At 70.3% G+C, this 57,671-nt stretch carries 48 protein-coding genes and 9 pseudogenes (1 of these 57 running past the window's edge); 14 read left to right on the top strand and 43 right to left on the bottom strand.

Annotation, left to right across the window (positions count from 1 at the left end):
• Positions 1–25: 25 nt before the first annotated feature.
• The 10 genes from MXD59_RS14210 to MXD59_RS14255 form a co-directional block, all read right to left on the bottom strand.
• Positions 26–1,297 carry an MFS transporter gene (locus MXD59_RS14210; RefSeq protein ID WP_248825234.1) on the bottom strand — a complete coding sequence of 424 codons (1,272 nt, stop codon included), beginning with the start codon at positions 1,295–1,297 and terminating at the stop codon, positions 26–28.
• Between the two features lie 714 nt (positions 1,298–2,011).
• Positions 2,012–2,800 (bottom strand): maleylpyruvate isomerase N-terminal domain-containing protein, encoded by a 789-nt coding sequence (locus MXD59_RS14215; RefSeq protein WP_283096908.1) that lies wholly within the window; start codon positions 2,798–2,800, stop codon positions 2,012–2,014.
• 106 nt (positions 2,801–2,906) lie between these two features.
• A complete protein-coding gene (locus tag MXD59_RS14220; RefSeq protein ID WP_248825236.1) occupies positions 2,907–3,752 on the bottom strand; it encodes an SDR family oxidoreductase in 846 nt (281 codons plus the stop codon).
• A gap of 114 nt (positions 3,753–3,866) precedes the next feature.
• Positions 3,867–4,568, bottom strand: a complete 702-nt coding sequence (locus MXD59_RS14225) for a copper chaperone PCu(A)C (protein WP_248825237.1) — start codon at positions 4,566–4,568, stop codon at positions 3,867–3,869.
• A 3-nt stretch (positions 4,569–4,571) separates the two neighbouring features.
• A complete protein-coding gene (locus tag MXD59_RS14230; protein WP_248825238.1) occupies positions 4,572–5,930 on the bottom strand; it encodes a Dyp-type peroxidase in 1,359 nt (452 codons plus the stop codon).
• Positions 5,930–6,757 (bottom strand): SCO family protein, encoded by an 828-nt coding sequence (locus tag MXD59_RS14235; RefSeq protein ID WP_248825239.1) that lies wholly within the window; start codon positions 6,755–6,757, stop codon positions 5,930–5,932. Before MXD59_RS14235 ends, MXD59_RS14230 begins: the two co-directional genes overlap by 1 nt.
• Positions 6,758–7,008: 251 nt before the next feature.
• The gene (locus MXD59_RS14240) at positions 7,009–7,761 is read right to left on the bottom strand and encodes a hypothetical protein (protein WP_248825240.1); all 753 of its coding nucleotides are present in this window, start codon (positions 7,759–7,761) and stop codon (positions 7,009–7,011) included.
• Positions 7,762–8,119: 358 nt separating this feature from the next.
• A complete protein-coding gene (locus MXD59_RS14245) occupies positions 8,120–8,959 on the bottom strand; it encodes an acyl-CoA dehydrogenase family protein (protein WP_248825241.1) in 840 nt (279 codons plus the stop codon).
• 3 nt (positions 8,960–8,962) lie between these two features.
• On the bottom strand, positions 8,963–10,051 hold the full coding sequence (locus MXD59_RS14250; protein WP_248825242.1) for an acyl-CoA dehydrogenase family protein: 1,089 nt from the start codon (positions 10,049–10,051) through the stop codon (positions 8,963–8,965).
• 76 nt (positions 10,052–10,127) lie between these two features.
• The gene (locus tag MXD59_RS14255) at positions 10,128–10,589 is read right to left on the bottom strand and encodes a PPOX class F420-dependent oxidoreductase (RefSeq protein ID WP_248825243.1); all 462 of its coding nucleotides are present in this window, start codon (positions 10,587–10,589) and stop codon (positions 10,128–10,130) included.
• Positions 10,590–10,888: 299 nt separating this feature from the next.
• Here MXD59_RS14255 and MXD59_RS14260 point away from each other — a divergent pair, with 299 nt between their 5' ends.
• The gene (locus MXD59_RS14260; RefSeq protein ID WP_248825244.1) at positions 10,889–11,518 is read left to right on the top strand and encodes a methylated-DNA--[protein]-cysteine S-methyltransferase; all 630 of its coding nucleotides are present in this window, start codon (positions 10,889–10,891) and stop codon (positions 11,516–11,518) included.
• 99 nt (positions 11,519–11,617) lie between these two features.
• Here the strand turns inward: MXD59_RS14260 and MXD59_RS14265 are convergent, their stop codons facing one another.
• A complete protein-coding gene (locus MXD59_RS14265) occupies positions 11,618–12,547 on the bottom strand; it encodes a hypothetical protein (RefSeq protein WP_248825245.1) in 930 nt (309 codons plus the stop codon).
• Between the two features lie 203 nt (positions 12,548–12,750).
• On the bottom strand, positions 12,751–13,158 hold the full coding sequence (locus MXD59_RS14270) for a DUF4345 domain-containing protein (protein WP_163550544.1): 408 nt from the start codon (positions 13,156–13,158) through the stop codon (positions 12,751–12,753).
• 103 nt (positions 13,159–13,261) lie between these two features.
• On the opposite strand from MXD59_RS14270, the gene MXD59_RS14275 reads away from it, so the two are divergent.
• A complete protein-coding gene (locus tag MXD59_RS14275) occupies positions 13,262–15,217 on the top strand; it encodes a M13 family metallopeptidase (protein ID WP_308301706.1) in 1,956 nt (651 codons plus the stop codon).
• An 84-nt stretch (positions 15,218–15,301) separates the two neighbouring features.
• Here the strand turns inward: MXD59_RS14275 and MXD59_RS26470 are convergent, their stop codons facing one another.
• The 4 genes from MXD59_RS26470 to MXD59_RS14295 form a co-directional block, all read right to left on the bottom strand.
• Positions 15,302–16,399, bottom strand: a complete 1,098-nt coding sequence (locus tag MXD59_RS26470; protein WP_283096898.1) for a phosphotransferase — start codon at positions 16,397–16,399, stop codon at positions 15,302–15,304.
• Positions 16,400–16,434: 35 nt separating this feature from the next.
• Positions 16,435–17,241: a mycofactocin-coupled SDR family oxidoreductase gene (locus tag MXD59_RS14285; RefSeq protein ID WP_248825246.1), complete on the bottom strand. Its 807-nt coding sequence runs from the start codon at positions 17,239–17,241 to the stop codon at positions 16,435–16,437.
• 120 nt (positions 17,242–17,361) lie between these two features.
• The gene (locus MXD59_RS14290; protein ID WP_248825247.1) at positions 17,362–19,185 is read right to left on the bottom strand and encodes a flavin-containing monooxygenase; all 1,824 of its coding nucleotides are present in this window, start codon (positions 19,183–19,185) and stop codon (positions 17,362–17,364) included.
• A gap of 307 nt (positions 19,186–19,492) precedes the next feature.
• The gene (locus MXD59_RS14295; protein WP_248825248.1) at positions 19,493–20,623 is read right to left on the bottom strand and encodes an RNA-guided endonuclease TnpB family protein; all 1,131 of its coding nucleotides are present in this window, start codon (positions 20,621–20,623) and stop codon (positions 19,493–19,495) included.
• A 351-nt stretch (positions 20,624–20,974) separates the two neighbouring features.
• Here MXD59_RS14295 and MXD59_RS14300 point away from each other — a divergent pair, with 351 nt between their 5' ends.
• Positions 20,975–21,820, top strand: coding sequence for an FAD-binding protein (locus MXD59_RS14300; RefSeq protein ID WP_248825249.1), 846 nt, complete (start codon positions 20,975–20,977; stop codon positions 21,818–21,820).
• A gap of 40 nt (positions 21,821–21,860) precedes the next feature.
• Here the strand turns inward: MXD59_RS14300 and MXD59_RS14305 are convergent, their stop codons facing one another.
• The 5 genes from MXD59_RS14305 to MXD59_RS14330 form a co-directional block, all read right to left on the bottom strand.
• Positions 21,861–23,471 (bottom strand): glycosyltransferase family 39 protein, encoded by a 1,611-nt coding sequence (locus tag MXD59_RS14305; RefSeq protein WP_248825250.1) that lies wholly within the window; start codon positions 23,469–23,471, stop codon positions 21,861–21,863.
• A complete protein-coding gene (locus tag MXD59_RS26475; protein ID WP_308301707.1) occupies positions 23,468–26,194 on the bottom strand; it encodes a glycosyltransferase family 2 protein in 2,727 nt (908 codons plus the stop codon). The genes MXD59_RS14305 and MXD59_RS26475 overlap by 4 nt, the downstream gene beginning before the upstream one ends.
• A gap of 373 nt (positions 26,195–26,567) precedes the next feature.
• Positions 26,568–26,915 carry an alpha-hydroxy-acid oxidizing protein gene (locus MXD59_RS14320; protein ID WP_248825251.1) on the bottom strand — a complete coding sequence of 116 codons (348 nt, stop codon included), beginning with the start codon at positions 26,913–26,915 and terminating at the stop codon, positions 26,568–26,570.
• A gap of 29 nt (positions 26,916–26,944) precedes the next feature.
• The gene (locus MXD59_RS14325; RefSeq protein WP_248825252.1) at positions 26,945–27,877 is read right to left on the bottom strand and encodes an anti-sigma factor; all 933 of its coding nucleotides are present in this window, start codon (positions 27,875–27,877) and stop codon (positions 26,945–26,947) included.
• Positions 27,874–28,644 (bottom strand): sigma-70 family RNA polymerase sigma factor, encoded by a 771-nt coding sequence (locus MXD59_RS14330; RefSeq protein ID WP_283096899.1) that lies wholly within the window; start codon positions 28,642–28,644, stop codon positions 27,874–27,876. Before MXD59_RS14330 ends, MXD59_RS14325 begins: the two co-directional genes overlap by 4 nt.
• Before the next feature lie 276 nt (positions 28,645–28,920).
• On the opposite strand from MXD59_RS14330, the gene MXD59_RS14335 reads away from it, so the two are divergent.
• Positions 28,921–30,153, top strand: coding sequence for a benzoate/H(+) symporter BenE family transporter (locus tag MXD59_RS14335; protein ID WP_248825253.1), 1,233 nt, complete (start codon positions 28,921–28,923; stop codon positions 30,151–30,153).
• A 3-nt stretch (positions 30,154–30,156) separates the two neighbouring features.
• Positions 30,157–30,309 carry a hypothetical protein gene (locus MXD59_RS14340; protein WP_248825254.1) on the top strand — a complete coding sequence of 51 codons (153 nt, stop codon included), beginning with the start codon at positions 30,157–30,159 and terminating at the stop codon, positions 30,307–30,309.
• A 34-nt stretch (positions 30,310–30,343) separates the two neighbouring features.
• Here the strand turns inward: MXD59_RS14340 and MXD59_RS14345 are convergent, their stop codons facing one another.
• From MXD59_RS14345 to MXD59_RS27345, 4 genes and pseudogenes are all read right to left on the bottom strand, one after another.
• Positions 30,344–31,186 (bottom strand): TIGR03620 family F420-dependent LLM class oxidoreductase, encoded by an 843-nt coding sequence (locus tag MXD59_RS14345; protein WP_248825330.1) that lies wholly within the window; start codon positions 31,184–31,186, stop codon positions 30,344–30,346.
• A 140-nt stretch (positions 31,187–31,326) separates the two neighbouring features.
• Positions 31,327–32,145, bottom strand: coding sequence for a nucleotidyltransferase domain-containing protein (locus tag MXD59_RS14350; RefSeq protein WP_248825255.1), 819 nt, complete (start codon positions 32,143–32,145; stop codon positions 31,327–31,329).
• Between the two features lie 42 nt (positions 32,146–32,187).
• A complete protein-coding gene (locus MXD59_RS14355; protein ID WP_248825256.1) occupies positions 32,188–32,937 on the bottom strand; it encodes a nuclear transport factor 2 family protein in 750 nt (249 codons plus the stop codon).
• 139 nt (positions 32,938–33,076) lie between these two features.
• Positions 33,077–33,454, bottom strand: a pseudogene (locus MXD59_RS27345) (SAM-dependent methyltransferase).
• 249 nt (positions 33,455–33,703) lie between these two features.
• On the opposite strand from MXD59_RS27345, the gene MXD59_RS14360 reads away from it, so the two are divergent.
• The gene (locus tag MXD59_RS14360) at positions 33,704–34,300 is read left to right on the top strand and encodes a class IV adenylate cyclase (protein ID WP_248825257.1); all 597 of its coding nucleotides are present in this window, start codon (positions 33,704–33,706) and stop codon (positions 34,298–34,300) included.
• Between the two features lie 122 nt (positions 34,301–34,422).
• Here MXD59_RS14360 and MXD59_RS26480 read toward each other — a convergent pair.
• Both MXD59_RS26480 and MXD59_RS14365 read right to left on the bottom strand, forming a co-directional pair.
• Positions 34,423–34,816 (bottom strand): annotated as a pseudogene (locus tag MXD59_RS26480) (transposase); the annotation flags it as partial.
• 176 nt (positions 34,817–34,992) lie between these two features.
• Entirely contained in the window at positions 34,993–35,478 is a 486-nt protein-coding gene (locus MXD59_RS14365; protein WP_248825258.1) for a hypothetical protein, read from the bottom strand.
• Positions 35,479–36,877: 1,399 nt separating this feature from the next.
• Between MXD59_RS14365 and MXD59_RS14370 the strand changes: the two genes are divergently transcribed.
• The 3 genes from MXD59_RS14370 (at position 36,878) to MXD59_RS14380 (ending at position 39,255) form a co-directional block, all read left to right on the top strand.
• The gene (locus MXD59_RS14370) at positions 36,878–38,122 is read left to right on the top strand and encodes a glycoside hydrolase family 26 protein (protein ID WP_248825259.1); all 1,245 of its coding nucleotides are present in this window, start codon (positions 36,878–36,880) and stop codon (positions 38,120–38,122) included.
• A gap of 618 nt (positions 38,123–38,740) precedes the next feature.
• On the top strand, positions 38,741–38,998 hold the full coding sequence (locus tag MXD59_RS14375) for a type II toxin-antitoxin system Phd/YefM family antitoxin (RefSeq protein ID WP_248825260.1): 258 nt from the start codon (positions 38,741–38,743) through the stop codon (positions 38,996–38,998).
• Complete coding sequence (locus MXD59_RS14380; protein WP_248825261.1) at positions 38,995–39,255, top strand: Txe/YoeB family addiction module toxin; 261 nt, start codon at positions 38,995–38,997, stop codon at positions 39,253–39,255. Before MXD59_RS14375 ends, MXD59_RS14380 begins: the two co-directional genes overlap by 4 nt.
• Before the next feature lie 7 nt (positions 39,256–39,262).
• Here the strand turns inward: MXD59_RS14380 and MXD59_RS14385 are convergent.
• The 3 genes and pseudogenes from MXD59_RS14385 to MXD59_RS14395 all read right to left on the bottom strand — a co-directional run.
• A pseudogene (locus MXD59_RS14385) lies at positions 39,263–39,895 on the bottom strand (IS6 family transposase); the annotation flags it as partial.
• Positions 39,896–40,158: 263 nt separating this feature from the next.
• Positions 40,159–40,806 (bottom strand): sulfotransferase family protein, encoded by a 648-nt coding sequence (locus MXD59_RS14390; protein ID WP_248825331.1) that lies wholly within the window; start codon positions 40,804–40,806, stop codon positions 40,159–40,161.
• A 219-nt stretch (positions 40,807–41,025) separates the two neighbouring features.
• Positions 41,026–41,481, bottom strand: a pseudogene (locus tag MXD59_RS14395) (hypothetical protein); the annotation flags it as partial.
• Between the two features lie 32 nt (positions 41,482–41,513).
• Between MXD59_RS14395 and MXD59_RS14400 the strand changes: the two are divergent.
• Positions 41,514–42,106: pseudogene (locus MXD59_RS14400) on the top strand (IS5 family transposase); the annotation flags it as partial.
• Between the two features lie 4 nt (positions 42,107–42,110).
• Here the strand turns inward: MXD59_RS14400 and MXD59_RS14405 are convergent.
• From MXD59_RS14405 to MXD59_RS14445, 10 genes and pseudogenes are all read right to left on the bottom strand, one after another.
• Positions 42,111–43,049 carry a septum formation family protein gene (locus MXD59_RS14405; protein WP_248825262.1) on the bottom strand — a complete coding sequence of 313 codons (939 nt, stop codon included), beginning with the start codon at positions 43,047–43,049 and terminating at the stop codon, positions 42,111–42,113.
• A gap of 201 nt (positions 43,050–43,250) precedes the next feature.
• A pseudogene (locus MXD59_RS27660) lies at positions 43,251–43,376 on the bottom strand (SCO2583/SCO2584 N-terminal domain-containing protein); the annotation flags it as partial.
• Between the two features lie 305 nt (positions 43,377–43,681).
• Positions 43,682–44,245 (bottom strand): annotated as a pseudogene (locus MXD59_RS14410) (DDE-type integrase/transposase/recombinase).
• A 485-nt stretch (positions 44,246–44,730) separates the two neighbouring features.
• On the bottom strand, positions 44,731–45,435 hold the full coding sequence (locus MXD59_RS14415) for a hypothetical protein (protein WP_248813025.1): 705 nt from the start codon (positions 45,433–45,435) through the stop codon (positions 44,731–44,733).
• Between the two features lie 53 nt (positions 45,436–45,488).
• On the bottom strand, positions 45,489–45,800 hold the full coding sequence (locus tag MXD59_RS14420) for a hypothetical protein (protein WP_248813027.1): 312 nt from the start codon (positions 45,798–45,800) through the stop codon (positions 45,489–45,491).
• Between the two features lie 311 nt (positions 45,801–46,111).
• The gene (locus MXD59_RS14425; RefSeq protein ID WP_248825263.1) at positions 46,112–47,221 is read right to left on the bottom strand and encodes a DUF4037 domain-containing protein; all 1,110 of its coding nucleotides are present in this window, start codon (positions 47,219–47,221) and stop codon (positions 46,112–46,114) included.
• Positions 47,222–47,248: 27 nt separating this feature from the next.
• Positions 47,249–47,623: an inorganic pyrophosphatase gene (locus tag MXD59_RS14430; RefSeq protein WP_248813031.1), complete on the bottom strand. Its 375-nt coding sequence runs from the start codon at positions 47,621–47,623 to the stop codon at positions 47,249–47,251.
• A gap of 665 nt (positions 47,624–48,288) precedes the next feature.
• Positions 48,289–48,516 carry a helix-turn-helix domain-containing protein gene (locus MXD59_RS14435; RefSeq protein ID WP_248825264.1) on the bottom strand — a complete coding sequence of 76 codons (228 nt, stop codon included), beginning with the start codon at positions 48,514–48,516 and terminating at the stop codon, positions 48,289–48,291.
• Positions 48,517–48,772: 256 nt separating this feature from the next.
• Positions 48,773–50,248, bottom strand: a complete 1,476-nt coding sequence (locus MXD59_RS14440) for an AAA family ATPase (RefSeq protein WP_248825265.1) — start codon at positions 50,246–50,248, stop codon at positions 48,773–48,775.
• A 562-nt stretch (positions 50,249–50,810) separates the two neighbouring features.
• On the bottom strand, positions 50,811–51,992 hold the full coding sequence (locus MXD59_RS14445) for a sensor domain-containing phosphodiesterase (protein WP_308301708.1): 1,182 nt from the start codon (positions 51,990–51,992) through the stop codon (positions 50,811–50,813).
• 322 nt (positions 51,993–52,314) lie between these two features.
• Here MXD59_RS14445 and MXD59_RS14450 point away from each other — a divergent pair.
• A pseudogene (locus MXD59_RS14450) lies at positions 52,315–53,366 on the top strand (integrase core domain-containing protein).
• Between the two features lie 201 nt (positions 53,367–53,567).
• Positions 53,568–53,909: pseudogene (locus MXD59_RS14455) on the top strand (DDE-type integrase/transposase/recombinase); the annotation flags it as partial.
• Positions 53,910–54,076: 167 nt separating this feature from the next.
• Here the strand turns inward: MXD59_RS14455 and MXD59_RS14460 are convergent.
• On the bottom strand, positions 54,077–54,523 hold the full coding sequence (locus MXD59_RS14460; RefSeq protein WP_248825267.1) for a MarR family winged helix-turn-helix transcriptional regulator: 447 nt from the start codon (positions 54,521–54,523) through the stop codon (positions 54,077–54,079).
• 93 nt (positions 54,524–54,616) lie between these two features.
• On the opposite strand from MXD59_RS14460, the gene MXD59_RS14465 reads away from it, so the two are divergent.
• Both MXD59_RS14465 and MXD59_RS27350 read left to right on the top strand, forming a co-directional pair.
• The gene (locus MXD59_RS14465; protein WP_248825268.1) at positions 54,617–56,038 is read left to right on the top strand and encodes a DHA2 family efflux MFS transporter permease subunit; all 1,422 of its coding nucleotides are present in this window, start codon (positions 54,617–54,619) and stop codon (positions 56,036–56,038) included.
• Complete coding sequence (locus MXD59_RS27350; RefSeq protein ID WP_372512079.1) at positions 56,031–56,324, top strand: LuxR C-terminal-related transcriptional regulator; 294 nt, start codon at positions 56,031–56,033, stop codon at positions 56,322–56,324. Before MXD59_RS14465 ends, MXD59_RS27350 begins: the two co-directional genes overlap by 8 nt.
• Here the strand turns inward: MXD59_RS27350 and MXD59_RS26485 are convergent.
• The gene (locus MXD59_RS26485; protein ID WP_283096901.1) at positions 56,295–56,426 is read right to left on the bottom strand and encodes a hypothetical protein; all 132 of its coding nucleotides are present in this window, start codon (positions 56,424–56,426) and stop codon (positions 56,295–56,297) included. The two genes, MXD59_RS27350 and MXD59_RS26485, sit on opposite strands and share 30 nt — an antisense overlap.
• Before the next feature lie 556 nt (positions 56,427–56,982).
• A protein-coding gene (locus MXD59_RS14470; protein ID WP_248825269.1) for an IS6 family transposase crosses the window boundary here: on the bottom strand, positions 56,983–57,671 show its 3' portion. 22 nt of this gene lie beyond the right edge of the window; only the last 689 of its 711 coding nucleotides appear in the window; its start codon lies off the right edge, out of view — the gene reads right to left on this strand; its stop codon occupies positions 56,983–56,985.

Here is a 57,671-nt window from a genome sequence, read left to right on the forward strand (position 1 = left end):
CGTTCTGGCCCGGCCGGGGCCGAGGTCAGGACGGGACCAGAGACGGCTCGGAGCGCGGTGCGAGCACAGCGGCGGCGAGCTGGGTCGCGGCGACGCAGCAGACCGTGGCCGGCCAGCCGGCGGCCGTCCAGGCCAGTCCGATCAGCGTGCCACCGACACTGGACCCCAGGTAGTAGCCGAGCAGATACAGTGCGGACGCCTCGGCCCGCCCGGTCACCGCCCGGGCACCGACCCATCCGCTGGCCACGGAATGGGCCGCGAAGAACCCCGCCGTATAGATGACCAACCCGGCCAGCACACAGCCAAGGTTGTCCGGCACCGTGAGCGCGAGCCCTGCCAGGGCGATCGCGATCGCCCCCAGCAGCACCGGCCGCCGGCCGAGCCGAACGGTGAGCCGTCCGGCCGCCGTCGAGGTCACCGTGCCGGCGAGATACGCGCAGAACACCAGCCCGATCGTCGCGCTCGACAGCCGAAACGGCGCCTCGGTGAGTCGGTAGGTCAGATAGTTGTAGGTGGCCACGAAGCCGCCCATCAGCACCATTCCGACCCCGCACAGTCGCAGAATCCCCCGGTCCCGCAGATGCCGCCGAATCACGACCCCCGCCCCACCGCCCCGGTCCGGCTGGTCCGCGGCACCGGCACCGACCGGCTTGCCGATGTCCGCCGACCTACGGCGGGTGCCGCGGCCGCGAGCCCGCACCCCACCGGGGACGGTCACCGCGAAGATCGCCGTGCACACGGCCCCGACCCCGGCCACAGCGGCGACGGCGACCCGCCAGCCGGCCTGGCTGTCAAGCGCCGCGGGGACGAGCCGGCCGAGCAGACCCCCAAGCGACGTCGCCGACACGTACATCCCGACCGCCGGCGCCGCCGCCCGCGGATGCACCCGATCGCCGATGTGCCCCATCGCCACCGCGACGACGGACGCCAACGAAAGCCCCGCCGCCCCCCGGGAGACCAGGAACAGCGGCAGGTTCGGCGCCGCCGCCCCCAACCCCACGCACAGGCAGCCCGTCACCAGCCCGACGATCATCACCCGGGTCGGACCGAACCGATCGGCCAACGCCGACATCGGCAGCACCGAGATCGCCAGCGCCCCGGTCGTCACCGACACGGTCAGACTGGACAGCGTCGCGTCCACCCCGAAGGTGTCCGCGATCTGCGGCAGCGACGCCTGCGTCGAGTAGAGCATCGCGAACGCGGCCAGCCCCGCCGCCACCACCGCCGTCTGCAGCCGCCGCAACGCCGGCGAACCCGGCAGCAACACCCCCTCGGACGTCGACGCCTCCGGCGGCACCGTCCCATCGCCGGCTGGAGCTGGACCGCCGGACAGAGGCGAGTCGCCCGGCGGCTCCGCGTCAGGTGACCGGGGGTGACCGGTCTTTGTCGCGGCGGGTCGCGACGCGGCGGGTTGTGGCGTGGCGGGTCGCGACGTGGCGGGTTGCGGATCGACGGCGGTCACGTGCTCCCACGTTAGGACGCCGGCTCCCGAGGCATCCCCGTCATGAGACGCCTCTTGCATCGCGCCCGCCCGCGGCCCCCGTCCACTCGTCTCGTCCAAGATCTCGGCGCGCCGGTGATCATGGCGAAATCGGCCCCAGCGCCCCAGCGCCCCAGCGCCCCAGCCCTCGGCGGCCAACTCCTCGGGCTGCGGCCGGATGCCGAGGGCTATTCGGCCACATGCCGAGGGTTGTTAGGTGTGGGGGGCCGAAATCCTCGAACAACCCTCGGCATGACATGATCATTTCCGCGATCTGGCCGTGATCTGACCGCGATGCGCGGGTGCCAAGGTGCTCGACTCCGCACCATCGCACCCTGAGAACCGCCCATATACGCATATATGGGACGGCAGTCTGGCTTGATCCCACCGTGCCGAGGTTCAGGGGCGCAACCCCTGGGCTGGCGACCGCGAAGCTCGGCCCTTACCCCCTCGGCATCCTCGCGTCCACACTGGACGTCCCCGCCGGACGACCGCGAAGCTCGACCCGCGCTCCCGCGCGGCGTGGGTGAGTCAGTAGACGCGCAGTTCCTCGAGCACCCGGTCCGCGTAGGCGACATCGCCGAGGACCTCGGTGCGGCCCTGGCGTGGTTCGCGGCCGGTCGCCCACAGGACGAAGTCCTGCGCCGATGCGCGCACAGTCGCCCGGCTGGTGCCCGCCGCCGGCCCGGTCCCGTTCGAGGTGGGGGTGATCTCGACCCGCTGGGCATGAGGCGCGATGTGGATCGAGAGGGGGTCGGGGCCGGTGATCGCGATGGTGAGGGGGTCGGTGAGCAGGTCCCGGAAGGACCGGGTGGTCATCTGCGGGATGCCGCCGGCGAGCCAGCGGACCGCGGCGGACAACCGGGCGGGGTCGACGTCCGGCAGGTCACGCTGGATGGGGCCGCGCGGGGCGAGGACGTCCCAGCGCAGGTGGCAGGTGGCGTCGAAGGTCAGGGCGTCGGCGAAGCTCGGGAAGGGGTAGGTGCCGGCGGTACCCATGCTGATCTGCCGGCTGGCCAGAGCGGGTGGCAGGGCGCCGAACAGGGCGGACGCGGCGGGTCCGGCGGTGCGGAGCAGCGCGAGCAGCTCAGCGGGTGGACGGGCGGTGAGAGCGCGGGCCTGGACGTCGGTCGCGGCCTCGAACTCGAGTCCCGGCGGGGGCGGCTCGGGTGGCAGCAGGCCGGTGATGCCGGCGATGCCGCTGGTCAGATGCGCGAGCACGGTGTGCAGCGTCCAGCCGGGGCATGCGCAGGGGAGCGCCCACTCGTCGTCGCGCAGGGTCTCGAACACCTCGACCGCCTCCGCGACCGCCCGGCCCAACGCCTGCGCGGCCGCCGCGGGCGTCGCCGTGTCCGCGGCGCCCGCGGCGGCCGCTGTCCTCGTTATGGGACGGGGAGCCTGTGACGGTGACTCAGTAGACGGTGACTCAGTAGACATAGTCTTCGCCGGTCGCGCGCACGGTCAGGTCGGTGATGGCGACGCCGAGCGGCTGGTCGATGACGTGGACGACGGCGTCGACGACGTCATTCGGGGCGAGGGTCCAGTACGGGGTCTGCTCGGGGTCGCGCGCGGCGGTGGGGAGACGGCCCTCGCGTAGCTCGGTGATGTGCTCCTGCCAGGACGCGATCCGGTGGGCGGCCAGGGGCGCGGCGGCCGAGCCGTCGATGATGGTGCCGCTGAGGTTCGTGCCGAGCACGCCACTGGGACGCACCAGGGTCACCTTGATCTTCCCCTGGCTTTCGACTCGCAGCGCGTTCGACAACGTCGCGACGGCGGCCTTCGTCGCACCGTAGACGGCAGCCCCGGCCACACCGGAGTTCCCGTAGATCGAGGAGATGTTGACGATGTGCCCGCCGTGCTCGGACATGTGGTCGTACACCGCGTAGACGCCGTGCAGGACACCCTTGAGGTTGATGTCGATGGCCCGGTCCCAGGCCTCGGCGGCGCGCGCGTGGTCGGCGAGGAACGCCAGCGGCATCACCCCGGCGTTGTTGACCAGCACGTCAAGCCGGCCGAACGTCGAGATGACCTGGGCGGCGGCGGCCGCGAAGGCCGGCCTGTCCCGCACGTCCAGACCGATGCCGAGCGCCCGCCCGCCGTCGGCCTCGATCGCGGCGGCGACCTTGCCGGCGCCGTCGGCGTCGACGTCGAGGGCCACCGGGATCGCGCCCCGTGCCGCCACTCGGGTCGCTATCAGCGCGCCGAAACCAGCCGCTGCGCCCGTGATGACGATCACCTTGCCGTCCAGGTGCCTGCTTTTGTGAAGGTCCACGGCGCTCACCCTAGGAAACGTCCGTGACGCGTGCCACCGTTGCCGCCAGCGCCAGCGCCAGCGCCAGCGCCGATGCCGGCGACAACGACGACAGCCGACCGTCGCCGGCCGTCGCTAGCCGTGGGCCGCGGCCCCGGACATGTCCATCCCGGGCATGTCCATCCCGGACATGTCATGTGCGCTGGGGCCGGTGTAGCCGAGGACCGGCACCGTGAGGGTGACGGTGCCGGCATGGGTGAAGACGAGGGTGAGCCGCACCTGCTCGCCCTTGGTCAGGCGGTGGACCGGGTGCTCCAGCATGGCGTGGTTGTGTCCGACGGCGAGCGTCGCCGTGCCGTGCGCGGGAACGGCGAGTTCGGTGACCATCCGCATGGACGCCGATCCGCCGCGGCTCACCGTGGTGTGCAGGCTGACCTGGGGCGCCGCCGGTGTGGTGATCGAGGTGAGGGTGTCCGGCGTGCCGCCGGTGTTGGTGACGGTGAAGTACACGGCGGCCTCCGTCTCGGACGACTGCTGCGGGATGTAGGCGCCGCGGATGTGCAGGTCAGCGACGTCCGCGCTGGCGGTACCGGGCGTGGCGGTCGGGACGCCGGTGGCCGAGCTGCCGCCGGTGGCCGAGCTGCCGCCGGTGGCCGAGCTGCCGCCGGTGGCCGAGCTGCCGGTGGTGGCCGAGCTGCCGGTGGTGGGTGGGGTGCTGGCGGTGTCCGGGTCGGCTGATCCGCAGGCCGCGGTGGCGAGCAGGGTTGCCGCGGCGAGCGCGGTCGCGGCGAGCAGCCGTCCGGCCCGATGGTGGCGGTGGGGGGAATGGCTGGTCATGGGTCAGCTCTCCAGAAGCTGCTGGCCGACGTGGCCCCCGGCGGGGGCGGCCGGCGGGACGGCGAACAGGGCGCTGCCGGTGTGGCGCACGAAGGCCGAGAGGGCGTCGAGGCGGTCGAGCTTGCGCTGGACGGCGGTGAACGCGGTGCGCGGGTCCGCCTGGTAGGCCAGGAAGAACAGGCCGGCGTCCGGGTCACCGTCGGCGTCCAGACCGTCCTGGTAGGAGTAGCCGCGGCGCAGCATCCGCACGCCGTTGTTGAACTGCGGGTGGGACAGCCGCACATGGGAGTTCGCGGGGATGACGGGGCTGTCGTCCGCCGTGCGGGCGAGGAAGTCCGGGTCGGTGTGCTCGCCGCCGCCGCTCAGCGGTGCGCCGTCGGACTTGCGCCGGCCGATCACCTTCTCCTGCGCGTCGACGGTGAGCAGATCCCACCGGTCCAGCAGCATCCGGATGCGTCGGGCGACCAGGTAGCTGCCGCCGGTCATCCAGGCCGGTGCGGTCGTGTCGGCCCAGACCGCCAGGTCGAACACGGCGGTGTCGGCGGCCGGGTTGTTGGTGCCGTCGAACTGGCCCATCAGGTTGCGGGGGGTGCCGGTCGGTTCGGCCGAGGCGGCCGCCGACTGGCGGAAACCGTGCTGCCGCCAGCGTGGGGACGCGTACCGGCGGGCGAGCACGTCCAGGGTGCGGGCGGCCGACGCGGCCACCATCGGATCCTCGGCGCAGATCTGCACGGCCAGGTCACCGTCCCGGCGGGCCGGGTCGAGCTGATCATGTGGGAAGGCCGGGATCGGGGCCAGCTGCGGGGGAATCCGGTTGGTGAGCCCCGCCCGCGTCAGCGCCGACGCGCCCAGCCCGAAGGTGACCGTCAGGGCGGACGGCGCGAGGCCGAGGGTCCGCTGGCCGCCGTCGGCGGGCTGCTCGCCGGCCATCACCGTGGCGGCGGTGCGGGTCCACGCGGTGAGCAGGTCCCGCAGTGCCGTGCGGGTCTGGGCCGGGGTGACGGCGGCATCGCCGGTCAGGTCGTAGGCGGTGAACACCAGGTGCGCGGCGGGAGGGCCGGCGATTCCCGGCTGATGGGGGCCTGCGGGCCGGACCGCGGCGACCGCCCGGGCCCGCTGCCGTTCCAGCGAGCCTGGCCCGTCCGGCCCCGTGGCGTGTTCGACCAGCGCACCGGTGACACCGCCCGCGATCCCGCCCGCGCCGACCAGCCCGACCCGGCCCAGGAACGCGCGCCGCCCCAGCCCCCGCCCGGCTCCCTGCCCGGGTCCCGGGGCCCGTCCCGCTTCGCGCGCTGAGGGCCCTCGCCCATCCGGCTCCTCAACGGGGTTGGACGGTGGGGCCGAGGTGGAGTCCGCCGTCATCAGGCACCCTTGACCAGGGTGGGCAGGTCGTGGGCGTAGTCGGCGGGGGTGATGCCGGCCAGGTAGACGACCCGGGCGACGCCGTCCGGGCCGAACGCGGTGACCTGCGAGCCATGGTCGACCACCCAGCTCCCGTCGGCCTGCTGGCGCGGCTTCTCCACCGGGATGCCGAACTGGTCGGCGTAGCCGGCGATCTGCTCCCAGGTGCCGGTGAGACCGACGAACGCCGGGTTGAACTGGGCCAGCCAGCTGTGGAGCACGGCCGGGGTGTCGCGTTCGGGGTCGGTCGTGATGAACACCACCGAGACCTTCTGCTGGACGGCGGCGCTGGTCTCGCTCAGGCCGGCGGCGATGTCGGCCATCGTGGTCGGGCAGACGTCCGGGCAGTGCGAGTAGCCGAAGTAGACCAGGGTGAGTTTCCCGGTCGTGGCGGCGCGCAGGTCGTACGGCTGGCCGCTGGTGTCGGTCAGGCGCACGTCCGGCTTGGGCATCGGGGCGGCCAGCGATGTCCCGCGCAGGCCGGACGCGTCGGTGGCGTCGTCGAGGTGGACGATCACCCCGTTGGCGTCCGCCGAGGTCGCCGAGCCCCCGCCGCATCCCGTCAGGGCGAGGGCCAGAGCGAGTCCCAGGGCCAGCGCCCCGACCCCGGCTCGGGGGACGGCCCGGCGCCGACCCCCGCCGCGGCGTCCGGACGGCTGCCCGCCGCCACGCGTACGACGCTCGGGGGAATCGGCGGCCCGGTGTTCGGCCGTCTGAGGTTCGGCCGTCTGAGGTTCGGCCGTCTGGTGTTCGACTGGCGGGTGTTCGGCTGGCGGGGTGGCGTCCACGCTGGGGATGTCCTTCGCACGTCGAGGAAGTCTGTGGGGGAAGCCGCGTGTTCGGGCGTCGACGGTGCCGCGGGCACGGCGAAGCACACGGTTCGTGGGCTGCCGCGGGCTCATGCCGGCGGCCCGCATCGGCGGGAGCCGGCGGCCTGACGTCGGCGTGGGCCGCGTCGGTGCGCCCTGATGTCAGCGCAGTGGCCCGGCCGGGCGTCGCCGCCCGGTGATCACGCGGGTCGGTCGCAAGCCGAGCCCGGTCAACCGCGGCCGGCGAACGCGCCGGCGGCGGGACCTGCGAGCGGCGGGCCGCGCCGGACGCACGTGTGGCGCAGCAGCCGGATGGCGGGGCGCCGTCCGCCGGCGGCGGGCAGCGGTGGACGGGCCGGTCGTCGCCCGCTGGCCAGGGCGGCCGCCGTGCGCAGCCACCGACCGAGCCGGACGGTCCGACGCAGCAGCTCGGTGGCGCGGGCGGCCACGGCGGTGAGGGTGGCCAGCAGCCGGGCGGCGGTGCTGGCAGCCTCGTCACAGCGCTGCAACAGCAACGCGGTCGCGGCGGCGGCGCCGAGATGGGCGCCGAGCATCGCCGGCGCGCCCTGCCAGGGCGCCAGCGGCATCCGGTGTGGCGCGGGCAGCAGGCTGGCCTGCACCCGCACCATGTGTCGCACGGCCGTGTCCGGCAGGGCGCCGCGGTCGGCGATGCACAGCCCGGCCTCGATCGCCGAGTACATCCGTCCGGTGGAGTTCGCCGTCAGGGCGAACAGGGTGTGCAGCCCGGCCTGCAGCGTGACCATCGCGGCGATGACCAGCGGAAGTGGACGCACCCGTGCGGTGAACGGCGCGGTCAGCAGCGCCACGCCGCCGGCAGCCCCGGCGAGCACGGGCCCGGGTGGCGCCCCGCCGTGCGTAAGCGTGTGCGCCACCGCGGCGAGCCCGGTGCAGGCCAGCGAGAAGGTGAGGCTGCGCGGCAACCGCGGCGTGGCGGCCCCGCCCAGCCCCATCGCTACCAGCACCTCACGCACATCAGACGTTCACCCTGACCAGCGGCGCCGACCAGCGGCACCGACCGGCCGGGACCCCACGGCTACCGGACCTTACGTCTACGTAGTGTAGAACGTCCCCGCGGCGCCGGATGACGTGACATCGACCGTTGGTGGTCGGCGGGCCACCCCTGGCCTCCTGAGCAGCCATCTCCGGTCGTCGCCCCCACCGCCCAGGCGACATCCGCATAGCCCGGACCCTCGCACCGTTCGCGGCGACCCCGGCGCGCCCCACGCGCGACACGGGTCGCCGCGGTCGGGTGCGAGGTGCCGACCATGACGACCCGTGTGAGCGGATCCTGCTTTCAGGCGTGGCGCGGGGCGCGTCCCCTCAGAGAAGGTGGGCGTAGCGGGGGGCGACGCGGTCACGGCGCAGGGTGGCGCCGATCTGCTTGGTGAGTTCCTTCGTGGAGCCGAGCAGGCCATCCAGGACGAGGACACGCTCGATGTGGCGGTGCAGGTCGTGTTCGGTGGTGTAGCCGATGCCGGCGAGGACCTGCTGGCAGTGTTTGGCCGCGGTGAGCGCGGCCTGGCCGGCGGCGGCCTTGGCCAGCAGCGAGCTGAAGTCGTCGCTGGCGAGCAGCAGGGTGGCCTCGGCACCGTCCAGGGCAACCAGGGTCTCGGCCAGCTTGTGCCGGACGGCCTGGAACGAGGCGATCGGCTTGCCGAACTGGGCCCGGGCCAGCGCGTGCTCCCGGGCGAGGGTCAGCATCGCGCGTCCCGAACCGACCAGCCACCAGCCCAGCGCCCGTCGCCCGGCGGCGAGGGCGGCGTCGGTCAGCGGCTCGCCGGCGTCGACCTGCCGCAGCGGCAGTGCCGGGTCGAGCACCGCGAACGCACCGGTCGGGCCGGTGCTCTCGACGGCGGCCCCGGCGGGCGGTTCGACGTCACGGGCCCAGACCAGCCAGCGGCCGCCGGCGTAGGGCAGCGACGGGGTGCCGCCGATCTCCTGGCCGCCCGCGGCGAGGACCACGTCGTTGAGTACGGAGGCGACCGCGCCCGTCTCCCCGAGCAGACCGAACACCAGCGGAACGGCCACCTCGGGCAGTTCGGCGAGCAGCTCGGGCCAGCCCAGCTCGGCCAGCTCGCCGTCCAGCGTCGGGCCGGCGACGGTGGACGTCATGATCTTGCGAAGGCTCTGTCCGAGCAGGTCCCGCTCAGCGGCGTCCATGAGTTATTCCTTCCCGAGGCCGAGCAGCCGGCGGGCGATGATGTTGCGCTGGATCTCGCTGCTACCGCCGTAGATGGTGGCCGCCCGGGAGTACAGGTACTCGGGGCGCCACTGCGAGTCGGCGAGTTCGACCGCACCGGGCAGCAGCTCGCGCACCGCGTCGTACAGGTGCTGCTCGGACGTGCCCAGCAGCACCTTGTCGACGGACGTCTCCGGGCCGAGCGGGAGACCTTCACCGAAGCGCAGCTGGGTGCCGTGCGAGCGGCAGCGGGCCGTGTGCAGACCCAGGTAGGTCGCGCCGAGAGCGGCCTCGTCCGGGTCGACGGCCTCGGCGAGCAGATGGTCGAACCGGGCGTACAGGTGGTTGATCCGGTGCCAGAAGGACGTGGACCGCTCGAACGGGAGCACCGAGCCCGCCACCGCCCAGCCGTCCCCCACCTTGCCGAGCATCCGGTCGGCCGGGATCACGACGTCGTCGAAGAAGACCTCGCAGAACTCCTCCTCGCCGTGCATCGCGAGGATCGGGCGCACGGTGATGCCCGGGGTGTCCATGTCGAGGAAGAACGCGGTGATGCCGCCGTGCCCGGGGCCGGTGCGGGTCAGCAGCACGCAGCGCTGGGCGAACTGCGCGAGGCTCGTCCACACCTTCTGCCCGTTGACCACCCAGGTGTCGCCGCGCTGCCCGGCCTTGGTGCTCAGCGACGCGAGGTCACTACCCGAACCCGGCTCGGAGAAGCCCTGGCACCACTGCTCGGCACCGCCCAGCAGTCGGGGCACCATCTCGGCCGCGAGCTCCGGCCGAGCGTAGTCGATCATCGTCGGGACGAGTACCTCGATGAGCGCGTAGAAGTTCGGCGGGGCAAGCTCACGGGAGGCGATCTCCTCCCCGAGCACCGCCCGCAGCACCGCCGGACCACCGAGGCCGCCGACGTGCTCCGGCCAGCCGTAGCGCATCCATCCGGCGTCGAACAGGGCCCGGCGCACCCGCCCGAGCTGTTCGACCTGTCCTGCCAGCGACCCATCGGGGCCGGGGGTCAGGTCGTTGTCTTCCAGCCAGGCGCGTAGGCCCGTCCGGAACTCGCTCACGTTCACAGGCGACTCCTCCCGTCGAACCGAACGTTATCCGGACGCCCCTCGCCTCTCGGGCGCTATGGTGAGGACCGCCACATCATGCCAGCCGCGCGGGGAAGCCGCCGGTGGCGATCGGGCCGCTGCGGGTGGCCGTGATCCGCAGCAGCGACTTGCCCTGATCGATCATCGCCTGGCGGTATTCGTCCCAGTCAGGGTGCTCGCCGGCGATCGCGCGGTAGTAGTCGACGAGTGCCTCGGCGGCCTCCGGGAGGTCGATGACCTCGCAGCGGCCGTCGATCTGCAGCCACGGTCCGTTCCACTCGTCGGAGACGACGACGACACTCACCTCGGCCCGGCGACGCGCGTTGCGGGTCTTGGCCCGCTCGGGATAGGTCGAGATCACGATCCGCCCGTCGGCATCCACCCCGCCGGTGACCGGCGAGGCCTGCGCCGACCCGTCGCCGCGGTAGGTGATGAGCAGCATCCGGTGCCGGGTCCGCGCGAACTCCAGCGCCGCCGTCAGATCGACCTCGGTGTTCGTCGCGATGGTGCGGGCCACGCCAGCCACCCCGTTCCCTGTCGGTGTTCCCTGTCGGTGTTCCGTGCGGGCGCTTCCGGTCGCTGCCCTGGGCGCGCGGTCCTTCTGAGGTGCTGGGCCGGGTGTGCCGCCTCGGGCGCGTTGTCCTGGTCGTCGGACCGTACCCGGCCGCCGCCTGTCCGCTCAGGTGCGCGGCACGGCCTTTTGTCGGACGGGTGAGGCACGATGGGCCCATGCACGCTGGGACGCGACGACCCGCGCACATCAGGCTGGATGAGGCCGGGCTGCTGGATGAGGTTGGGCCGGATGCGGTCGGCCGCGTGGCCGGCACCGGAGGCGGGTCTGCCCGCGGGTTCGCGCTGTTCGACACGGCGATCGGCCGTTGCGGCCTCGCCTGGGGCGAAGCGGGGCTGATCGCCGTCTCCCTACCCGCAGGGTCGGACGAGACGACCCTCGCCCTTGTGCACCGTCACCTGCGTGACCGCCGGGGCGACTCTGGCGAGACGTCCAACGACCGGGTGTCGGCCAGTGGGGGCTTCGCTGATCTGATCCAGCCCGGGCAGGGGGCGCGTCCAGCCGAGGTGGCAGCGGCGATCTCGCGGATGGCGGGGTTGTTGGCCGGCGCGCGGGACGACCTGGCAGATGTGCGTGTTGACCTGGGCGGGGTGCCGGCGTTCCACCAGCGGGTGTACCAGGTGACCCGGGCGATCCCGCCGGGGTCGACGCTCACCTATGGCGAGGTCGCGGCGCGGCTCGGGATGTCCGGCGCCGCCCAGGCGGTCGGGCGGGCGCTCGGGCGCAATCCGGTGCCCATCGTCGTGCCGTGCCACCGGGTGCTGGCCAGCGGCGGCGCCATGCACGGTTTCTCGGCTCCCGGCGGCATCGAGACCAAACACCGCATGCTCGTGATCGAGGGCGCTCTCGCTCCCGCGCCGCCCACCTTGTTCTGACGCGTGACCGGCCTCATCGCCGAGACCCGTACCTTCGGCTCCCGGGCTGTCTACCTGCGCTACCGGGTGGTGCGCTAGCCGAGGGCCGGCTGGCTCTGGTCATCCGCGGCGGGCGGGGCCGTTTCGGGGCAGCAGTGCGTCGCGGATCGGGCGCCACACGGTGCGGTCGGCCCAGCGGGTCGGCATGACCACCAGCACGAACATCGTCGCGCCGACGGCCCGGCCGATCGGGCGCACCACCGTCCGCCAGCCCCACGAGAGCGGGGTGACGACGAGCAGCCGCCACGCGAACCCCACAGCCTGCCCGGCCGGCACCAGGACAGTCCGCCAGCACCAGGACAGCGGGCGCACCACCACCACCCGCAGCGTGCGGACGAACGCCCGCCCGGTGGGCGTCGCCACCGTCCGCCAGAACCACACCGCAGGCCGGACGAGCAGCAGGTGCAGCAGGAAGCCGAATCCGCGCACCGTCCAGGCGGCCGTTCGCGCGACGGCCCGGACGACCGCCGCGACCACGTGGGCCACCACCCGGATGACCGTGGCGACCGCGCGCAGCACCGGAAGCAGCACCATCCGTCCGAACCAGTGCAGCGGCCGCCGCAACCAGTGTGCCGGCCGAACGACCAGAAGATCGAACAGCACGATGAGCACCTTGGCCGCCGGGATCACGACGTAAAGCCACAGCAACCGCGCGGAACCCGCGATCAGCCAGTCCCACAGCACCGTCCGTAGTGCTGTCCACAGCGCGCGCAGCGCGGGGACGAGCAGCCGGCGCCATCCCCAGGTGATCGCCCGACCGATCGGGACGATCACGAACCGCCACAGCGCGGTCAGCACCGGGTGGAAGAACCAGTCCCACAGCAGGGTCCGCAGACACCTGCCGACCAGCCGCACGAGTTCGTAGAGCAGCCGCAGCGGGAGGACGACGGCGAACGCGACCAGCCGTAGCGGCCAGACCACCAGGTACCGCACCGGACCGGAGGGCGCCGGCTCCGACGAAGGTCCTGACGACTGCGCCCACCCCGACATGACCCACCCCTGTCTCGCCCCACCTGTGCCGCGCATCCGTGCCATGCCAGCCGCGGCGTCCAGCAGAGCATGAACGCGGGTGTGCGGACAGGCAGGTGCGCGACAGCCCGGCTGTCCGACGGCCGACGCCCACCGGCAACGCCATCCGTACGCGTACTGACCGGTGGGCACCGGCTGGCCCGCGTGGATCCGGTGTCAGGGCGTCAGCCGGTGACAACCTGTCTCGGCGGGTCGGCGCGGGTCAGCGCGACCAGGGCGGCGGGCAGGGCGAACTCGACGCTGGCAAGCATCAGATGAAACCAGTGCGGCCGGCCGCGGTGGGCCAGGGACACCAGCCGGCTGGTTCCACCGGCGGCCATGAGCGCGGACAGCGCGCGCACCTCGCCGACGGCGATGGGACGGGACCGGCCGGCGCGCAGCCAGGCGAGGCCGTATCCGCCGAAGATCGTCAGGATGAAGCGTTCGTGCGAGTCCACCGAAGCGGTGACGTCGCCAGCACCGGGAACGGTGCGGGTCGTGCCGAGAGCGAGATGGTAGGCGCTGATCAGGACGCAGGCGCCCCCGGTGAGCTGGCACAGGGCGGCCAGGCGGCGCTCGTGGTCGTCATCCATCGGCTTCTCCGAATCTGCGAGGGGGTGTGCGCGGTCGGGCCTCGAAGCGCGGATGGCACAGGAATCCTTTCCAGAGGCCGGCCTGAAGCGGAGACTTCATGGTGTGAGCATCCTCGACGACGCCCGCGAGGGCATGGACCCCGCCGTCCGACCGCAGGACGACCTGTTCGGCCATGTGAACGGCCGCTGGCTCGCCGAGACGGAGATTCCGTCCGACCGGTCGAGCTGGGGGCCGTTCGTGCAGCTCGCCGATGCTGCCGAACAGCACGTCCGTGACATCATCACCGACCTTGCCGCGCGTGACCCCGCCACCCAGGACGAGGACGCACGCAAGATCGCGGATCTGTACAACTCGTTCCTCGATGTCGACGCGGTCGAGGCGCTCGGGCTCGACCCGGTGCGCCCGCTGCTCGCCGAGGTGCGGGCGCTGCGGGAACTCGGCGGGTTCGCCGCGCTGCTCGGCCGGTTCGAGCGGATCGGTGGCCGTGGCCTGTTCGGCTCCTATGTCGACACCGACGACCGTAACTCCGATCGTTACCTGTTCCACCTGAGCCAGGGCGGCCTCGGGCTGCCGGACGAGTCGTACTACCGGGACGAGAAGTTCGCCGAGATCCGGGAGAAGTACGTCGCCTACCTGACCCGGATGCTCGAGCTCGGCGAGCACCCGGAGCCGGCGGCGGCCGCCGCGCGCATCCTGGCCCTGGACACCCGTCTGGCCGCGGGCCACTGGGAGCGGGCCGACACCCGGGATGTGCAGAAGACCTACAACCTGCGTACCGCCGCCGAGATCGCGGCGCTGTGCCCGGCGTTCGACTGGGACGCCTACGTCACCGGTCTCGGCGGGCAGCTGACCGGCCCGCACGCCACGCTCGCGCAGGTGTGCGTCCGCCAGCCGTCGTTCTTCGAGCACCTGTCCACGGTGCTCACCGACACCCCGATCGAGACCTGGCAGGACTGGCTGACCAGCCATGTGCTGCGCGCCGCCGCGCCCTACCTGGCCAACGAGTTCGCCGAGACCAGCTTCGACTTCTACGGCCGCACCCTGTCCGGCACACCGCAGCTGCGGGCCCGGTGGAAGCGGGCGGTGGGCTTCGTCGAGGGTGCCATCGGCGAGGCGGTCGGGCGCGAGTACGTCGCCCGCCATTTCCCGCCGCGGGCGAAGTCGCAGATGGACGAGCTGGTCGTCACCCTGCTCGCCGCCTACCGTGAGTCGATCTCCAAACTGGACTGGATGACCGACGAGACGAAGACGCGGGCCTACGAGAAGCTCGAGACCTTCCGCCCGAAGATCGGCTACCCGGACCGGTTCCGCGACTACTCCGCGCTGACGGTCAGCCGGGACGACCTGTGGGGCAACTCCCAGGCCGCGAGCGCGTTCGAGACCGACCGGGAGCTCGCCAAGATCGGCAGCCCGGTGGACCGGGACGAGTGGTTCATGCTCCCGCAGACCGTCAACGCCTACTACAATCCCGGCACCAACGAGATCTGCTTTCCCGCCGGCATTCTGCAGTCCCCGTTCTTCAGCCCGGACGCCCACCCGGCCGAGAACTACGGCGGTATCGGCGCGGTCATCGGCCACGAGGTCGGCCACGGTTTCGACGACCAGGGCGCGCAGTACGACGGCGCCGGCAACCTCAACGACTGGTGGACGCCGGCGGACAAGGCCGCCTTCGAGGTGAAGTCGAAGACCCTGATCGAGCAGTACAACGGCTTCGAGACCCGCGGGGTGCCCGGCGAGAAGGTCAACGGCGCGCTCACCGTCGGCGAGAACATCGGCGACCTCGGCGGCCTCACCATCGCGCACACGGCCTACGTGATCTCCCAGGGTGGCGATGCGGCGCGCGACGACCGGCGCCGGCTGTTCCTGAACTGGGCGTACATCTGGCGGACCAAGCGCCGCACCGAACTCGAGCGCCAGTTCCTCACCACCGACCCGCACAGCCCCCCGGACCTGCGTGCCAACATCGCCCGCAATCTCGACGAGTTCCACGAGGTCTTCGACACCGTCCCCGGCGACGGCCTCTGGCTCGATCCCGCCGACCGCGTCCGCATCTGGTAGCTGGCGCGGAGCAGACCGGCCCCGCCTGGCAGCAGGTGGGGCCGGTCCCGTCCGGCGGCTCGTCCGCGGGCCTGCGGTTCTGGCTCAGGCGGGGGGAACCAGGTCGAAGGTGGCGAGGTCGCGGATGGCGGCGGCGGAGTTGGCGGCCATGGACAGGAACATCTCGTCCGAGTCGGCGGAGCGGGGTCCGGCCGCGTACATGCAGCCGATCATCGTGGTCATCGGTCCGTGCAGCATGCCGAGCCGGTAGTCCGTGAAACAGTCGTCGGCGCTGTAACCGTCCACGCCGAGTTCCACCAGCCGCTGGTGGTAGGCGGCGACCAGGGCGACCTCGTGGCGGCGCCGGTCCGCCGGGGGCAGCGCCGTCGACAGGAAGTAGGCGAGGTCGCGGCCGGGGAAACCCTCCTCGAGGGTCTGCCAGTCGACGGTGACCACGTGGCCGTGCTCGTCGAACAGGAGGTTGTCCAGCCGGTAGTCACCATGGATCAGCGAGCTGTGGTGGCGGATCCCCTGGCCCCACCGGAAGAACTCCTCGGCGCAGCGCAGCAGCGTCGCGCTGTCGGCCGCGGACAGCTCGGCGGCGTACCGGCCGACGAACCCGTCGGCCGCGCCGAGGAACAGGGACTGCTGGAACCGCAGCGTCTCGTCGTCCGCGCGGCGCAGCCAGGCGGCCCGGCCCTGAAGGTCCGGGTCACCCCAGAACGGCGCGTGCAGGCCGGCGAGGTTGCGGACGGCGAGGGTGGCCTGGTCGGCGGTGCACCCGTCGACCTGCCGGCCGGGGCGGGCGGGTGCGGCGTCCTCGAGCACCAGGGTGTAGCTCAGGCTGTCGGCGCTGATGGCCGCGCTCCAGCAGCGCGGGATCTGCATTCTGGTCGACGAGGCGAACGTCTGGTAGAAACCCGTCTCCTGGCGGTAGGCCCGGCAGATACGAGCTCTGGCCACTCGGTCACCGGCGTGCATCTTGAGGACGACGGTGGCCGGTGCCGGGCCGGCGGTCTGGCCAGGTGCCGGTTCCAGGTGGAAGCGGTAGCTGGCGCCGGTCTGGCCGGTGCCGATCGGCTCGAAACGTAACGCCGCGATCTCGACGTCCGTCCCGCCGGTCCCCAACGCCCGGGTCATCCACCGCGGGGTCACCTCGTCGGGTGCCTCGACAACGAGAACCTCATCGTTCGACGTGGGCATGTGAGCTCCCTCCATGATGTCGGTATCGGTGTCGGTCAGACGAGGGTGGCGCCACGGTCGACCGGCAGCTGCACGCCGGTGAGCGACCGGGCGTCGTCGCTGGCCAGGAAGACCACCGCGCGGGCGATCTCCTCCGGGGCGGACAGGGACTGCTTGAGTACCTGGGAGTAGGACACGCCGTACTGCGGGTTCTCCCGGAAGATACTCTCCGGCGTCATCGAGACCATGGGCGTGTCGACACCCCACGGGTGGACACAGTTGACCCGGATGTCGAAGGCACCCAGTTCCACCGCCGCCGTCCTCGCGAGGCCGACCAGCCCGTGCTTGGCCGCCACGTAGTGCGCCATACCCGGCAGGGCCTTGGACGCGCCGACCGAACCGGTGAGGACGATCGAGCCGCCGCGACCCTGCTCGATGAGCACCGGAACCGTGCAGCGCAGGGTGTGCCAGACCCCGGTGAGATTCACGTCGATCATGGTGTTCCACTCCTGCGGCGTCAGCTCCCACAGCCGGCCCCAGGTGGAGATGCCCGCGTTCGCCACGACGACGTCGAGCCCACCAAGCTCCCCGACGCCCTCGGCCACCGCCTTCTCCATGGCGACCAGGTCCCGGACGTCGGCCCGCACCCCCACGAACCGCGCTCCGGACGCCGTCACCAGGCGGCCGGTCTCGGCCAGGTCCTCCTCGGTGGCCGGCGGGTAGGGCACGGTGGGCAGCTCGGCGCACGCGTCGACGCCGATGATGTCGGCGCCCTCGGCGGCCAGGGCCACCGCCTCGGCCCGCCCCTGCCCGCGGGCGGCCCCGGTGACCATCGCCACCCGACCGGAAAGGCGTTCGCTCATGACATGGTCCTGTCTGCTGATGGTGGCGGGTGCGCGTCCGGGCGTCGTGCGGTGCGGGCGTCGTGCGGTGCGGGCGTCGTGCGGTGCGGGCGTCGTGCGGTGCGGACTGTGGGCTGTGGGCTAGGTGGTGAGCCGCAGGCCGGGCATCGTGGCGTCGGCGCGCCAGTCGGCGAGCATGGCGAAGAACGCGGTCGGTGAACCGCCGTACGGGCTGTTGCGGGCGTTGAGCCGGGTCAGGTCGCCCTCGGCGTTGAAGTAGCTCGGCGTGCATTCGGACTGGAAGGCCCGCTGGTCCCGCGCGGCCCGTTCCACCTCGGCCACCCAGGCGTCCTGGGCCGCCGGGGTGGGCTCCACGACTCTGATGCCCTCCGTGTGGGCGCGCCCGACGATGTACGCGATGTGCTTCGCCTGCTCGGCGATGAAATGGGTGAAGTTCAGCGAGAAACCGAACTGCACGTGGGACATCAGGAACAGGTTGGGGAAACCGTGGGCGAGGATGCCGTGGTGGGTCTGCGCGCCGCCCGCCCACCGGTCGAGCAGGGTGTCACCGCCACGCCCGGTGACGCCGTAGCCGAGGCGTTTCGCGAACGGCGTGCCGACCTCGAACCCGGTGCTGTGGACCAGGCAGTCGATCGGGTACTCGCGACCCGCGACGACGACACCGGTCTCGGTAATGCGCTCCACGCCGCGGCCACCGGTGTCCACCAGCGTGACGTTCGGCCGGTTGAACGCCGGCAGATAGTCGTCGTGGAAACAGGGCCGCTTGCAGAACCGGTCGTACCAGGGTTTCAGCGCCTCGGCGGTCGCCGGATCGGCGATGACATCGTCGACCCGGGAGCGGATGCCCTCCATCGTCTGGAAGTCCGCCAGCTGGACGAGCCAGGCCAGGTCGTCGATCGGCTCGCCGCGCTCGGTGCGGCGCGCCATCAGCTGGCGCAGGTTGCGGGCGACGGCGGTCCAGCCATCCTGTGACAGGTCCTCGTCGACCGGGCCGCCGGAGGTCAGGGTGGTGAAGTTGTCGATGAGTCTCTGCTGCCAGCCGGGCTGGAGCTGGGCCACCCAGGACGGGTCGAGCTCGGCGTTGTCCCGGGCGTCGACCGCCGACGGGGTGCGCTGGAAGACGTAGAGCTGTCCGGCCGCCGCGGCGAGATGCGGAATGCACTGCACCGCGGTCGCACCGGTGCCGATGATGCCGACGGTGCGGTCACCCAGCCGGTCCAGGCCGCCGTCCGCGGTTCCGCCGGTGTAGTCGTAGTCCCACCGGCTGGTGTGGAAACTGTGCCCCTTGAACGATTCGACGCCGGGAATACCGGCGAGTTTCGGGCGGTCCATCGGGCCGGGGGAGACGATGACGAACCGGGCCCGCATCGCGTCGCCGCGGTTGGTACTGACGATCCACCGGGCGGCGTCCTCGTCCCAGCGAAGATCGGTCACCTCGGTCTGGAAACAGACGTCGCGGTACAGATCGAAGGTGCTGGCGATCCGCCGGCAGTGCTCGAAGATCTCCGGCGCCGGGGCGTACCGGCGGCTCGGCAGGGATCCGAGCTCCTCCAGCATCGGCAGGTAGATCGTGCTGGCCGTGTCGCAGGCGGCCCCCGGATAACGGTTCCAGTACCAGGTGCCGCCGAAGTCACCGCCCCGCTCGACGAAGCGCAGCCCGTCGGTCACGCCCACCTTGCGCAGGTGCGCGCCGAGCAGCAGCCCGGAGAACCCACCGCCGACCATGACGATGTCGACCTCGTCGGTCAGCGGCTCCCGGGTGAAACCCGGCTCGACGTACGGGTCGGCGCTCTCACCGGCTAGCTGGTCGCGCAGGCGGACGAACTGGTCGAGCGCGTCCGGGCGTAACCGCTTGTCACGTTCGGCGCGGTAGCGGGCTCGCAGGGCCACCGGATCGAAGCCGAGCTCCTCGTCCAGCGCGCTCCCGCCGCCGTGCTCCTGCATCGGTGCCTCCTGGTCGCCTGGCTGGCCACCGCCGTGACCACCGGATGGCGTGGGCTGAACCCGGCTGTCGGAAACCTGGCCGTCCGGACAGCGACCACCTCAGCAACGACAATCGGGACTGGACACACGTGCAGTCAAGCGTTCATCGCACCGCCCGCCGACCCGCTGACCCGCCGGCTGGTCGGCCGGCCGGTCGGTCGGTCCGCAAGGATCGGCCAAGCGGTTGACATCCTCCCCGGTCTGAAGGCCGGGGATTCCTACCCTCGCGGGCAGGTTTTCCTGTTTCGCTGACAGACGCCTCCCCACTCTAGGAGTGGGGTGGTCTCACTCCGTCTCCGCAGGCGATCACGGCGAGCCCCGCCGCGAGAACATTCCGTGCCGCGTTCACATCCCGGTCGTGGACCACACCACACCGGCAGACCCATTCCCGGATGTTCAACGGCAGCTTCTCGACGAGCGTCCCGCAGGACGAGCAGGTCTTCGAGCTGGGATACCAGCGGTCGACAGCGACCACGTCGCGTCCGTACCAGCCGGCCTTGTATTCCAGCATGGTCCGCAGATCCCGCCAGCCCGCATCCGAAATCGCACGGGCAAGACCGTGGTTACGGACCATGTTCCGTACGGTGAGATCCTCGACGACGATCGTCTGGTTTTCGCGAACGAGTCGAGTCGACAGCTTGTGCAGATGATCCCGCCGCCGGTCGGCGATCCGACCGTGGATCCTCGCGACCTTCAGCCGGGCCTTCGCCCGGTTCGCGGAGCCCTTCTTCTTCCGGGACAGTTCCCGCTGTGCCCGGACCAGCCGGGCCCGGTCGGTCCGCTCGTGCCGCGGGTTGGCGATCTTCTCCCCGGTGGACAGCGTGACCAGCGACGTGATGCCCGCGTCCACCCCGACCTGCCCGTCCGCCGCCGGCAGCGCCTCGGTCGGGCAGTCCACCAGGATCGACACGTGATACTGGCCCCGGCTGTTCCGGGACACCGTCACCCGCGACGGCACCGCGCCGTCCGGGAACGGACGGGACCAGACGATCCGCAGCGGCGCGGCCTGCTTCGCCAGCTTCAGCTGCCCGTCCCGGAACGTGAAGCAGTTCCGGAAGTAGGTCGCCGCATCGTTCGTCTTCCCCTTCCGCTTGAACGTCGGATGGCCGGCCCGTTTTCCCCAAAAGTTCACGTAGGCGGTTTGGAGATTCCGTAGCGCGGCCTGCAGCGGGCCTTTCGACGGCTCGGCCAACCACAGAGTGTCCGGGTCCCGTTTCCACCCGGTGAGCATCAGATCGGTTTCCCCGTGGCTGATCCGCCGCTGTTCCTGGGACCACACCCGGCGCCGTTCCGCAAGCGCCCGATTGTAGACGTAGCGGACACAGCCAAACGTTTTCGCGAGGTTCTCCATCTGGTCGAGGTTCGGGTAGAAACGGTAGCGGTATGCCCGCTTTACCACCCGACTTCCCATACCTGGCAGAATACACGATTCCCCGGTCATTCTGGCAGCCGAGTTGACGCGCTGACCCCGCCCTGAAGGACGGGGCCTGCGCGCTACGTTTCCCGGTCACCCGGCCGGGTCCGGTCGGGGCAAGCGGTCCGCAAGCCAGCGCCCGCCCGGAGCAAGCCGTCACCAAGGCGCCGCCGGCACGGTGAGGTCGTCCCACCTCGACGACCATCCGGAGACCGCGCATGTCCACCCTCGTGCCCACCGCCTCGTCCACACCGACAGCCACCGCCTCGCCGCTGGAGGTGTCGCCAGCGGCGAGCCTGGCGGCGCCGCTGGCGGTGCTCGCCGAGGAGATCCACGGTGATCCCGTGGAATGTGGCGGTGCCCGCGGACCATGTGGCCGCGGTCGTGGCGGCCGATGTCGCCGACGTCGTGGCGGCGGTGCGGTTCGCCGACGCACACGGCCTGACGGTCGCAGTCCAGGCCACCGGGCACGGCGCCGTCGTCCGGTCCCAGCCAAGTCTGCTGGTGCACACCGGACGCCTCGACGAGGTGAGCATCGACCCGGTGGCCCGCCGAGCCCGGGTCGGCGCCGGGGTCCGCTGGCAGCAGGTACTCGACGCCGCCGGCCAGGACGGCCTCGGTGCGCTGGCCGGGTCCGCGCCGCACCGAGGACGACACCCCCACGGTCGTCTCCCACTCCCCGTGGATGGGCGTGCCGATCGGTGTCGCCCGCGGCGACGACACCGTCGACGCGCTGATCGCCGCCGAGGTCGCCCGGGTCGAACCGGTCACCTGGACGACCCACGGCCGCCTCACCCTGCTCGCCCACGCGCTGGCCGACCGTGGCCTGGTCGAGCATGCCCCGACACTGGCCGAACGGCTCGCCCGGTCGCCGGTCACTTCGGCCACGTCGGCCTGGTCGGTCCGATCCCGCTGGCGCTGGCCCGGCTCGCCGCGCTCACCGGTGATCTGCCCGCCGCCCGCGCCCACCTCACCACCGCCACCGAGCTCGCGACCCGCACCGGCGGGGTCGGCGCGCTGCTGCGCTGCCGTCTGCTCACGGTCCAGCTCGCTGTCCAGTCCGGCCGTCCACTCGACGACCCGGCCCGCGCCGAACTCGCCGACATCGCCGCCCGCGCCGAATCCCGCGGTATGCCCGGCCTCGCCCGCGACGCCCGCGGCCTGCTCGACCCGTCCAGCTAGCGCGGATATCCCGACTGCGGAGCGTCAGAATCAGGTCGGGTCAGGGGTCGGTGCGGTGCCAGACCGTCCAGCCGCCGGGTTGGGGCAGGGTGGCGATCCGGCGGTACCTGGTCTGGTCGGCCAGCAGGTCCTTGAGCTGCCAGTCGAGGGCGGCGGTCGGTCCGAAGCGCAGGACGACGAGGTCGAAGTAGCGGTCGCGCAGGGCGTGGCGGTAGGCGTCGAGGCCGGTGTACGGGGTGCCGGTCCGCGGATCGCGGTAGTAGAAGAAATAGGTGCCGTTCCACTGCCAGGACGCGGTGACGTCCTGGAGGTAGTAGCGCGGGACCTCGGATTCCTCCACCAGGTAGTGGCCGGAGGAGTAGCGGACCTGGGTGCGCAGCAGCGACGTCAGGGGCTGGCTGTCCGCCCAGGTGCGGAACAGGCCGTCGGCGGTCTGCACCCCACTGGCCAGGAGCAGGACGGCGGCGAGCGTGACCGTGACCATTCTGGGGGCGAGGTCGCGGCGCGGGTCGTACAGGTCGATGCGGGCCAGGACGTGGGCGAGTCCGGCGCCGGCCAGTGGTGCCGCGTAGGCGAGGCCGAAGGCGACATGCTTGTGCAGCGAGGTGAGTTCGCCGGAACGGGCCTGGAAGATGATCGGCAGCAGCGAGCTGACCAGCAGCAGGACGGTCAGCGCGGGCAGCCGCCGGCCGATGATGATCGCTCCCGGTAGGGTCAGGACGAGGGCTGGCGCACCCCAGGCCAGGCCGTGGCGAGCCACCTCCAGCGCGGGCCGTCGGCCCAGCGGCGTGCGGGACAGGGTGGTGGCGACGAGTCCGGTGAGCTGATCGGTGCCGGTCATCGCCAGCCAGCCGCCGACCACGACGGCGGCCCCGAGCGCCAGTCCGGCCGGGATGGCGGCCAGGACACGCCGATCCGGTACCGCCGGGCTGTCCGTCGCGGCATGGGCCGAGCGGCGCCGGACGAGCACGAGCACGAGCAGCGTCGAGGGGATGAACAGCGCGGCCATGTACTTGGTGACGACGCTCGCCGAGAGCAGGACACCGGCACCGAACGCGAACGCCAGCACCCGCCGCCGGGCCGCCGCCGCGCGCACCGCGTGTAGCCCCAGGACGAGGCCGCCGACCAGCAGCAGCAGCGCCATGGCGTCGTAGGTGGCGAAGTGCCCGATGAACAGGACCGGGCCGGAGATGACGAAGACGGCGGCCGAGGCGGTTCTGGCCGCCGGTCCGAACAGGGCGCGTCCCACCGCCGCGACGAGCAGGGTGGTCAGCAGGCAGCAGGCCAGGCTGAGCAGGCGGGCACCGGCGAGTCCGCCGAACGAGTCGACCAGCGCCCCGACGGGCGGGTAGACGTAGGGGGAGCCGGAGAAGTACGAGGCGAAGTTCTCGGTGGGGGGCGGCCCGCCCGTCCACGACCGCAGTATCTGATGGCCCGCGTCCAGGTAGAGCGCCTCGTCCTGGAAGGCGGTGGCGTTCAGCCGCAGCGAGAGCCCCACCTGGATGGCGAGCACCGCGGCCAGGCCCGCCCGGGAGCCACGGAGGTGGCGCGGCCAGCGCTGGCGCGACCAGGGGGGTCTGGTGTCGAGATGGCGGGGGGCGCTGCGTCGATGCTGCGTCCGCCGCGGTGGGTCAAGGGTCAGTGTGCTCACGAGGCCACCTCACAGCCGGCCGGCGAGGGCAGTGGTCGGGCGGATCGGTCGGACCCGGCGGACCGTGCCGCCAGCAGACGGGCCGTCGTGTAGGCGCCCCGGCGCCAGGCGTCGAGGGTGGCGCGGGGGGCGTGGGGGTCTGGTCCGTCGGTCTGGTAGACGATGCCGTTGGCGTGGGCGGTGTCGGCGGCGTGGATGGCGGCGTCGAGCCAGGTGCCGACCTGGTTCTGGTCGCCGGCGGCGGCCAGGGAGACGAGCAGGGGTTTGCCGGGGTGGGCCAGCCGGACACGTTCCAGTTCCCGCGCCGGTGTCACCCAGGGCATCCCCGGATACTGAATCCAGGTCACGGCGACCAGGTCGACGTCCGTCACCGGTGGTCGGTAACGGGTGTCGTCGGCGGGGGCGGCGGGTTGCCAGGCCCAGGCGATGTTGTCGGCGTGGGCTTTGCGGAAGATCCGTCGGATGTGGGTCCAGGCGCGGGCGCTGTCGGCGGGTACGCCGCCGGCGGCGACGGCGGAGCTGGCCGCGTAGTTGCGGTCCACCGAGGGCAGGACGGTCAGGTACAGCGGATGCCCCCAGCCCGCGGTCTGCCTGGCCCAGCGGCGCAGACCAGCATCCTGGACGGCGTTGACGACCGCGGGCAGCGACGCGTCCAGCGATGCCCGGCCGTCGCGGGTGAAGGTGAGCGTCAGCCACGGGGTGCCGCCGGCGGCGCGGACCCGATCGGCCCACGCGGTGGGGAAACTGGCTCCGATCTCGACGGAGCGCGCGGCGATGCCGGTCATGCCGAGGTCACTGGCCAGCCGGGTGTAGGTGATGTCCGGCCCGGTCGTCACGGCGAGCCCCGCGGCGGGCTTCGACCCGCAGACCACCGGACGGAACGGTGCCGGCGCCGCGCTGTCATGCCCGCGTGGTTGCAGGCCGACGCCGACGGCCACCACGCAGGCCGCCCCGGCTGCGAGTCGCAGCGCGACCGGTACCCGTACCTGGCCACGCCAGCGCGTGGGACGACCCGGCACCCGACCCGCCGTGTTCCGCGGCACCGCGTCGAGCTCGCCACGCGCGTCCTGGCTGCTCGCCGTGCTCGCTGTGCTGCTGATGCCCGCGCGCCGGTGGGCGAGGACGTCGCGCCCGGTGAGGGAGCAGAAGGTGGTGAGCATGGCGGCCATGTAGGCGATCCAGGCGGCGGCGATGAGGTTGCGGGCGGAGTGGCCGTGGAGGAGGGCGGTGGCCAGTCCTGCGAGGCAGAGGGCGAGGGCGGTGAGGTGGGGGAGGATCGGGCGCCAGGTGAGGGTGCCGTCGCGTTGTTTGGCGGTGATGGTGAAGGTGCTGCGGGTGCCGGTGAGGACGGTGAGGGCGGCGGTGACCAGGACGGGGAAGGAGATGAAGCCGGCGATGATGCCGCGCCAGGTGGAGCGGCCGCGGGCGGCGGCCCAGAAGGCGGTTTGGCCGAAGAGGAAGTAGGGGGCGAAGTGGGTGAGGAATCCGGTGGCGTCGGCGCCGCGTACGGCGGGTGTGCCGGAGGTGACGAAGATGATGGGGGTGAGCAGGTAGACCAGGTCGCGTAGCCCGGAGAGGTAGTGGGTGCAGGCCAGGGCGTACTGGATGCGTTGCGCGCCGGTGAGGCGGCTGCGCGGGAGTACGAGGTCGCGCCAGTGTGTTTTGAGGACTTCGAAGGTGCCGCGGGCCCAGCGGTTCTGCTGTTTGAGGTAGCTGGCGGCGTCGACGGGGCCGAGCCCTTCGGCGAATTTTCCTTCGAGGTAGATGCCGCGCCAGTCGGGGGCCATCCGGATGGAGGCGGCGAAGTCCTCGGTGACGGAGTCGGTGGGCATGCCGCCGATGGAGTCGAGTGCTTCGGCGCGGATGACGACGTTGGTGCCGCAGATGAAGGAGGCGTTGCGGGCGGCTTTTCCGGGGCAGAGCACGTCGTAGAACAGGGCCTGCTGGTCGGCGGCCCAGCGGGCCATCGGCAGGTCGGTGTTGCGGTAGTACTGGGCGGTCTGGACCCAGCCGACACTCGGGTCGGCGAAGGGTTTCAGGGTGGCGAGCAGGAAGTCGGGTTCGGGCACCATGTCCGCGTCGAAGATCGCGATGAGTGCCGGTCCGGTCGCACCGACCAGATACCTGGCGTGTTCGATGTTGCCGGCTTTCGCACCGCCGCCGACGGTGCGGGTGACGCAGGTGACGCCGAGTTCCCGAACGGCCTGTTCCACCCGCTCCCAGTCGGGGTTGCCGGCCACCCGCCCGTCGTTGCAGACGATGATGCTGACCCAGGCCGACGGATGCGTCCGCTGGTACTCGTCCCGAGCCCGGATCGCACCGCGCACCGTCGGGCCGAGCACCGCCATCGACTCGCCGGCCGTGGGAACGAGCAGGTAGACGGGGAAGCTTCCCGGGTCGTCGACATGCCGTAGTGGCGGCGGCGTCCGCGGCCAGATGGTCGCCTGCAGGCCGAGCGCGTGCACCGCCCCGAACGCCTCGGCGGCCAGCAGCGGAACCGCCAGCCACGCCGCCGACCAGTTGGTCACCGCCACCCGCCAGACCAGGTAGTCCACGGTGGCGAACAGCACCCCGACCGTGCTGGTCGCGATCCACACCTGTCGGCGGGGGCGTCCGGAGCCGGCCAGCAGCGCGAACGTCAACAGAGCCGCGACACCCGACGCCCACGGTCCCGGCCGAATCCATACCAGCGCGCCGACGAGTACCGCGGTGAGCAGCCCCACACCTGTCACTCTCGCTACCCGGCCGAAGAAATGATCGTCGGACGAGCTGCCGCCGACGCTGCCGGTCTATTCTTTGTATGAATCCCGGCCGACTTCATGGGTGGCGTGCCGTGGATTGCCATCTAGATCCCCCGGAGTGGGATGTGATCGCTATTGGAATGTGATTGCGATCAGCCCGGACCGTTGCAGGCTACCACAGCGCGGAGTGCATACCAGAAAACTTTCTGGTCTAATCATTTGTTTTATTGTTTCAAGCCGGAGGGCGGCAGTGAGGAAAGAATCGGGCGCGGCTTCTTCGGGTGGAAGATGTGCCGGATTAATCTTTCTGGAGGGAGTCAGGATGAGGAGACGGCCGAAAAAGGTCTTCGACATTTCAGCCGCGCGGAGTCTCGGTGGCATGGCGGAGGTCGAGAGTGGTGGCGGCGGCCAGGTCGGGCACACCACCGAGTGCCATCGCGAGTTCCAGCTCGGCCCGCAGGGTGTCGAGGGCGACCCGCACACCCTCGGCCCCGCCGGTGCGCAGCGCGCGCGCCACGGGCCGTCCGACCAGGACCGCCGCAGCGCCCAGGGCCAACGCCCGCAGTACATCCTCACCCGTGCGGATGCCACCGTCGACCAGCACCGGCACCCGGGCGCCCACCGCGGTGACGACCGCGGGCAGAGCCTCGGCGGTCGTGATGGAGCCAGCGAGCTGACGGCCCTTGATACCACCGGACACCATGATGGCTGGTCAGGTCCATGAGGGACTGGTCAGGCGCGCAGGGGGGCGGAGCCGAGGGGGGGCGTCGTCGGGGCCTTCGAGCCACCCGCCGGTTCGGACGTGACGGCGAGTGTGGTCGCGTCGGCCGGAACGGTCAGGAAACGGTCGAGGTTTCCGCCCTGGCCGTCGGCCAGTCCCGCCGAGCGGACCGCGTTCGTGCCCACGAACCAGAGCTGGTAGGTCCGCCCTCCGGGCAGCGCCGGGAGATCGCGGGTGACGACAAGGGCCCGTCCGCCGGTGCTCACCACCGCCAGTTTTCCCCCGCCGGTCAGCGGGTGGGCCGCACCGAGCGCGGCGGTCCGCGCGGCCGCCCGCGACTCGGCGTCGCGGGCCCGCGCGGCGGTGAGCTGCTGATGCTGGTCGATCGTCAGCCCACCGAGCGCCGCCACGGCGGCGAGCACCAGACCGGCCGCGACACCCACCGCCACCCGCGCTCGCCGCGCGGGCGCCGCGGATCGCCGGCCCGGTCCGGCCGGTCGCGTCGGCGTGGAACTGACGGTCGGCGTGGAACCTGCGGTCGGCGTGGAACTGACGGTCGGCGTGGAACCGGCGGTCGGCGTGGAACCGGCGGTCGGGGTGGAACTGGCGGTCGGGGTGAGATCGGTGGGGAGCGCCGGGCGGGCCCCTCGCTCGTCCGACCCGCTGGGGCGCCACCGAAGCCGGACGGCTCGGCCGGAGCGGCTGACCACGGGGGGAAGCTGTGGCGTCCGGTCGACGGCCGCGAGTACCGCCGCGCGCAACGGTGGCGGTGGCGACGCGGCCGCGGCGGCGGCCAGGGCACCGGTGGCCGCACGCAGCTGGCTGGCCTCCTGGGCGCAGGCCGGGCAGCGGGCCAGGTGACGTTCGACGGCCCGCCGGTCAGCGCCCTCGAGGGCGTCCAGCACGTAGGGCCCGATCAGGGTGTGTGCCTGCTCCCGGCTCATGCCTTCGCCCCCAGACAGTCCCGCAGCCTGATCAGCCCATCCCGCATCCGGGTCTTCACGGTCGGCACCGCGGCGCCCAGCACCTCGGCGACCTCACGGTAGGTGTAACCGTTGTAGTAGGCGAGGGTGATCGATTCCCGTTGCAGGTCGGTCAGCCCGCGCAGACAACGGCGGACCCGTTCCCGTTCGAGCCGGCCCAGCACCTGCTCGGCGACCTCGTCGCCGCCGGCGTCGGAGTCGCGCGGGCCGAGCACGCCGAACCGGTGCTCCCGGTCGCGGGCGGCCTGGGCGGAGCGAACCCGGTCCACCGCCCGGCGATGCGCCATCGCGCACACCCAGTTCGTCGCGCTGCCCCGTCCCGCGTCGAACCGGGCCGCCTGCCGCCACACCTCGACGAAGATCTCCTGGGTGACCTCCTCGGCCTGCGCCGGGTCCCGCACCACCCGCCGGACCAGCCCGAACACCCGCGGCGCCAGCAGGTCGTAGAACGCGGCGAAGGCATCCCGATCCCCGCGGGCGACCTGCCGCAACAGCATCCCCGCGCGATCCCCGCCCGTCTCGCCATGCCCCTCGGACGGCTCGGACGACTCAAACCGGCCACCGCCGCCGCGATCACCGCCGCCACTGTCACCACGACCGCCGCGACTGCCGCTGTTGCCGCCTGTGCCGCCGCCGGACGGCCCGGGGGATTCACCGATGGCGCCGTACATCCCCCCGGCGACACCGGCGAAGCGCGACCGCCACGCATCCGGTTCGGACGTCGTCATGGCCGTGACACCTCCCGTGCCTGCTCGAACCACCCCCCGGCACGGCGCCAGGCTCGGACGTCCCTCCCACGGACGCGCGCCCACGGACCAGCCGACGGCGGACACCGAGTATTCGGTGCCACCGCCCAACCGGATGGGTCGACCCGCGGTCAGAGCCGTCGCGGTACCGGTCCGATCAGCTGGCTGCTGTTCCGATCACAGGTGTTCCACACATCCACCGGACGCCCTGGAATCCGACCGGGCTCGGGCCGAGGGCACCGACAGTATCGTTCGGATATGGAGCAGCGTGATCGCGGCTTCCCGGACCAGGACGGCGTCGCGGGTCCCGACACGGAGATCCGGCCGGTCCAACTGGTCAGCGCGGGTGTCGTCGCGGCTCTGGTCGGGTTCGCGAGCTCGTCCGTCGTGGTGCTGGCCGGGCTGCGGGCGGTCGGGGCTGATCCCCGGCAGGCCGCCTCGGGCCTGTTCGCCCTCGCCGTCACCCAGGCGCTGGGAACGCTGTGGCTCAGCCGCCGGCATCGGATGCCGATCATGCTCGCCTGGTCGACACCGGGCGCGGCGCTGCTCGCCTCGACCGGCCCGGTCAAGGGCGGCTGGCCGGCGGCGATCGGGGCGTTTCTCCTCGTGGGCGCGCTGATGCTGCTGACCGCGCTGTGGCCACGTCTCGGGGCGCTGATCGCCGCCATTCCCGCACCGATCGCGCAGGCGATGCTCGCCGGTGTGCTGCTGTCGCTGTGCCTGGCACCCGTGCACGGGCTGGTGGATCATCCGGCGCTCGTCGCCCCAGCGGTCGTGGTGTGGCTGGTGCTGCTGCGGCTGGCCCCACGCTTCGCCGTGCCGGCGGCGTTCGCCACCGCGGTGGCGGCGATCGGGATCTGGCTGGTCTGGCACGGCGGGCTGGACGGGCCGCTGCTGCCCCGGGTCGTGCTGACCGCGCCGACGCTGACCTGGACGGCGGTGCTGTCACTGGCCGTTCCGCTGTACGTCGTCACGATGGCCTCGCAGAACGTCCCCGGTGTCGCGGTGCTGTCGTCCTACGGGTACACGGTTCCCTGGCGGGAGTCGATGACGGTCACCGGCGTCGGCACCGTCCTGGGCGCCCCCGCCGGCGGCCATGCGATCAACCTGGCCGCGATCACCGCGGCGCTCGTCGCCAGCCCCGACGCGCACCCCGACCCGCGCCGACGCTGGATCGTCGCCCAGCTCGCCGCCTGGACCTACCTGGTTCTCGCCCTGGCGTCCATGGTGCTGGTGACGGCCACGACCGCCGCACCCGCCGGTGTCACCACGGCCGTCGCGGGTCTCGCCCTCGTCGGCACGTTGGCCTCGGCGTTGACATCGGCCCTGACCGATCCGGACGACCGTCAGGCCGCGGTCCTCGCCTTCGTCGTCGCCGCCAGCGGCATCACCGTCGGTGGCATCGGCGCCGCCTTCTGGGCCCTCGCCGCCGGCCTGCTCGTACGCACCGTCCTGCGCCGCGGCCCGGACGTCCGCCCACCTCGACCCTGAGCCGTGAACGCGCCAACGACGCTCTCCGCGGCCGGCCTGGACCCCACCGACGTCGTCCTGCTGATCAGCTGCCTGCGGCGCACCCCCGACGACCCCGGTGGCCTCGCCCAGGCCATCCGCCTGCTGGAGCTGGCCCTCGACGGCCTGCGCCCGTAGCCACCGCAACGCCGTGGCGGTCGGCCATGGGCGATCAGGCCAGCAGGGCCTGCGCGAGACGTGCCTGCCAGACGCCCTCCTCGGCGGGGTCGGCGCCCGGGGGCAGGCGCAGACCGAGCACCACCTGGTCGGCGCCTGCCGCGTGGTACTCGGCGACCCGCGCCACGATGGACTCCAGGCCACCCCACACGGTGACACCGTCGACGAACGCGTCGCTGCGGTCGGTGATGTCGGCCTCGCCGAAGCCCATCCGCAGGAAGTTGCGGCGGTAGCCGGGGACGTTCGTGTAGAAGGCCGTCGACGCCCGCGCGAGTTCCCGCGCCGCCGTGGGCTCGGCCAGCGGGATAACCGGCACCAGCACCGCCAGCGTCGGCCCGTCGCCGAGCCGCTTGCGCGCGTCGGCGACATAGTCGGGGGTGACCAGGTAGGGATAGGCGCCGCCCGCCCGGTCGGCGGCCAGGCGCAGCATCCGCGGCCCGAGCGCCGCGAGGATGCGGGCCGAGGCGGGCACCACCGGTGGCACGGTGTCCAACGCGTCCAGATAGGCCCCCAGCGTGGGCAGTGGCCGCGGCCCGTGCGCCCCACCGAGCCCGACGACGAACCGGCCGGGATGTTCGGCCTCCAGCGCGGCGAAGGTCCGGGCGACCTCGGCGGCCGGCACCCGCAGGACCCCGATGATGCCGCTGGCGACCCGCAGCCCCTCGGTGCCGCGGACGATCCTGCTGATCTGCTCGAGGTTGTTGCCCTGGCCGCCGGCCAGCCAGAGCGTCTGATACCCGAGTTCCCGCAGCCGGACCGCGGCGTCGATCTCCGCCGCGGGCTCCGCCGTCTCGTCCAGTCCCAGGCCGGCGATGCCGACCGATCCCACGATGGTCATGCTCACGCCCAACATCTCCTCGCTGCGCGCTGTTCCCACCCGACCACGCGAAAGACGTCCCGCGCCGGCCTGCGGGCGTCAGCCACGACGAAGGCCGCACAACGGCAGTTCGTGGCGAACCACTGGCCGAGTGGTCTGGGCTATGTCCACCCCCAGGATCGGCGGTGCGCCGCGGCCAGATAGGTGGTCACCGCGTCCATGTCCGGGTGTTCGGGCAGCGGTGAACGACGGGACAGATCCGGGTCGCCGAGCAGCTCCCGCAGCTCCAACGCCGCCCGGTCGATCAGGAACCGGGTCCGGTCGCGGGTGACGTCACCCCGGCGTACGGCCAGCACCTGTTCGCGGGCGTGCGATTGCATCGGCAGGGTGAGACGTCCGGTGGTCAGCAACTCGATGCCCTGAAGGCCGAGCCGGAGGGCATGGGAACCGAACTTGACGTCCCAGCCGTGCCGCGCGATCAGCTCGGGGCGGTTGGGGACACGATTCTGTTTTCCCGCGCCGTCCATCCGTTCGAGTTGGGAATGCAGGTAGCCGAGGAAACGCTGCCCGGCCTGCTGGGAGACGACGGCGGGCGCGAGCGCGCGCAGCCGGTCGCCTTCCTCGGTGCGCAGGACCAGGGCATCGTCCGGAACGAAGAACAGCGCGATGATCGTCGGATTGCCGCTGGTCGCGAGGGCCAGGAACCGGCGCAACGTGAAGATCGTCAGGTCGATGTCGCCTGGTCCGGACCGAGCGCCTTCCGGCTGTGTGCGCCAGACGTGCGTACCACCGCGGCGCGGCTCGGCCAGACCGAACAGGTGCTCCGGAGGCGGGATGTAGATGCCGAGCTGGTCGACGTCATCCTGGCCTTCGAGATTGGTGCCGTGAACGGTGCTGCCGACGATCGAACGCAGGATCTCACCCGCGCGAGCCGCCTCGCCGGGACCATAGTCGACATTCGGGCGCAGATCAGTCGCCATGGGAAGCAGCCTGCCATCCGGCCAGCGGCCGGTCGACTGGATTTACTGAGGTCGGTGGTCGGTGGTCGAGCTGAATCGGTAGTGGTTTCGTACGAGTCCCTGCTCGTCGCGGATCAGAAAATCCAGGCCGGTGGCGACGGGCTGGCCGCCGGCCTCGGCCGGCACCAGTTCCCAGCCGAAGCGGAGGGCATCGTGCTGGGCCGAGGCGTTGCCTGTCAGGCGAGGCAGCAGGTGGTCGTCGGTGAGCTCCGACCCGATCGTCGCGAGCACGTCCGTCAGCGCGGCCCGGCCCTCGTGTACACCGTCCGGTTCGACGAGTCGGGCGTCGGGAGCGTAGAGGTCGTCGATCTCCTTGGCGAGTTGTTCTCGGTCCGTGACGGTGGCCAGAGCGAGGAACCGCTGCGCCAGCTGGTCCAGATCGGCCACGGATGGCGGGGGCTCGTTGAACTGGTAGTCGACCGTGATGCGGCCGGTGTCGTCCAGGACGAGCAGGTCGAAGCCGACGGCCAGCACCTCCTCGCTGTTGCCGGGCTGCATTTTCCAGGTGAACCTGGCGACGTCGTGGTGGGTGTCGAGGTCCTCGCCGGAGACGAACCGTAGGCCCGAGCCGCCGACGAACTGGTCGTACGCCTCTGTCACCCGCGCGGACAGTTCCTCGAGGCCGCGGAAGCGCCGCGTCTGCGTGTGGTGCAGACCGTCCGGCGCCCACAACCGGGCCAGCGCGGCACGTCGGGCGGCCGGGTCGGGTTCGTTCCACACGGCTACATACGCCGTTAGCAGGTAGTCGCTCACGCGTTTCCTCTTCTCGTACTGGTGCACCGCGGACGATGGGGGGTGCTCGTGGCACTCCGCGGACAGGAGCGCGGTACCAGCGTGTCCCCGCCGGTTGACGGGATCAATTACCTTCCAGGTAATGCCTGTGGACGGCGCACTATGGCTTTTGGGCGACTCCGGCGAGAATGCTGACGCTCGCATCTGCCTGGTGTGACACGTGGCTGGGCCGCCAGTGCTGGGCGGAGATGACGCCTGGCTCGACGAGTTCCAAGCCTTCGAAGAAACAAACCGACCTCGCCGACGGACCGGGCCTGCAGGGCGAACCCGCTCTGGGCGTAGCTGCTGATCAGTCGGCTGGCTTCCTCAGGTGCGTGGTCGGCGGTGAAGTGCGAGAGCGCCAGGTAGCTGCCCCCGGCGGGAGGATGGCGAGCAGCTGGCGCAGGATCTCGAGGGGCCGGTCCGCGTCCGGGAAAAAGTGGAGGATCGCGAACAGGGACAGGCCGATCGGCTGGGAGAGGTCGAGGGTCCCGCGCACCTAGGCCGCCGAGTTCGCTGTCGATCGCGGCCCGCGGTTGCCCGGGCCGCTGGACTGGCTCGACGCCATCGCTGGTCGTCGGTGGTGCGGCGGGTCGGGCGCAGGCCGGCTCGTAGCCGCGTGTTTGGACGGCATCCGGCCATGGTGAGACCGACGCTGACGATGGTCGTCGTGACGGCCGGCCTGCCGCTTCCAGGTTGATGGGCGCGGAGTCTGGCGTGCCCGGCGGGTGTCAGTAAGGTGCCGGGCATGCGTGAGGTCGAGGTGAAATACTTCGCGTCGGATCCGGAGGTGCTGCTGGTCGCTCTCGGGCAGCGGGGTGTTTCGTTCGGGGAGCCGGTGTTTCAGGATGATCAGGCGTTCGCTCCGCTGGATTGGGCTTTTGGCGATGGCAAGCTCGGGGTGTCCTTCCTGCGGCTGCGCACGGTGGACGGGCGGCACTGGTTCGCGTTGAAGCAGCCGGGTGCGAACGCGCAGGACTGCCTGGAGTACGAGACAGCGGTCGCCGACCGTGAGCAGATGCACGAGGCGATTCTGCGGATGGGCTACTGGGCGACGGTCCGTGTGGCGAAGTCGCGGCGGACGGGCCGGTACGGAGAGGTCTCGCTGTGTCTGGACGAGGTGGAGGGGGTGGGGACCTTCCTGGAACTGGAGCGGATGGTGGCCGACGATGTGCCGGCTGCCGCGGTCCAGGACGAGCTGGCGGCGTTCGTCGCTTCCCTGGGCGTCTCGGTCGAGCGCACGGTGGAGACCTATGACTCCCTGGTCCGGGCCGCACAGACAACGGCGGCGTCGGTACCGGCGAACGGGGAGAGTGCGGACACCAGCCGACTCACCTCATCCTGACGGGTAGGGGTATGGGCCGGGTGTGGGACATCGCTGCCAGGCCGGCGGGTGACCCGGACCGAACGCCGACCGGTCTTCGACCTGCCCGAGCTACGCCCGCACGTGACCGAGCATCAGCTTCTCAAACGGGAATCCGGCTGCGGGACAGGTACGAGGCCGTCCGCGCCAGCCGGTGCGGACGGCCTCACCTCGACCGGCAGATCGGCCAGGACGAACGCCGGGCAGGTGGCGTCGTACCCGACGTCCACCACGACCAGGATGGCGGATCGCTGTCGCGCCAGCGCTCAGCGGCAGTCAGACGGCCCGAAGCTGGTCGGCGGTCACCGCCGTGGCGTCGTCGGTGGCGCCGAGGTAGACCGCCTCAAGGACCGCGGTTCACGACGTCCGGCCGAGTTCGAGGTCGGCGACGAAGGAGTATGGCCGGCCCGGGATCAGCTGGACCTGGTTCTTCGCCCGGCCGTGGACATGGCAGAACAGCCTCGCTGCGATCCACCCCACAACATCAACAGGAATCATACAGTGTTACGCGCGGGGGTTAAAAAAATAAGGTAGCGAAAGAGCGGCATCTTGCAGGATGCCCTCCCGGGCTGGGTGGTTTGGAGCCGTCGCAAGTCCCAAACTCCCAGTGCTGAAAGGCATCCTCGAATTACGGCACGCACATCTACCGTTTCATCGGCGGATCGGCCTGGGCGTCAGAGTTCAAACAAGGCAATGACCTCAGCTGTCAGCAGCACCTGATACGGCAGTTCGCGCAGTACGGCGCCATTGACGCTGATGCCGCGCTTCTGTGCCGCTTCGGCAAGTTCCTCCCAGGGATGAAGATCTGGATCATCCTCGTTGTCCGTTCGCACCAGGTCCAGGATTTCTGCGACCAGACCGCTCGCCGTCCGCGCCCAGGATACCCCCTCGCTGGCCCCGTATCGGAAAGCGGTGAACCCTCGATCCATGTCAAGTCTTATCAAGGAGTCATCGATCAAACGGATGTACTGGGTAATCTTGACACTTATGCTCGGCAGGGTGTTTCCTTTTGGCGGCTCGTCTACGTCGCATATGGCAAGCGTCCCGACCACCTCAAGATCGCGCAGATTGAAAGGCTGAGACTTCTCGCGTTCCCCCGGTCTCGGAGTCTTATGAATCGGGATGAAACGAAAATCGTCTGTGGTTTCCCCGCCGCTCACTCATCCAGTGTAGCAACTACGGGCCTTTGGCAAGGGTATGGCGCAGCGAACTGGACGATGTCTGCTCGGTCCCTCCGTCGCCTCGCAGCGGCCAGCGCGATGAAGTCACACCAACGTGCTACGGGGCGTCGTGCCGGGAGCCAAGGCCGTGTGGCGGTAGGTGTCATGTCAACTGTGTGCCTGTCGACGTGAGCGCGGCCGGCGTGCAGTTCCCGCGCACGGAGACCCGTGCTGGCAGAGACGGCATCCCGTACCTGGCGCCTGAAGTGGTCCTGTTATTCAAGGCCCGCTCTGGGGCCGCGCCGACATCGAAACCCAGGCCAAAGATGTCAACTTCGGCGCGGGCCTTCGCCACCTGTCCTCCGCCGACCTTGCGGTCAATACGGTCTGGATATGGCCCGCGATCCTCGCCGGCTGGCTGTGCCCCGGCGGCCGTGAACCGCGTAGCCGACGACCTGATCCGGTTGCCCTGGCCGGGATCACCTCGAGCCTCCGCTTAGCCACCTGGTGGTCATGCGCAGGCGGATGGCATCTCGGCCAGACTGGCCGCGGTCACGAGGGCGCGGCCCGTACCCGCTCATGCCGCGATCCGAGCGCCGATGGGGCACCGCAGGTCGGACCCGCCTCCGGCCGTGGCATGCCGGTGGCACCATCGGGCCGAATTCCACTTTTGGGCAGACCTGAACGGACGACGATCTGCGGTGAACATTGGGCGACCGTTGCCTAGTTGCTGATTACATGTGCCGGCCTTCGCCCGGCCGGTAGCCAGTTCCTCCGGGCCTCGCCAGCATGGTCTGATGCGACCTTGCACCCGTCCCTGGCGAGATGCCCGGCGAACGCCCTCCCCAATGATCATAGGTGCCCGTACGGCTGTCGATCTTCGGCGGAACATTCAGGGCGCCCGGGTACGGGAAGTGACTTTCCAACAATTCATGCCGGTCGCGGCGACGCCACCGCCACGCCGCTTTCGCTGGCAGGTGCGGTGTGCCCCCGATAGCGTCCGGCCAATTGGAACAGATGTCCGGGGATGTCCCATTGAGGTGTGCGCTCGAGGCGAGTTCGACGCGTCCGCAGCCTTGTTTCCGGGCGACAGCGCAGGTCCGGGCGGGGCGCAGCCGGACGTGACTCGGAAGCACTCCTTGAGAGGTCCACCGTGGGAGACCAGCCAGCGCGACCACGTCCGCATTCGCCGAGCGGCCTGGATGGCACCGGTCCGCCGGGACACTCTGCCCCCGCGACATCCGCGGCCGACGGCGGTGGCGGATGTCGCCCGTCGGCGGTCGCATCACCGCGGCCGGTTCGAGGTCGGCCCGGACGCCGCCGCGGCGGGCGGATCGGCGAACGCGGGGCAAGGTTACGCGCGGCGGCTCGCGGCCGCCGACTGTTGACCACTGCCCGCATGCGCGTCTGGCCCGCGGGCGTGGGCGTGCTGGTCCTGGCGGGCGCAATCATGGGATGCGGGCCGCAGCAGCCGGCGTCCGACCACCACGCGGCCGCGGCGGTGGTGGCCAGGGCCGGCGCTGCCGGCGACGGTCCGCACTCGTACGCTCCGCAGTCTCCTTCCCGCACCGTGGTGGACAGGGAAACGGCCACGCAGACCGGGGACGCCCCCACAGACAGGCCCGGCGCTGGTGCGCCGCTCCCGGGGGCAGGCCAGGACACCCCGCGTCCGAGCTCGCCGGACCCGCAGCCCACCGTCAGACCGACCGCTGCCGCGACCGCTGCCGGTGCTGCTGGTGGTGGTGGTGGTGGTAGTGCCCGCGGCAGCGGCCAGGCGCCCGGTGGCCTGAGCGGGATCTCGGCGGGGTCACTGACCGAAGTGCGCGCGTGGGAGGAGTTCCGAGGTTCGCCGGTTGACGTCGTTGTCGGCTTCAGCGACCGCAGCAGCTGGGAGACCATCACCCACCCGTGGCTGGGCATGGGCCCCGACAAGTTCGAGGGTTTCGCCGGCACCTGGGTGATCTCGCAGCCGTTCTTTCCCACCGGGGGTGGAGACATCGCCTCGTGCGCGGTGGGTGCCTACAACGACCACTGGCGGGAGTTCGGTAACTGGCTGGTGGGCCAGGGGCGCGCCGCGAGCATCGTCCGCCCCGCCTGGGAGTTCAACGGCGCCTGGTTCCCGTGGTCGGTGTCGAAGGACCGTAAGCACTGGGTGTCGTGCTTTCGGCAGGTCGTCACCTCGATCCGCGCCACCGCCCCGCAGGCACGGATCGACTGGACGTTCAACGCCCACAACACGGATGCCTTCGAGTACTACCCGGGTGACAAGTATGTCGACATCATCGGGGTGGATACCTATGATCAGTGGCCGGCAAGCGGAACCGAGGCCGCCTTCAACGGGCAGTGCCACCAGGCGACCGGGCTGTGCGCGGGCATTGCGTTCGCCCGGCAGCACGGCAAGAAGTTCTCCGTGCCCGAGTGGGGCCTGGTGGGGACGAGTGACACGGGGGCGGGTGCGGTCGGCCAGGCCGGCGGTGACAATCCGGTCTACCTCGAGATGATGTACAAAACCATGCACGACAACGCGGACATACTCGCGTACGAGGCCTATTTCAATGACGACCTTCCCAGCAACGTCCATTCCTCGTTGATCAATCCGACCACCCACCCGAAGGGTGCGGCACGTTACGCCGAGCTCTGGTGACTGGTTCTGGCGGTTTGATCTGGATCTGTCGCTGATCTTGTGATCGGACTGGCCCCTTGGATGATCATCTGGCCAGGAGGACGCGTTTGCGGAGGAGGCGCCGCTCCGGTCCCGGGGTGGGCCTTCAGCCAGGCGGCGAACGTCTCGGCTTCCCGGTCCGCGAGCAGGTCCACCGGCCGGCCGATGGCGACGTCGACCGAGAACCGTGCCGTAGGTGCGACGGCGTGGCAGCGCGAAGTCGTCCACCCCGAGCACGGCGATCGTCGTCACCTCGGAATCAGGCAGCGCCCGCACCCGAAGCAGCAACGTGTCCCGGCCGACCTCCAGACCCAGCGCGACGGCCAGCCGTGCCCCGGCCCGTCCCGCGAGCGCCAGGCCGATCTCGCGCAGCGCCTCCACCGCCGGCGGTGTGAACCGTGCATACGGGCTGTCAACCTCTCAACCTGCTCCGCGAACGTCACCACCACACAGCCCGCCTCGGCGCAGCGGAACCGGCGGACCACCAGCTCGACCACGACACCCAGCCCACCCAGCGCGGCAGCAACGACGAGTGGCCGACGAACGCTGCCCAGAGCTGTACCATATCTGGTACGACTAGATGTTCGGGAGGCTGACAGGATGGTCGCGGCGATCAGTGCCAGTGAGGCACGTAAGACGCTGTTTCCGCTGATCGAACAGGTCAACACCGATCACACACCGGTGGAGATCGTCTCGAAGCGAGGGAACGCGGTCCTGGTGAGCAAGGAGGACTGGGACGCCATCGTGGAGACCAACTACCTGCTGCGTACGCCCGCGAACGCGCAGCGGCTGATGGAGAGTGTGGAGCAGTGGCGTGCGGGCGGCGCGATCGAGCGCCCGCTGGGCCCTGAGGAGTGAAGCTGACCTGGACCGACCATGCCTGGGACGATTACCTGTACTCGCAGGGCCAGGACCGCAGGACCCTGAAGCGCATCAATGCCCTGATCGCGGACATCAAACGCGATCCAGAGGGGCAGGGGATCGGCAGGCCCGAGCTGCTGCGCAACAACCTCGCCGGGCTGCGCTCGCGACGGATCGACGATGAACACCGCTTGGTCTATGCGGTTGATCCCGGCCAGATCGCGATCATCTCCTGCCGCTACCATTATCAGTAGGGGTCTGGCCGCGGCGGATGTTCTGGACGAACGCGTGCCCTGCGCTGATCGTCTGGGCGGAGCGCAGGCGTTTCAGTCCGCGCATGGGCCGGAGTCTGGCTTTTGGGCGGCTGTGGTCGGCTTCGATTCGGTTGTTCTCGCGCGTGGCGTCGACGTGGCAGGCCTCGGGCAGGAGCTCGTCGAGGAGCCGGGGGTAGACGGGGGCCTTGTCGGTGGTGACCTCGACCGGCCGCCGGCCATGGGACAGGGCCCGGATGAAGAACCGGCGGGCGGCGGCCTGGTCGCGGCGGGTGCTGGCCAGGACATCGATGACCTGTCCGTCCTGGTCAACAGCACGGTAGACACAGGTCCAGCGGCCGGCGACCTTCACAGAGGTTTCGTCGACGAACCACCGGTCACCAGGACGGTGCCGACATGGCCGGGCCGCGTCAACGAGAAGCGGCGTGAAGCGCTGCACCCACCGGTAGATCGTGACGTGATCGACCTTGAGGCCGCGTTCGGTGAGCAGCTCCTCGACGTCCCGGTAGGACAGCGCGAACCGTAAGTACCACCGCACCGCCAGCACGATCACCTCCGGTGGGAACCGGAACCCGGAGAACTCCGACGTTGGGACCGGGGCACGGACACGACGTCGACGCATCCTCTGATCATGACCGGCCGGCAGCCACGCGAAGGCGGACATCGCCCATGCAACAGCGCCCCCGGTCATCCCACTCCCCGAGCCTGGTGCCATGCGCGCCGGGGTGGGCACGCTATGCACCATCCCCCCCCACGGGGGCATGTCCGGCACAGCCCGGACATGCCCCCGCACCTGGATCTGCGGGCCTGGCGGGTGCGGTCCCTCTGTGGCACGGGTCCGTGCGCCGAGGTGGTTGGTATTCGGGGCGCGCGGTGTCAGGGGTGTCAGAGGGCGGCGGGTTCGCGCAGGGCTGCGGCGAGGCGCTCGCGGTGCTTCGCGGCGAACGTGTCCTGGTCGTTGGTCTGGGGGAACGGCTCGTCGGGGACCGCGACGCCGAGGAACTCGCACAGCGGCTCCCAGCCCTGCGCGACGTCGAGGACCAGCAGGCGTTCGGCCGGGATCTCGCGTTGTACCGCGGCGAGATGCTCGGCGAAGACCGTGAGGGTGTGCTCCCGGTCGGCGAAACGGCCCTCGAACGCGCCGTCCCACACGATCCGCTTCATCATCGTGATGACCCGCAGCGCTTCCTCGTTTATTCCGACCGGAGTAGTGAAAATAGCGCGGAACAGGGTGCTCCGTACGCTGTCGTACCACTTCTCGGGGTCGCGGACGGTCAGGATGACCCGCGCCGACGGGTAGTGGGCGGCAAGTTCCCGCCAGAACCTCGCCCCCGGCCAGTCGACCGTCGAGCGGTACCCCTCATACAGAGAGTCCCAGGTCACGGGCCCGCCGTCGGCGGCCCGGGTCCACTCGGGAATGGTGTCGCGGTGCGCGAGGACCTCGTCCATGTGATGACAGGGACCGTACCCGAGCCTTTCCAGCGCCGCTTTGAGTGAAAGAGTCCCGGTGCGGCCGAAACCAGCGCCGATCACGTCGAGCAATGCTTCTCCTCGGTAGACGGAAAATCAACGTAACCGGCCGTCCATTGTCTTTCCAGAGCGAATGGTGGCCATGAGTGGACAGGCCGAGGGTGCAACGAGGGCGCAGGCCGATACCGGCCACTGTCGCGGATGACGCCCACCGTCGGGGCGCTGTCGGGTAATGAGCTGCATCGGGTCCTCGATTGGTCGTGGTGTGAAGCCCGGGTGGGCTCAGGGGGGTGGGGTGAAGGTGGGGGTGGTGTGGTCGGAGCCGCGCCACAGGTAGGCGGTGAGGGCCTGGCCGGCGGCCTTCTCCTCGGCGGGGGTTTCGGGTGGGGGCCAGCGCAGCTGGGTGGAGAGGGCGGTGCGGTGGGTGTCGTAGGCCGGTTCGATGAGCTCTCCGAAGGTGTGGGCGCGGGCCAGGATGACCCAGGTGACGGTGAGGGCGGCCACGGCGAGGCCGGCGGGCAGGGCGAGCCAGGTGAACGGGGTGAAGGTGGTGAACAGTAGGGCCCACAGGGTGGTGGCGGCGGCGGTGTCGAGGCCGTATTTGTCCAGGGGGCGGCGTTCGGCGGCGCGCAGGATGTTCCCGATCCGGGTGGGCAGGAAGTAGCCCGGGGTGGCCGGGGACGGCCGGCGCCGCCGGCGCCGTTCCAGGCGGGTGTAGAAGGCTAGGCGGCTTTTTGTAGATCTTGACTGCCGGATAGGCTTCATGATCCATGGTTGGTCGGTATGAGATCACCGACGTGGTGTGGGCGCGGATCGCGCCGTTGTTGCCCCAGGATCCGCCGCGGGGTGGCCGCTGGTCGGATCATCGGATGGTCCTGAACGGGATCCTGCTCCGGGAACGCACCGGTGTGCCCTGGCCGAACCTGCCCGAGCGGTACGGGCCATGGCAGACGGTCTACAACCGGTTCCGCCGCTGGTCGTTGGACGGCACCTGGGATCGCATCCTGGAACACATCGTGGTCAAGAACGACGCGGTCGGCGCCGTCGACTGGGAGGCGTCGCTCGACTCGTCGACCGTGCGTGCCCACCAGCATGCCGCCGGCGCCCCGCATGCCGCCCCGAAAGATCAAAAGGGGACCGTCCCATCAACGGACACACCCCGGACACCGCCCAGCAGGCGGAGGCCCTTGGGCGCTCCCGGGGCGGCCTGACCAGCAAGATCCACGCGGCGGTCGACGGGAAAGGCCGTCCACTGTCGCTGTGGCTGACCGCCGGACAGGTCAACGACTCCACCCAGTTCGCACAGGTCATGGACGGGATCCGGGTCCACCGCGACGGCCTGGGCCGCCCCCGGACCCACCCGTCGGTCAGGTCGCGACGGTGCCCGGCGGGGTGGTGGCACCTGGGGTGAGCAGGCCAGCCACCTCCTTCGGCTGGCCCGCCGCATCGGTGAAGCCGACGGTGCAGGTGGTGGAACGGGTTCCGGCCCGCCAGCTCTCCGCCCTGATCAGATGCCAGCCAGCGGTCACCTTCGCGCCGCCGAAGCGGGAGTGGCGCAGGTACGGGGCGTGCAGCGGCGCGCAGGCCGCGGTGGCCATCCGTTCGAACTCCGACGGGGACGGCGGTTCGCTGCCGGGAGGGCCGGTCAGAGTCGCCGAACCCACGCTCTGGGCGATGTGCGGTTGGTCGCAGTTCACCTCCTGCTGAAGTCCCTGTTCGTCGCGCCGGAAGCAGGTACCGGCGGGAAAGACCCACGTCTGATCGGCGCCGTGTACCTGTCCGGTGAACTCGGGCATCAGCACGCCGTCGGCGGAGGAACGGACGCTGAGACCGCAGACGACGTGACGGTCACCCGAGTCCCAGCCGGTGTGCAGCGGATGGATGGTGCTGGCGGCGAACCGGCCGGCGGGATCCAGGGAGTACCCAAGATAGGAGGTGATGAGCGCGGCGCAGTGGCGATCCGCGATCGACCCCCACTCCGCGGGCGTGGGATAGGAACTGGCGGCCGAATAGGCGGAGCCGAGTTCCTGGTGACCCACCGCCTCGAACAGATGCGGGCCGGCACACGGGACATCCTCGACGCTGGTCTGCGGATCGCCCTGGTCCCAGGTGTAGCACCGGTGCGGAGTCCATTCCAGGCGCAGGAGCTCCGGTGTCTGTTCATCCCTGGTGCCGGTCACATCACCCTGAGGCGCGCCGGATCCGCCCCCGCCCGCAGCCTGCAGGGTGGTTCCGCTGTTTCGGCTGTTCAGATAGTCGGGTAGCAGGAAAGCAGCGCCGGCGAGCAGCGAAACGCCGATCACCACAACGACGACCCGGTTCTCCGACCGTCGCTTCGGGACCAGCCCCGCAGCCCGCCAACGGGAATAGGGCGAACGGTTCCGCCGCAACCATGGCCGCCGCGACGTCCGGGCCGTTCGGGCCGTCCGTGGCCGTCGGGGGCGACCTCGGCGAGTCGAGCCACGCGAGCCGCTGTCGTCGGCGGAACCGAAACGAGCGATCGCGGCCCTGGTTCTGGCCGGCGGCTCGAATGCCGTCGCCCCCTTGACGAAGTCCTCGTTGAGGACGAGTCCATCGAACGGATCAGGCTCGTCACCCGACCGGACATCGTCGTTCTCCGGCACGCCGCCCACTCCTCGAATCAAACAGGGTCACGGTTCATCGCATCAGACCATGACTTCCACAACAATTCAGATATCGCCAACTACGGCTGACCACTCCAGTCTCTCCGGCGTTGCCTTTTCCGACTCCCCCGGGTTCGTAGCCAGCCGCCGTCCCGGTACATTATCGAACCGCCACGACTCAGGCCTGCGGCGGTCCGCCGTTGGCCGCCAACGTGCCGGATCCGAACAACGCTGCGAGACATCTGCGGGGAGTCCTGACGGCACTTTTGCGTTCCGAGGAAGTGGGGCATGCCAGCGGCCACCGTGACCGTCGGTCAAACGGCGGCGGCGAGTTCGGTGAACGCGGCGGCCGACCTCTGTCTCGGGTTGGTGCCGGCGGCGAGTTCGTCGTAGCCGCGGTGGCTGTTCTGGACGAGCGCATGCCCGGAGCTGATGGTCTGGACGGATCGCAGGCGTTATCGCAGGCGTTTCAGCCCACGCATCGGAGGCAGCCGGGCCTCTGACCGGCCATGATCGGCCTCGATCCGATTGTCCTCCCGGGCGGCGTCGACGTGGCAGGCCTCGGGCAGGAACTCGTCGATGACCTGCCCGTGCTGGTCAACCGCCCGGCACCTACAGGTCCACTGGCCGGCGACCTTCACATACGCCTCCTCCACACACCACCTGGCCCCAGGACGGCGCCGACACGGCCACGCGGCCTCGACCAGCAGGGGCGTCAAGCGCCGCACCCACCGGTACACGGTCACGTGATCAACCTCGAGGACCCGTTCGGCGAGCAGCTCCTCGACATCCCCCTACGACAGCGCACACCGCACGGACCAGCGAACCGCCAGCACGATCACCTCCGGCGGAAACCGGAACCCCGCGAACTCCGACACCGGCACCCGTGGAACGACCGCACCTCGACCCATCAGTCGATCATGCCCGGCCGCCGGCCCGGGAGCCCGAGGCGATCTATGCAACAGAGCCCCTGCGGCCACATCACGGCCACATCGATCAATGGCTCCGAGTCGGGTAGGTAGGACATCCCAACCATGCAGGTCATGGGCCTGTGCAGCGGTGGACCATGTGTACCAGCATCCGAACCGTTCGATCATGGTTGCTGGCTCCGAAATCACTGTCCGGCCGGTCGCTACCAGGGGCCTGACCAGGGGTGATGCCCAATGACCGCGCCGCCTTCTACATCATTTAGCGAATCGAACATGTGTCCCGAATTTCGGGCGGTGTCGGACGCTTCGGCCCGTCTCGTGATCCTGATCGTCGGTGTGGTGGTCGCGTTGACGTTCTATACGGGTCCGGCGATGTCCGCTGTAGACGGCGCCTCTGGTCCCTCGCGGGTTCAGGAAGGATGAGAGGTTCATGGTTACTGGTCGAGAAGCTTCGCGGCCTCGGCTGGGTCCATGATGTTTGACCAGATCTGCTCTTCGGGGGCGACTGCTCGCTGTGGCATGGCGTAGTCGGACATCCATGCGTTGGCCTGACATCCGGGTACGAGGCTGAGGATCGTCGCAACGAGCCGTCGCGGGACCGAGCCGATGATGCGAATCGCGACATAGGTTTCGTGACCCTGGTCAGCGAGGACCTGGATGCCGAGCGCCGCGCCTTCCAGCATGACGGCATGCTCTTTGCCGTCCAGCAGCGATTCGCACACCAGGCGGTGTACCGCCGACCTGAGCGTACGTTCGGCGCGCGTCGCTGACTCGGCCCTCCACCTCAGCTCGTCCTCTTGACCGGGCAGCAGGTCGCCGGTGTAGGTCATGGTGGCGAGAGCAGGCGAGTGTCTGGCGTTGTAGCGCGCCCGTGCGGCGGTTGCGCGTGCGGCCAGCGCCGCATAGAAGTCATCGGGCGAGCCTTCCTCCCGCTGTCCGGCCGCCACCAGCCAGGGGATCCCGGCATCGACCCACACCGCACCGCGCCAGCGCTGGACCTTCACCTTGAACAACACCTGATCGTCAATGGCGGCGATCCGCTCCTGCGGCGTGTCGTCGTCGGCGAAGCGGTCTGCGGCCTTGCCGAGGAGCGGATGGCCGATGTCCTCCAAAGGGGTGTCCGCGCGCGGGACCGTCAAGGCGAGATCCTCTCGCAGGCAGCGGAGCGTCGGGCGGGCCCGTCCGGCCACTGTCAGCGGTCCTCTTCGACGCCGCCGACGGCGTCGAGTTCAGCGCGGGTCATCCCCGCGAGCATCGCTATCCGCGACGCGCGGCTGCCGTCGAGTTCGCTCAGCAACTCCCGCATCCCGGACTGCATCTCCTCGCGGCGCGCATCCAGGTAAAACGCGACCGCCGCCTCGACCAGATCCTTCTTGCTCATATGCAGGTAGTGCGCACCACTGGTGATCAGCTTGTCGCCTTCAGGCGAGACCTTGACAGCAACCTGCCGGGCCGTCTGCTCCATCATCGCCGCCTCTGCCCCTTTCCCATCGACTACCAGCACCTCGGTGCCTCCAGTACCTCAAGGCTACTCTGCCATCGGTTGCCGCCGGGGTTGCCGGCCGCGTCGTTGGCGTTGGTGTTACCCGGCCGCGGGTCGATCACCAGCGTGTCGTCGATGTTGGCGGAGGTGGCTGGGCGGGGTCGCTGCGGGCTCGCGCACCGTTACCAAGCTCATCTCTGGTCGCCGCTGCCGGCTCGACCCAGCGGCGACGATCGGGCGCCAGCACGGGCCGCCGTAGCGCCGGCACACCTCAGCGATCCGACTGTCACGAAGGTCGACGGTCACCTGGCCGTTCTCGCTCTGCCCGTGATTCACGCCTGGAATCCAAGCGTGGGGGCGTAGTCGCGGCGACGCCTCGGTTGGGTGAGGATCTCGACGCTGTCGGTGGCCTGGTCGATCGCGCCGGGAAGATGACCGAGCGGGCCGGCGGGTCGGTGCCCGAGTCGGGTGAGGAGAGCTCGCAACTGCGGATCGCTGATCGCTTCGGTCAGGGCGCGGGTGAGGCGTTCGGCGCCAAGTACCTGGATGTCTCGCGCATGAAAGCGGCGCGGCGCGGGGTCGACGGGTTCGGCCAGACCGAGCCGGTTCGTGACGGCGGCGAGGTGACTGGCCGCTACGCAAAGCGCTGCTTCGCGTTCCCGCCACTGCGTGGCGCTGAGCGCGTGACGCAGGTGCCGGCCGACCTGGTCGGCGAGGGGTAACTGGGTGAACACGGTCATCAGCCACTTGCTGTAGGGCACCCAGCGGCGTTCGAGCAGGAATCCGATCCGGACGAGGTCGCGGGCCACACGGGCGGCGAGCAGGCGCGAGCCTAGGTCGTCGCCGCGGCCGCCGCTGCGGCCGATGAACGGTTCTTCCTGACTGACCCGCAGCCAGCCGGCTGCCAGAACATAGCGCCAGACGTCGTCGGGGTACCACGCCAGCGCCCGACGCCGCGCGGTGAGTAGATCGAGTGGGTCGTGCAGGACCACGCAGCCCGTTAAACTGGCCAGGATCTGCGTCGGGGCCAGCAGCCAGCCCGCCAGATTCATCCCATCAGCGGGATCGACCCCGAGCCGGTCGACGAAGAACGCCCGTGCGGTGGTCACCTCCACCTGATGGTGTGGCCGGCCGTCGTACCGGTCGCTGTCCGGATACACCACCGGGAAACCGTCAAACCGGACCGGCAACCTCTCCAAGGCGACGTCGAGCAGCGCGGTATCGAGATCTGGCGGGACGAACAGCTGCACGCGGGGGCCGAAATCGTGGTCCGCGGAAACCTCGTCGTCGAAGCCGAGGACCTCGGAACCCTCCCCGAGCAACGCGGCAGCGTGCGGCACACCCGAAACCAGCGGCCGAACCGCCTGCTCGTAGAACCGCCGAGAAAGATTGCGACCGGACACGGCTCCGAGATACCCCTCAAGGCTTTCCGGCTGACGCATGGCCTAGGGTTCGATCAGCTGCTGCTCTCATACAGTAGCGGTCTCCACACACCGCGGCACGAGCAGGCCGCCGATCCCCAGGACGTCGTCGAGCAGTCGCCGCACCCGCTCGATCTCGCCGGCGGTGCAGTCGATCAGTACCTTGACCTCCACGTCACGTTTGCCCCGATCCGCCGTCACGAAGAATCCCACCACGCCAGCGCCGACAGCGCTGCCGCGAAAGACGTCCACCCCGCCGCCGTCCGCAGCCACGGTGCCCTCCAGGTAGCCGTAGTCGACCGGGTACACGGCCTGCGGTACCCGTGGGTGCCTGCTGCCGGCCGGTCGGTCCACCACCAGATGTGAGGTAGCCACCAACTTGTCGAGATTGCCGAACAGCCGCGCGCCGGACGTGTCAGACATGATCTCCACCGAATCGAGGGGCGTCCACGAGAGTGGCCACGGGCACGAAGTGCCCAAGGCCATGTGCATTGTCCTGCCCACCAGCGTGAACGGCGGGGCCCGGCCGGGGTCACGGCGATGGTGGACGGCATCCGGGAGCGACCGTCTCCTTCACCCCTGCGCCAGGCCATCGGCGAACAGATTGCCTACATCTTCTGGTGCTGACCCGGGCTCTTGCTGCTGACCCGGGCTGCCTGTGGCGATCGTGGGCGTCCTCCGAAGCCGCCGCCCAGTACATCCGGTGAAGCGGATGCGGTTCACATGGCCGCAACATGGCCGTCCGGCCGGGCTCGAACCGACTGTCGAGATCCTGACCAGCACCGATCCATTGTGCCGAATCTCAACACGATAGACCGCGAACCGCATTCACCCAGGTCAGAGACTTGATCAAAAAATGGGTGGACCAGGTGTACCAGCATACGAACCGATCGATCTTGGCTGCAGGCCCTGACATCACCGTCCGACCGGTCGCCGCACGCACCCTGACCAGGGGCGATGCTCGATGAGCGCGCCCGCCGGAAAATCACCTAAAAAATCGAACGGATATTCCGTATATCTGGCGGTTCCAGCGGGACGGCGCGTCTGCCGACCGTGATCGCGTGTGGGGGCGGTCGGGTCGGCGGTCCTCAGCCGATGACGAGCCGTTCACCGCCGAAGTCCGCGATGATCTCCAAGTGCCCCCCGAGCGCTTTGACGTAGGCGGCCAGGGTGCGCAGCTCGCTGGCATCGACGCCTGCCCGCTCGATGGCGGAGACACGTTCCTGCCGGACGTGCATGCGATCGGCGAGGTCCGCCTGGGTGAGGCCCAGGCGCCGGCGCATCTCGGCGAGCCGATGGGCGCGGTTCTCCGCCACGAGCCGCGCCGCTCCCGCCTCGACCTCGCGGCGGTCGCCTTCCTCGGTGGAAGAACTCTTTCAGGAAGCCGTCTCTGTCGTACCCGTGGGCGGTGCTCATGCGTCACGCTCCTTGAGGTGGAGGGCGTAGCGGGCCTCGGCCAGCGGGATCGCCCTGTCGTACCAGGCTGATCACTGCCCGGCCTTGTCTGCGGCGACGAGCAGGACCGCACGGCGCTCGGGATCGACGATGAGCAGGATGCGGAATCCGCCCGTGTCAGCTGGTTGGGGGTGCCTCGTAGAGCTGGTCGAGGGTGACGGCCGAGACGCGGTCGTCCGTGGTGGCGGTGACGGACGGGTCGAAGCCGGCGCCGCTGTAGCAGGTCAGGATGGTGTCGCGGGTGTCGTAGCCGCGGGCAGCGAGCAGGTCGCGGGCGCGGCGGAGTCGGTCGACGTGGCGGGAGTCCATGATGTCGCCCCACTTCGCCTCGCCGAGGGACAGGACGCGGCGGGGTTCGCCGGGCACCGGTGGGGCCAGCACGGCCACGTCAATCTGGATCTGGGTCTTGCGCGCGGGGTCGGCAACGACACCGGCGCCGACCTCGCCGGGGAACTCGCCCAACCGGTCGGACGGGGCGAAGGCTGCGTGATCGCGACAGAGCTGCTCGAAATGGGGGCCAAGGACCTGCGCCAAGAAGCGAGGGCGAACGTCACGCCAGACCCCGGCGCCCCGGCCGCTCTCCAGGAAACCCCAGCGTGGCCTCATGACGACCTGGTAGAAGACGATCAGCGGCTCGGCGATCCGGTACACCGCCCGGCCCTGGCGGAACAGGTCCTCCTCTCTGCGTAGCAGCCCACAGTCCTCCAGGACGCCCAGATGATGGGAGATGTCGGTGGCTTTGCGGCCGACGTAGCTCGCGATGCCGCCGCGAGTGCTGGAACCACCGGCGACAGCGGCGAGCACCGAGTGGTACGTCGCCGAGTCGCGGACGCCGGCCTCCTCGTCAAGCAGGTAGCGGGCCTCCCGGAACAGCGGGCTGCCCGGGTTGAGGACCGTCCGCAGGACCCAGTCGTCGAAGTCACCGGGGCCGGCGGGGACATCATTGTTGACGAACCTGCGATAGGCCGGGGTGCCGCCGACGACGGCGTGCTGCGCGACCCCCAGCCGCGGATCCGTGATGCCCCAGAACCGGGCCGCCAAAGGGTACTCGAACGGGTGGACCACGACTTCCAGGTTCGCCCGGCCGCGCAGCGGCGCGCTGCCGGCCAACAGTCGGCCCATCACCGACAGCGCCGAACCACACAGCAACAGCGATACTCCCGGCTTGCCCCGCTGCGCCGCCGATGCCGCCCGGTCGAACTCCCGCTGCAGGATCGATGGCAGCGCCGGCGACACCACGCTCAGATAGGGAAACTCGTCGATCACTACCGGGCCCGTCAGGGTGGCACCGACCGAGAACAGGTACCGAACGGCCTCGTCCCAGGTCGCGAACCGCGGCGGCGTCGGCAGCCGGGTTGCCTCGGCGAGCGCGTCGGCGAACAGCGCCAGCGACTCGGTCTCGGTCGCCTCGGTGGCGCCGAAATAGAGCCCTCCGGTCTGGCGGGCCAGCGCCTCCAGCAGGAACGTCTTGCCCTGCCGCCGTCGCCCGCTGACCACCCCCAGCTGGGCGGGCCCACCCACCCGGGCCGCGAAGCGCCCCAGGTGGCCCCACTCGAAGTCGCGGTCGAACACCTGCGCAGGCTTCTCGATCACGTCCGCCACTCCCCGGAAAGTATAACCGTACTTCTAAGAAGTGTACTTCTAAGAGTGTTCCCCGCATGGCTTCCAGGCACATATTTGATCATGGATGTGCTGGATTCACGCCGCCCAGGGCATCGTCAGGCAGGCGGCAGCCACACAAAGATCACTGGCGCTGTAGCACCAGGGCAGGTCGATCTCCTTGGCTGCGTGGAGCGCTCGCGGGAGCTGGCTGTCGGGTAGGTACGGCAGGAGATCGGCCAATGCCCTGCTTTCCCAAGGCCGCGTCGATCGATATGGTGACTGTCAGTGCCTCATTCATGGCGATTGCGTGCTGGTCGGCGGCGGTGAGGTGGGGAAAGAGCGCCGTCAGCGCGTGGGCCTGTCGTACGTGCGGTCCAGACCTTGGGCGGCGGCAAAGCGGGCCGTGCTTCTCCTGCTCCAGATGATCGGTCTCTTTCGGGAGGCGACCGCCTGCGGCTTGATCTCCATCGACGCTCCTCGGCTGCCGACCGCGAAATCCACGCCAGCATCGCACGCGACATGCCTCTCAGCCTGCCCAGCCGATTGGGCGGAGTCAGAGCCGTAGGCCGTGCCGTGCGGGGGTGCGGTGGGTCCGCTCGCCGGTCGGCGTGGCGGTGGGGCGCCGGTTGCCGAGGCATGCCTGGTTGATATCGGTTGACGGCCGACCGAGCAGGTAGCCCTGGCCGTAGCCGATCCTGGCGTCCACGACCGCATCGAGTTCCGCGGTCGACTCGATCCCTTCGGCCACGACATGTCCGCCGATCTCGGCCGCGAGCTTGGCCAACCCGGAAGCCACGATCTGCCGTGCAGGATCAAGCTCGATGCCCCGGATTATAAGACAATCGATCTTGATGATTTCCGGTCGCAGTTTCAGGAGCTCTTCCAGCCCCGAATAACAACTTCCGACGTCGTCCACCGCGATGTGGGTTCCACGACCCCGGAGCTCATCAACGGCGAGCAGCATCTCGTGGTCGCCACAGATCTCTTCGCGTTCGGTGATCTCGACTGCCACGCACTGTGGTGTTCCTGTATTGACGACCAGGTCGATCAGCTCGCTGGTCACCGTGGCAGGCGACGCGTTCACCGAGAGGATGACGTCGGGCGGCAACTGTGGCAGTACGCGCAGCGCGTTGCGGACGGCCGCCAGTTCCAGTTCGCGGCCCAGCCCCGCGCCGGCCGCGTCGGCGAACAGCTCTTCCGGTCCTGGCAGGCCAGTGGGAAATCGGGCCAGCGCCTCGACTCCCACGGTCTGCCCGGTTATCAGGTCCGCGACCGGCTGGAAGGCCATCCGAGGTCCGCCCGCGTCGAGCACCTCCCGGACCTGCCGCCAGACCGCGTTGCGCTCATCCCACAACCGGCGAAGATCGATGACGAACTCGGTGAGGAACGACGCGAGCATTCGGAGGAATCCGGCGTCGCGCTGGCGCAATGATGGGCACGGCTGCCGGCCCACGCAGCCGACCATGCCGTAGACCTGTCCGGCGGCATCCGTGACCGGAGTCGCCGCGTACGAGCGGATTCCGAACTCGGCCACCACCGGCAGGCTGGAGATACGTGGCTCGGCCTGCACGTCCGGTATGAGCGAGGGAAGATCGCCGCAGAGGACTTTGGAGAACAGCGACTGATCACGATGGACGCTCGAGCCGAGGCTCAGACCGAAGGCTCCCAGGTCGCCGCTGGCCATTTGCACGACGAGCAGGTCCCCGTCCACCCGCCCGAGCCAGGCGAGATCCATACACAGGCGGTGCCGCAGGAGATCAAGGAGGTCGACCAGGACTGTCCAGGGCTCCGGTACCTCGCGCCTGGGCCCAAGGCAGGAGAGGCGACGCCGTGAGATCGGGTCCATTTATCTGGGCTACCCGTGCGTTGGAGGCGCACACACCAGAAAATCCGCGTGCGGCTTGACCGTTGGCAAACCTGTGCATAGCAGGTGACGACGGGCTCGTAGCCGCTGCGGGCAATGGTCACCGCGCTGCCCTGTGGGGTGTCAGAAGTGGGTCTGGGCCTGTGAGCTGGGGCGATGCGGCCGTACGGGGTCGGCGGCATGATGGTCAGGTATGTCCATTCGCCTGCTCTATCTGGTCTTCGTGCGGGTGTGCGGCTGGCTGGTCCTCCTCGGCCGTTCGTCAGAGTCCAAGAACATCGAGCTGCTCGTGTTGCGCCACGAGGTCGTGGTGCTGCGTCGTACCCAGCCCAAGCCGCGGTGGGACTGAGCGGACCGGGCGGTCCTCGCCGCACTGATCAGGCTCCTCCCCACGACGCTGCGAGCCCACCGGTTGATCACCCCGGGCACCGTCCTGCGGTGGCACCGCCGTCTGATCACACGGAAATGGGCCTACTCGCGGCGGAGGGGCCGACCTTCGGTCAGCGCGGAGATCGTCACCCTCATCGACCGGTTCGCGACCGAGAACGCGACGTGGGGGTACCAGCGGATCCAGGGTGAGCTCCTCAAGCTCGGCCATCGGGTGAGCGCGTCCACGATCCGCCGGGTCCTGACGTCCCTCGGGTTGCCACCGGCGCCCAGGCGGCAGACCGACACGACCTGGCGGCAGTTCCTGCGCACCCCGGCCTCGACGATGCTGGCCGTGGACTTCTTCCACGTGGACTGCGCCGTGACGCTGCGGCGGTTGTACTGCTTCTTCGTCCTGGAAGTCGGTACCCGCACCGTCCACGTCCTCGGAGTCACCGCCCACCCCGACGGACCGTGGACCACCCCACAAGCCCGGAACCTTCTCCTGGACCTCGGTGACCGGGCTGCCGACTTCCGGTTCCTGGTCCGTGACCGGGCCGGACAGTTCACCACCTCCTTTGACCCGGTCCTCGCCGACGCCGGCATCACCACCGTCAAGATCCCACCCCGGGCTCCCAGGCGAACGCCTACGCGGAACGGTTCGTCCGAACCGTCCAGACCGAGGCCACCGACCAGATACTGATCTTCAGCGAACGGCATCTGCGCACCGTCCTGGCCGAGTACGCCGCCCACTACAACGGACAACGACCCCACCGCGGCCGCGACCTTCAACCACCCCGGCCCGACCACCCCGTCGCCGACATGGCGAAGGAGCGGATCACACGCCGGCCCGTCCTCGGCGGCCTGATCAACGAATAAGAACGAACCGCCTAAAACCCCACGTCAACACCGGTGGCCGAGTTCTGGCACCCCACAACCGGGGTTCGAAGATCCCGCTCCCGTGGACAGCGACAGCCGTCCCAGTCTGACCCCACGGCACGAGCTTGTGGAGAGCCGGATGCTCGGGAACGGGCACGTCCGGTTCGGCGAGCGGTCTGGAGAAACGGACTGGCGGCAACGTCAGCACCGCGCTCCAGGCCGACTCAACACCCATGTGAAGGTCGCCGGCCGCTGGACCTACGACAAGGCCCCCGTCCACCCCGGCTCCTCGACGAGCTCCTGCCCGAGGCCTGCCACGTCGACGCCGCGCGCGAGAACAACCGAATCGAAGCCGACCACAGCCGCCTCAAAGCCAGACTCCGGCCCATGCGCGGACTGAAACGCCTGCGTTCCACCCAGACGATCAGCGCAGGGCACGCGTTCGTCCAGAACATCCGCCGCGGCCACGACGAACTCGGAATCGACACCGACCCGCACGCACAGGTGACGGCCACGTTCACCGAGCTCACCCTCACGATCTGATCACCCGCTCGACAGGGTCAACCATGCCTCGCCGTCCCCCAATGCAACAGCCCGCCTTCGCCCGCTGATGGCCGCCTCCGGCAACGTCGCGCCCAGGCTCCTGAGCGGGCCGGCCAGCCAGTCCCTCCACCATTGGCAATCAGCGTCGATGCCCGGGAGGGGACCGATCAGACGTCGTCTCGAAGTTCTCGGACGAACCGTTCCAGACCGGTGACGAACGCCCGGGCCTCGGCGGTCGGCCAGTCCGTCAGCCGGCGGGTCAGCGCCAGGGCGAGCCGCTGCCGTAGCAACGAGACGATCTTCTCGCCGTCCTCGGTGAGGACGAGCAGGGTGCCGCGTGCGTCGTCGGGATCCGGGCTGCGCCGCAACAACCCTCCCTCCTCCAAGCGGCTCGCGTAGCGGCTGACTCCGGACCGGTCCAGGCCGATCTCGCGACCCAGCCGACCGGCGGTGGTGGGACCCATCCGGGCCAGACCGCTGAGCAGGGGATACGAGGAGACGTCGAGGCCCCGCCCAATGCCAGCGACGAGATCCGTGTACAGCCCCAGCCTCGTCCGTCGCTGGAGCAGCTCGCCCAGCCCTGCTTCCAGGCGCTCGCCCAAGTCGTCTCCCACCTCCCCAGATTAGCGTGCGTTTCACACGCATCTCAGGTACGGTGCGATGCGTGCGATTCGCACGCTCCTGGCGGAGGAACGGAGGGGTAAGGAGTGCTTCAGCAGATCGAGGCCGAGCCGGCCCGACCCGAACCCGTGGTGGATACCCGGCGTCTCATCATCGCCTTGCTGTTCGGTGCGGTCCTGCCGCTGCTGGACGCGACCATCGTCAACGTCGCGATCGATCGGCTTTCGCTGACCTTCGACACCGCACTGTCGACGACCCAGTGGGTGGTGACCGGCTACGCCATGGCCGCGGCCATCGCCATCCCAGCCACCGGTTGGGGAGTCGCCCGCTTCGGCGGTCGAAAGGTGTGGATGACCGCGCTAGGTGTTTTCCTGGTCGGCTCGGTCCTGTGCGGACTGGCCTGGAACGTGGAAAGCCTGATCGCGTTCCGCATCCTGCAGGGTATCGGCGGGGGAATGACGATGCCGGTACTGCAGACCGTTCTCATCGGCGCCGTCGGGCCCGAGGGAGCGCGGCGGGCGATGGCCACCATCGGCATCCCGGCCGTGGTCGCACCGGTCGTCGGACCGGCGGTGGGCGGCCTCGTGCTGGCCCACCTGAGCTGGCGATGGATCTTTTTCGTCAATGTTCCCATCTGTCTGATCGCGCTGCTCCTCGCGGCAACAACCCTGCCCCGCGACACCCCCACCCACCGGGGCTCCCTCGACGTCAAAGGGCTGCTGTTGCTTTCCCCGGCGCTCGCCCTGCTGGTATACGGACTGTCGGTGACCGGTGGCCCCGACGGGGACACCATGCGGGCGATGTCGACGATCCTGGCGGGCGCCGTCCTGCTCGCCGGGTTCATCCGGCACGCGCTGCGGGTGCCCGCGCCGATGGTCGACGTCCGGTTGTTCGCCCGGCCCACGTTCGCCAGTGCCGGCGCCCTGATGCTGTTCGCCGGGATCTATTTCTACGGCGCACTGATCCTGCTTCCCCTCTACTACCAACGCGTGCTCGGCTACTCGACGCTCGCCACCGGAGCGGTCCTCGGACTGCAGGGAATCGGCGCCCTGCTGGCCCGCTCCGCCAGCGGTGGGCTGACCAGTCGACTCGGTGTTCGCACGGTCGTCCTGGCCGGGCTTGGCCTGGCTGTGCTCGGCACCCTGCCGTTCGTCGCCACGCACGGTGATCCGAACCCGTACCTGCTCGGAGCCGCCCTGGTGATCCGCGGCGCCGGAGTCGGCATCGTCACCGTTCTCATCCTCGGCGCGGCCTACCACGGAATCGACCGAGCCCAGATATCCCACGCCAGCAGCGCCAGCCGCATCCTGCTGCAACTCGGCGCAGCCCTGGGCATCGCCCTGGTCAGCGCCGTACTGGAATGGCAACTGAACTCGATCGACGACGGCAACGGGGCCGCAGCGATCCAGCCGGCCTTCGGCCATACATCCTGGCTGCTGATCGCCAGCGCCCTGGCCGGTGTGATCCCCGCCCTCCTGCTGCCAGCAAAGGCGGCGACCCATGCATGACCCCACCACTGCCCCTCAGAACGACCTGTCCACCCGTGCTGATCGTCTTCGTCATACCGCAGGCATTGACTGCGATCACGAGAAATGGCGGGTAACGAGCCGTGAGGTCGACGTGCTCGCGAAACTCGCTGCAGGCTGCACCAGCCAACAGGCAGCAGCCGAGCTGCATCTCAGCGTCCACACCGTGATCCGTCATGTCAGTAACATGCAGGCCAGATCCGGTGCGCCGAACCCAGGGCCTCGGCAAAGTTGTCGGTTAGCAAGCAAGCTTCATGATCGTCTTTAGGGGTCGTTCGGGGCGGCGGGCGTGATGACGGATCCCTGCGGCGATGTTCGTGACGCCGGTCAGGCGCAGGATCGCGATCGCGAGGTTGCGCAGGCTGGCCATGACCTGGGGTGCGTTACCGGTCCGGACCTGGCTGAGATCCTCACCGAAGGTGACGTCGCGGACCCGTGCGCCATGAGGCGCTGGTGCCCCGCCCCCGTGCCATCCCCAGCACCCAGCTCAGCTCGTCGTGCGACGGCCGGTCCGCACGCCGACCAGCATGTTTTACGCCGTGCGATGACGAGATGTGTCGCGAAATGACAGGTGTCACCGCGCTGTTCGCGGCCACACCGCGGCCACAATGATCGTGAATGGGTGGTGCGGGGGCCGGGGGGGGGGGGGGGCCCCCCCCCCCCGCCGGGGGGGGCCCGGGGGGCCGGGCCCGGGGGGGGGCCCCCCCACCACCCGGACGATCAGGACGGTCCGAGGTGCCGGATTGGCAGCCGTGAGGATGTCGGTTGGCTCCCGCGACTGACGTCGCGTTCGACTTGTCATCGGGGGGGCGCTACTCGGCTCGCGGACCCGCTTCGGACATACCACCCCCGCCCTGCCGTTTTGTACGACGGCGCTGTTGCGTTATGGGGGAGCTGGGCATGCCAGCGGCCGGGGGAACTGCCGGTCAGACGGCTGCGGCGAGTTCGGTGAACGCGGCGGCCAGCCGGAGCTGTGGGTCGGTGTCGGCGGCGAGCTCGTAGTGGCCGCGGCGGATGTTCTGCACGAGGGCGTGTCCGGCGCTGAGGGTCTGAACGGAGCGGAGACGTTTCAGTCCGCGCATCGGCCGCAGCCGTGCTTTCCACCGGCCGTGGTCGGCTTCGATTCGGTTGTTCTCCCGGGCGGCGTCGACGTGCCAGGCCTCGGGGAGCAGCTCGTCGAGGATCCGCGGGTAGACCGGGGCCTTGCCGGTGGTGACCTCGACCGGGCGGCGCCCATGCGTCGGCGCTCGGACGAAGAATCGCCGGGTGGCGGCCTGGTCGCGTCGTGCGCTGGCCAGGACGTCGATGACCTGGCCGTGCTGGTCGACCGCCCGGTAGAGGTAGGTCCAGCGGCCGGAGACCTTGACGTAGGTCTCGTCGATGAACCATCTGTCGTCGGGCCGGTGCCGGCACGGCCGGGCCGTGTCGACCAAGAGGGGTGTGAAGCGCTGCACCCACCGGTACACCGTGACGTGATCAATCTCGATGTCCCGCTCGGCGAGGAGCTCCTCGACCTCCCGGTAGGACAGCGCGAACCGTAGGTACCACCGCACCGCCAGAACGATCACCTCGGGCGGGAAGCGGAACCCGGCGAACTCCGACGTCGGAGCCGGTG

The organism is Frankia umida, from assembly GCF_023242945.1.
Taxonomy (GTDB): domain Bacteria; phylum Actinomycetota; class Actinomycetes; order Frankiales; family Frankiaceae; genus Frankia; species Frankia umida.

What these genes read in the sequence shown, in the direction of transcription:
- MXD59_RS14225 (WP_248825237.1), bottom strand. Translation starts at nt 4,568, where the DNA reads ATGACCAGCCATTCCCCCCACCGCCACCATCGGGCCGGACGGCTGCTC.
- MXD59_RS14230 (WP_248825238.1), bottom strand. Translation starts at nt 5,930, where the DNA reads ATGACGGCGGACTCCACCTCGGCCCCACCGTCCAACCCCGTTGAGGAG.
- MXD59_RS14245 (WP_248825241.1), bottom strand. Translation starts at nt 8,959, where the DNA reads ATGGACGCCGCTGAGCGGGACCTGCTCGGACAGAGCCTTCGCAAGATC.
- MXD59_RS14265 (WP_248825245.1), bottom strand. Translation starts at nt 12,547, where the DNA reads ATGTCGGGGTGGGCGCAGTCGTCAGGACCTTCGTCGGAGCCGGCGCCC.
- MXD59_RS14270 (WP_163550544.1), bottom strand. Translation starts at nt 13,158, where the DNA reads ATGGATGACGACCACGAGCGCCGCCTGGCCGCCCTGTGCCAGCTCACC.
- MXD59_RS26470 (WP_283096898.1), bottom strand. Translation starts at nt 16,399, where the DNA reads ATGCCCACGTCGAACGATGAGGTTCTCGTTGTCGAGGCACCCGACGAG.
- MXD59_RS14285 (WP_248825246.1), bottom strand. Translation starts at nt 17,241, where the DNA reads ATGAGCGAACGCCTTTCCGGTCGGGTGGCGATGGTCACCGGGGCCGCC.
- MXD59_RS14290 (WP_248825247.1), bottom strand. Translation starts at nt 19,185, where the DNA reads ATGCAGGAGCACGGCGGCGGGAGCGCGCTGGACGAGGAGCTCGGCTTC.
- MXD59_RS14320 (WP_248825251.1), bottom strand. Translation starts at nt 26,915, where the DNA reads ATGGTGTCCGGTGGTATCAAGGGCCGTCAGCTCGCTGGCTCCATCACG.
- MXD59_RS14325 (WP_248825252.1), bottom strand. Translation starts at nt 27,877, where the DNA reads ATGAGCCGGGAGCAGGCACACACCCTGATCGGGCCCTACGTGCTGGAC.
- MXD59_RS14330 (WP_283096899.1), bottom strand. Translation starts at nt 28,644, where the DNA reads ATGACGACGTCCGAACCGGATGCGTGGCGGTCGCGCTTCGCCGGTGTC.
- MXD59_RS14335 (WP_248825253.1), top strand. Translation starts at nt 28,921, where the DNA reads ATGGAGCAGCGTGATCGCGGCTTCCCGGACCAGGACGGCGTCGCGGGT.
- MXD59_RS14345 (WP_248825330.1), bottom strand. Translation starts at nt 31,186, where the DNA reads ATGACCATCGTGGGATCGGTCGGCATCGCCGGCCTGGGACTGGACGAG.
- MXD59_RS14350 (WP_248825255.1), bottom strand. Translation starts at nt 32,145, where the DNA reads ATGGCGACTGATCTGCGCCCGAATGTCGACTATGGTCCCGGCGAGGCG.
- MXD59_RS14360 (WP_248825257.1), top strand. Translation starts at nt 33,704, where the DNA reads ATGCGTGAGGTCGAGGTGAAATACTTCGCGTCGGATCCGGAGGTGCTG.
- MXD59_RS14370 (WP_248825259.1), top strand. Translation starts at nt 36,878, where the DNA reads ATGCGCGTCTGGCCCGCGGGCGTGGGCGTGCTGGTCCTGGCGGGCGCA.
- MXD59_RS14375 (WP_248825260.1), top strand. Translation starts at nt 38,741, where the DNA reads ATGGTCGCGGCGATCAGTGCCAGTGAGGCACGTAAGACGCTGTTTCCG.
- MXD59_RS14425 (WP_248825263.1), bottom strand. Translation starts at nt 47,221, where the DNA reads ATGCGTCAGCCGGAAAGCCTTGAGGGGTATCTCGGAGCCGTGTCCGGT.
- MXD59_RS14430 (WP_248813031.1), bottom strand. Translation starts at nt 47,623, where the DNA reads ATGTCTGACACGTCCGGCGCGCGGCTGTTCGGCAATCTCGACAAGTTG.
- MXD59_RS14445 (WP_308301708.1), bottom strand. Translation starts at nt 51,992, where the DNA reads ATGGATCTCGCCTGGCTCGGGCGGGTGGACGGGGACCTGCTCGTCGTG.
- MXD59_RS27350 (WP_372512079.1), top strand. Translation starts at nt 56,031, where the DNA reads ATGCATGACCCCACCACTGCCCCTCAGAACGACCTGTCCACCCGTGCT.
- MXD59_RS26485 (WP_283096901.1), bottom strand. Translation starts at nt 56,426, where the DNA reads ATGGCCAGCCTGCGCAACCTCGCGATCGCGATCCTGCGCCTGACCGGC.